Source organism: Amycolatopsis sp. NPDC045836 (genome assembly GCF_056431745.1).
Window position 1 is genome coordinate 1 of record NZ_JBWKKF010000010.1, and the last position, 57,671, is coordinate 57,671.

Below are 57,671 nucleotides of genomic sequence, written 5' to 3' on the forward strand. Positions count from 1 at the left end.
TAAACCGCCAGCAACGCCTGCGCCTCAATCGGATCACCCAACCGCGTACCCGTCCCGTGCGCCTCCACCACATCCACATCGGACGGTTCGAGACCGGCCACGGCCAGCGCCCGCCGGATCACCCGGATCTGCGACGGCCCGTTCGGCGCGGTCAGGCCGTTGCTGGCGCCGTCGGAGTTCACCGCGGAACCCCGGACCACGGCCAGCACCGGGTGCCCGTTGCGCACCGCGTCCGGCAGCCGCTCCACCACGAGCAGGCTCGCGCCCTCGCTCCAGCCGGTGCCGTCGGCCGCGTCGGCGAAGGACTTGCACCGCCCGTCCGGGGCGAGCCCGCGCTGCCTGCTGAACTCGACGAACACCGACGGGGTGGCCATCACCGCGACCCCGCCGGCCAGCGCCAGGTCGCACTCGCCCGAACGCAGCGACTGCACGGCCAGGTGCAGCGCCACCAGCGAAGACGAGCAGGCGGTGTCCACCGTCAGGGCCGGTCCCTCCAGCCCCAGCGTGTAGGCGATCCGGCCGGACACCACACTGCCCGCGTTGCCGATGCCGAGATAGCCTTCGAGGTCTTCGGGGGCTTGAGCGGGATTTCCGGCGTAGTCGTGGAACATCTTCCCGGCGAACACGCCGGTGTCGCTGCCCTTGAGCGAAAGCGGGTCGATCCCGGCGCGCTCCAGCGCCTCCCAGGAGATCTCCAGCAGCAGCCGCTGCTGCGGATCCATCGCCAGCGCCTCACGCGGCGAGATGCCGAAGAAACCGGCATCGAAACCGGCCACGTCGTCGAGGAAACCACCCTCCCGCACATACGACCGGCCCGGCCGATCCGGATCCTCGTCGAACAGGTTCGCCAGATCCCAGCCACGATCAGCCGGGAACCCGGTGAGCGCGTCGGCGCCTTCGGCCACGAGGTCCCACAGTTCGCCCGGCGAGTTCACCCCGCCCGGCAGGCGGCAGGCCATGCCGACGATGGCGATCGGCTCGCCGGTGGCGGCGGGCACCGGCTCGGCGGACACCGGCTGCCGGTCGCCCAGCAGTTCCGCCCGCAGGTGCCCGGCCAGCTCGGCCGGGGTGGGCCGGTCGAAGGCCACCGTGGCGGGCAGGCCGAGGCCGGTGGCCGCGGCGAGCCGGTTCCGCAGTTCGACCGCCGAGCGCGAGTCGAAGCCGAGTTCCTTGAACGCGCGCCGGGCGGGCACCTCGGCGGCGTCGCGGTAACCGAGGACCCCGGCGGTCTCGGTGCGGACCAGTGCCAGCAGCAGGCGCTCCTGCTCGTTCCGGGACAGCCCGGCCAGCCGGTTCCGCAGGGTGCCGGTCAGTTCCGGTTCGGCGGCGGCGGAGAGCCGGGCGAACGCGCTGACCGCTTCGCCGTCCGGGTCCGCCGCCAGCAGCACGGCTTCGCCGGTGGTCAGCGCGATGTCCAGCAGCGCACCGGTGTCCGAGGCGGACAGGTGCGAGCCCAGTCCGAGCGCGACGGCGGGAAGCCCGGCTGCACGGCGTCGCTGGGCCAGTGCCATCAGCTGGTGGTCGGCAGCCGCGTCGGCCGGGTTCGCGGTCCCCAGCACGGAGCCCGACGAGCAGCACAGCACGAACGCCGCCGGCGCGGCGTCCCTGGTCAGTTCGTCCAGCAGGCGGGCACCGGCCGGGTCATCCCCCACGGCGTGGACCACGGCGCTGACCGGGTGTTCCGCGGGTACACGGGCGAGCAGGCCGGCGACATCGTCGGCAGTGCCCGTGAGCACTTCGGCGAAGCCACGGGTGGCCAGGTGGGCGGCCACCGCGCCGGTCGCATCGCCGACGACCACGGCCGTACCGGTGTGAGCGTGAGCCTGCGCGCGGGCCCGTACCGGCGCGAGCTTCGGGGCCCGCAGCACCCCGCCGCGCACCACCAGCTGCGACCGCCCGGACCGCACCGCGGCGGCCAGTTCGGCGAAGGTGGCCTCGCCGAGGTCGCACCCGGCCAGCCGGTCCGGTTCGCCCGCCGCCCGGACGACTCCCCACACCGGCGCGAAGGTGTCCTCCGCGCCGCGGGTGACCAGCACCAGGCGGGCGGCGGCGAACCGGTCGTCGGCCAGCCAGGCGTCCACCAGCGCCCGCGCCTCGTCCACCGACTCCGGCGCGGTGCTCAGCACGGTCCGGGGCACGGGTGCGCCCGACGCGACCGCGGCCTGGAGCGCGGCGAGGCCGGCGTGCTGTTCGACAGCCGCGTCAGCCGCCGAAAAGCCCAGGCGATCCGAGCCGAGCAGGGCCCACTCCCCGGCCGCGGGCAGCCGGGACGCCCCGCCCGCCACCGGGGTCCAGTCGAGCCGGAACAGCCCTTCGCGCACGGTGGCGGCGTCGGTGTGCTCCCTGGCCGTGCTTTCCAGCAGCTTGCGGCGGGTCACCTTGCCGGAGGCGGTGCGCGGGATGCTTTCGACCTCGTACACCGCCGCGGGCACCTTGAAGTAGGACAAGCGGCTGCGGCAGGCGGCCACGATCGCCTCCGCGTCCACCTGCCCCGGCACCTCGGGCACCACGTAGACCACCGGCACCTCGCCGAGCGCCTCGTCCGGCCTGCCCGCGGCGGCCACGTCGGCGACACCGGCGACGGTGCGCACCACGTCCTCGATCTCGGCGGGGTGGATGTTCTCCCCGCCGCGGATGATCAGCTCCTTGATCCGGCCGGTGATGGTCAGGTACCCCAGTTCGTCCCGGCGGGCCAGGTCCCCGGTGCGGTACCAGCCGTCCCGGAGCGCGGCGGCGGTGGCTTCCGGCTGGTTGTGGTAGCCGAGCATCACGTTCGGGCCGCGCACCCAGACCTCGCCCTCGGTGCCGGGTTCGGTTTCCTCACCGGTGCCGGGGTCGGCGATCCGCACCTTCAGCCCGGGCACCGGGAGCCCGCACGAGCCGGCCACCAGCGCGCCCGTCGGACGGCTCATGGTGATCGCGCCGCAGGTCTCGGTGCTGCCGTAGCTGTCGACCAGCCGGACGCCGAAGGTGTCTTCGAAGGATTCGCTCAGCGAGGCCGAGGTGACCGCGCCGGTGACCATGCACACCCGCAGCGAGTCGGCCTCCAGCCCGTCGGTGCGCGCGTGCCGCAGCAGGTCGTGGTACATCGTCGGCACCCCGACGAGGAAGGTGTAGGGCTCCTCCTGCATCAGCCGCGCGATGTCGTCCCCGGCGAAGCCGTCGGTGATCCGCGCGCTGGCACCGGCGGCGACCACGCCGTGGATGCCGAGGATGTGGGCCAGCGAGTGCGACATCGGCAGCGGCCACAGCACCCGGTCGGCCGGGGAGAGCCCGAGCAGCGGCACGTAGCAGGCGGCCACCGACCACAGGCAGCTGCCCTGCGTGGACAGCACGCCCTTGGGCTGCCCGGTGGTGCCCGAGGTGTAGAGCATCCAGGCCACGTCGTCGAGGCCGGAGTCGTCGCGGGCGGGCGACCCCGGTTCGGTGGTGGCCAGTTCGTCGAAGGAGGCCACGTCCGCAGCCGGTGCGGTCAGGCCGGTGGCCACCACGAGGGGGCCGGTGCCACCGGTGACGCGGCGCAGCTGCGCCAGGTGGGCGGTGTCGGTGAGCACCACTTCGGCGCCGCTGTCCCGCAGCAGGTAGGCCAGTTCCTCGTCCGAGGCCCGGGGGTGGACCGGCACGCCGACCCCGCCGGCCCGCACCGCGGTGAGGTAGCCCTCGACCACTTCGACGCTGTTGTTGAGCCAGATCACCACCCGCCCGCCGCGGGAGAGCCCGCGGTGCACCAGGTGCCCGGCCAGCCGGGCGGTCCGCCGTTCCAGCTCGGCGTAGGTGACCGACCGGCGCGCGTCCGAGTAGGCGACCTTCTCCCCGCGCCGCCCGGCGTGCGCACGCAGCAGCTCCGACAACGGCCGGATCAGCTCGGATCGCGCCATGGATTTCGCCTCCTGGATCATCGGAAAACACCGCGGGGCGGCCGGAAATGGTGGCCGGAAAAAACGGCAGCCGAATTGTTCGCCCGGCCGGTCGGTCGGCGAACCGGTCCCCGAGTAATACGGCCACGTTAGCCAGCCGTCAGACGTGAGTTCAACCCCGAGTAGCTCCCGGGTATGACCCCGGCACACCACCCCGAGCACCGCCCCTATTCCCGCGGGAGTACCCCCTAAAGGCGCCCCTACCAGCAGTTCCGCCGCCGGGTGGCCGTTTCGCACCCTACCGCCCGCGAAGCGACCTGACAAAGTCCGGCGGACCTGGCAATCACCGGGATTTGCTTGCCAGCACCCCGCGGCGGCACCTAATATCCTGGCAAGTGAGTCAATTCATGGCGATCGCCATTCGCTCGAAACATCCGGCTGCCCCGACAGTTCTCGCGGAGTACTGATGACACAGACACAGCCGCTCGCGCGCATCATCGGCGTAGGCACGGCGGTGCCCGCCTTTTCCTATTCCCAGCGGGAACTGCTCGACATCTTCGGCATCACCGACCCCAGGGTGCGCTCGGTGTTCCTCAACAGCGCGATCGAGCGCCGCTTCCTCAACCTGCCGCCCAAGCTGCCCGACGGCACCCGGCGCGTGGAAACCCAGGGCGAGCTGCTCGGAAAGCACCGCACCCACGGCATCGAGATGGGCGCCAGGGCCCTGCAGTCCTGCCTCAAGCAGGCCGAAGCCGACCTCGACGACGTCAGTTACCTGTGCTGCGTGTCCTCGACCGGGTTCCTCACGCCGGGGTTCAGCGCGCTGGTCATCCGCGAACTGGGCCTGCGCGTCGACTGCGCGCGCCTCGACGTGGTCGGCATGGGCTGCAACGCCGGGCTCAACGGCCTCGGCGCGGTTTCCGGCTGGGCCAGGGCGCACCCGGGGAAGCTGGCGGTGATGCTGTGCATCGAAGCCTGCTCGGCGGCCTACGTCTTCGACGGCACGATGCGGACTTCGGTGGTGAACAGCCTGTTCGGCGACGGTTCCTCCGCCGTGGCGGTGCTCGCGGGCGACGAGGAGCAGCGCGAGGGCCCGGACATCCTCAAGTTCTCCAGCTGCATCGTGCCGGAGGCGATCGACGCGATGCGGTACGACTGGGACGACCACGAGGGCAAGTTCAGCTTCTACCTCGACCAGGACGTGCCCTACGTGGTGGGCGCGCACGCCGAGCAGATCATCGGCGGCCTGCTGGCGGGCACCGGCCTGCGGCGCGACGACATCTCGCACTGGATCGTGCACTCGGGTGGCAAGAAGGTCGTCGACTCGGTGATGGTGAACCTGAACCTGACCCGGCGGGACGTGCGCCACACCACCAGCGTGCTGCGCGACTACGGCAACCTCTCCAGCGGCTCGTTCCTGTTCTCCTACAGCGCACTGGTCGACGAGGGCGTGGTGCGCCCCGGCGACTACGGCGTGCTGATGACCATGGGCCCCGGTTCCACCATCGAAACGGCCCTCGTCCAGTGGCGGCTCGGCGACGAGCCACGGTTCCCGGTGACCCCGGGCTTGCAGATTGGTGACTGAAGATGGCCTCGACTGAGATGGCCGCCGGCACGCTCGTGCTCGAACCGGCGGCCGGCGGCGCGCTCACCCCCGAACTCGTGCGCGCGGTCAACGAGTTCTGCGACCGGGTGGCGGACGCGGCACCCGGCACCGTCGGCGTGGTCCGCCTGCGCGGGGGTGATCCGGCGGGCGAACCGGGGTCCTGGCCCGGCGACGGCACGTCCATCCGGCTGGTCAACCGCTGGGAACGCACCCTGCGCCGGGTGGAGCGCCTCGGCGTGGTCACCGTCGCGGTGCTCACCGGGCACTGCGCCGGGCCCGCGCTGGACCTGGTGCTGACCAGCGACCACCGGATCGCGGCCACCGGCGCCTCGGTGGCGCTGCCCACCGGTTCCGGGCAGTTCTGGCCGGGGATGGCGCTGCACCGGATGGCCACCCAGCTCGGCGTCGCCCGCACCCGCGGGCTGCTCCTGCACACCCGGGCGCTGTCCGCGGCGGAATCGGCGGAGCTGGGCCTGGTCGACGAGGTGACCGAGGACGCCGAGGGAGCCTTGGCCCGCCGGACGGCGGAGTTCGCCGGGATCGCGGGCGCGGAGTTCGCGGTCCGGCGCCGCCTGCTGCTCGACGCGCCGACCACCACCTTCGACGACGCGCTCGGCGTGCACCTCGCCGCCTGCGACCGCGCCCTGCGGTACGCCCAGCGCCTCAGCGAGCCGGAACCGGACCCGGTGGCCGCCTTCGCCGGTGGCACCCGATGACGCTGACCGAACTCCCCGGCACCGGTTTCGACCTCGACGCGGCCGAACTGTCCCGGAGGATCGCCGAACACGAGACCGTGCTCGCGGCCCTGCCGCCGAAGGCCGGGCGCTCCCCCGCCGAGCAGGCGGCGGCCGACGAGGCGCACCTCGCGGCCCGGCGCCTGCGTGCCCGGTTCCTGCACGAGCACGCCGCGACGGTCTACCACCGGCTCACCGGTGGTCACACCGAACGGCTGCGCCTGCGTGAACTGGCCTTCGCCGCCGCGGTCGCGTTCCCCGGGCTGGTACCGACCGAGGAGCAGATCGCCGATGAACTGAGCCTGCCGCAGGAGGAGAAGGAAGGCCGTGAGATCGACCAGGGCCTGTTCTTCCGGGCGGTCCTGCGGCACCCGGTCGCCGGCGGCCACCTGCTGGACACGATGCTGCGGCCGACCCCGCGGGCGGAGCGCCTGCTGCCCGCCTTCCGCGAAACCGGGCACGCCGACCTCGGCTCGCTGCGCCTCGAACGCCGTTCCGGCGCGGCCTATCTGACCGTGTGCAACACCGCCGCGCTCAACGCCGAGGACAACGAACTCATCGACGCCATGGAGACCGCCGTCGACCTGGCCCTGCTCGACGACCAGGTCGGCGTCGGGGTGGTGCGCGGGGCGGAGATGACGCACCCGCGCTACCTCGGCAAGCGGGTGTTCAGCGCGGGCATCAACCTGACCAAGCTGCACGCCGGCCAGATCTCGCTGGTGGACTTCCTGCTGCGCCGGGAACTGGGCTACCTCGCCAAACTGGTGCGCGGCCTGCTGGTCGACGACGATCCCGCCGCGTGGCCGCGCCGCACCGCGGACAAGCCGTGGATCGCCGCGGTGGACTCGTTCGCCATCGGCGGCGGTGCCCAGTTGCTGCTCGTGTTCGACCACGTCATCGCCGCCGCCGACGCCTACTTCAGCCTGCCCGCGGCCCAGGAGGGCATCGTGCCCGGCGCGAGCAACTTCCGGCTGCCCCGCTCGGCCGGTCCCCGGCTCAGCCGCCAGGTGATCCTGTCCGGCCGCAAGATCTGGGCGCACGAACCCGAAGCCCGGCTGCTCTGCGACGAAGTGGTGGATCCACGCGAGGTGGACGCCGCGGTCGAGGCCGCGAGGGAACGCCTCGGCAGTCCCGCGGTGGTGGCCAACCGGCGGATGCTCAACCTGGCCGAGGAGCCCGCGGACGCCTTCCGCGAATACCTCGCCGAGTTCGCCGCCGAGCAGTCGCTGCGGCTCTACGGCGAGGACGTGCTGGCCAAGGTGCGCCGGTCCTGGGCGCGCCAGGAGACCGGGGCATGACCGGCCTGGTGGACCTCGAAGCGGTGCGGGGCAAGGTGTTCAGCTCCGGGTGGCGGGCACCCGGCGGGGGCACCGCGGAAGTCACCGAGCCCGCCACCGGGCAGGTGCTCGCCGTCACCGGGATCGCCGATGCGGCCGACATCCGAGCCGCCGCCGGCGCCGCCGAGCAGGCCCAACCGGCGTGGGCCGCGCTCGCCCCCGCGGACCGGGCGGCCGTGCTGCGCCGCGCCGCCGCACTGCTGGAGAGCCACCGCGAAGAAGTGGCTCAGTGGCTGATCCGCGAAGGCGGTGCCGTCGCGGCGAAGGCCGACTTCGAAATCCGGTCGGCCACCGACGAACTCTGGGCGGCGGCCGCGCTGCCGGTCCAGCCACACGGCTGCCTGCTGCCCTCGGACCCGGACCACCGCAGCGTCGGGCGGCGGGTGCCGCTCGGGGTGGTCGGCGTGATCAGCCCGTGGAACTTCCCGCTGGTGCTCGCGCTCCGGGCGGTCGCCCCCGCGCTGGCGCTCGGCAACGCCGTGGTGCTCAAGCCAGACGTGCAGACCCCGGTTTCCGGCGGGGTGGTGCTCGCCCGCCTCTTCGAAGCCGCCGGGTTGCCCCGTGACCTGCTGCACGTGCTGCCCGGTGACGCGGACCCGGGGCGGGCGCTGACCGCCGACCCGGCCGTGGCCATGATCGCCTTCACCGGTTCGACCACCGCCGGTCGTGAGGTGGGTGAGGTGGCCGGGCGGGCGCTCAAGCGGGCGTCGCTGGAACTGGGTGGCAACAACGCGCTGATCGTGCTCGAAGACGCCGATCTCGACGCCGCGAGCTCGGCGGGCGCCTGGGGTTCGTTCCTGCACCAGGGGCAGATCTGCATGGCCGCGGGCAGGCACCTCGTGGTCGAGCGGGTGGCGCGGGAGTACACCGAGCGGCTCGTCGCGCGGGCTCGGGCGCTGCCGGTGGGCGATCCGTGGACCGAGGAGGTCGCGCTCGGCCCGCTGATCAACGACCGCCAGCTGGCGCGGGTGGACCGGATCGTGCGGGAGACCGTGGCGGCCGGTGCCCGCCTCGGCGCCGGTGGCACGCACCGCGGCCGGTTCTACCGGCCGACGGTGCTGGCCGGGGTGACCCCGGAGATGCCCGCGTTCACCGAGGAGATCTTCGGCCCGGTCGCGCCGGTGACCGTGGTGCGGGACGAGCACGAGGCCGTGGCACTGGCCAACCGCACCGAATACGGCCTGTCCGCCGCGGTGCAGACCGGTTCGCCCGAGCGCGGCCTCGCGGTGGCTGCCCGGCTGCGCACCGGGATCGTGCACGTCAACGGCCAGACCGTGGACGACAACGCCCACGTCCCGTTCGGCGGGCGTGGTGCCTCCGGCAACGGCACCCGCCACGGCGCCCAGCACAGCTGGGACGAGTTCACCCAGTGGCAGTGGCTGACCGTGCGCGAGACCGCCGCACCGTACCCGTTCTGACGCTTTTCGGCGCTTTTCAAGGAGGCGTGATGCCGCGAGTGCGGTACCGCAAGGAAGGCCACGTCGCCCGCATCACGCTCGACCGGCCGGACGTGCTCAACGCGATGGACCTGCGGATGCACGCCGAACTGGCCGAGATCTGGGACGACTTCGAAGCCGACGACGAGCTCTGGGCCGGCGTGCTCACCGGAAGCGGCGACCGCGCCTTCTCGGTGGGCCAGGACCTCAAGGAGCTCGTCGCCAGGGTGGAGGGCGGCGAAGGCCCGTCGAGCTTCGGCAGCCGGGGGAAACCGGGCTGGCCGCGGCTCACCGAGCGGTTCACCCTGTCGAAACCGCTGATCGCCAGGGTCAACGGCTACGCACTCGGCGGCGGCTTCGAACTGGCGCTGGCCTGCGACATCATCGTGGCCGCCGAGCACGCCACCTTCGCCCTGCCCGAAGCGCGCCTCGGCCTGGTGGCCGGCGCGGGCGGGGTGTTCCGGCTGGCCAGGCAGCTGCCGTTCCGCACCGCGCTGGGCCACCTGCTGACCGGGCGGCGGATGAGCGCGGCCCGTGCGCTGCAACTGGGCCTGGTCAACGACGTGGTGCCGCTCGAGGACCTGGACGACTGCGTGGACGGATGGGTGCAGGACCTCCTGCGCTGCGCGCCGTTGTCCGTGCGCGCCATCAAGGAGGCGGCCACCGCTTCGGTCACCATGCCGCTGGAAGAAGCCTTCGCCACCCGCTACGCGTGGGAGGACAAGCGGATGCACAGCCGCGATGCCCGGGAGGGGCCGCTGGCCTTCGTGGAGAAACGACCGCCGGTGTGGACGGCTTCCTGATCGGGCGCTTCCCGCGCAGGCCACGAGAATCGCGCAGCCGCACTGGCTGTCGGGGAAAGGCGCCCACCGGAACGGACCGCCTCGATCAAGCACCCGCGAACACGTCACCACCCTCGCGAAGGCTCACCGCCCGCGAAGTCCCGCTGGCCTTCGGGGAAAAGCGATCGCCGGTGCGGACGGCTTCCTGATCAGGCGCTTCCCGGCTGGCTCGCGCGGGCACGCGGCCCGCGAAGACCGCCCCTGCTCAGGCCGTTTCCCGTGCTGGTTGCAGGTGCTCGGTGTGCACGAAGACCTGCGCCGCCGAGACCAGGGTCACGTGCCGGTGCCAGCCGATCCAGGAACGCCCTTCGAAGTGGCCGAGGCCGAACCGCTCGGTCAGTTCACGGCGTCCGTGTTCCATCCGGCGCCGAACCTCCACCGGGCGGATCACCGCGCCCGCCACCACCTCGCCGCCCACCCGGACCAGGTAGGGCAGCCCGCGCCGGTCCAGCGCCGCGCGGAAGCCGGCGTGGTCGCCGTACCCGGTGCCCGCCACCACCACCGGCGGGCGCAGGCCCCAGCCGAGCAGTTCGTCGAGCATCTCCACCGCGAGCATCCACTTCGGACGGTGCCGTTCGGTGCGCGGGACGCCGCAGCGCCGCCGGCGCCGGACGGCTTCCGGCGTGGACCCGGGGTCGTCCCACTCCGGGGGGACGAACAGCCGCCAGTTCACCGCCGCGGCCGCGGTCTCCCCCACCAGGTGCACACCGACCCCCACCTGGCAGTTGGCCACCTTCCGCAGGTGCGGCGCGTACTGCCGGGCCACGCAGGGCGAGCCGGCGCCGTCCTTGGCGAACGCCACGTCCCCGACCACCCAGGCGGTCGGGCGGGTGAACCCGTCCGCGCGCCGCGCCAGCCGGGCCCGCACCGGCAGCAGCTTCCACGTCGACGAGGTGACGAACTGCTGCAGCAGCTGGTGGTCCACGCCGAGGCGGCGCGCCATCGGCAGCATCGACTTGCGGCCGCCGTCGAGCAGCAGGCCACGCAGGTACAGTTCGGCCTTCGTGCGCTGGTCCGACCGCGCCAGCGAAGCGAACACCTCCGCGGTGAACCTGGTCAGCCGGTCACTGGCCACCACTGTCTCCACGCCTGGATCACCCCGGTCCCGGTATCGGCTGCACCCCACCCGGCCAGGGTCTCCGGCGGCTCTAACAACCGCCTAACAAGCAGCCGACCGCGTGGCCGACCTGACAAAGTCCGATTAGGGGGCGGTCGCCGCCGCCCCGGCCCTAGGGGCTTGACCGGCCAACTCGCCGGTTTATAACCTCGTGTTCGCCGAGTTCATTTCCGGCGTTGCCGCGGATTCGATTTCCGCCGTGCTGCTCGGTCATTCCCGTGCCGATTTTCGTGCCGCGACGGCGGCCACACCTGCGGAGGTTCGATGACGACGGAAACGGCCCACCGGGTGGCCATCGTTGGCGCCGGGGTGATGGGCACCAACATCGCGACGGTGGTGCTCGGGCACGGGGTCCCGGTGCTGCTCGTCGATCTCGACGACACCGTGCTCGACCAGGCCAGGACCGCGATCGGCGGGATGCTGCGGCACGCGGAGCTGCTGGGCGCGCTGCCCGAGGGCACCACCCCCGCCGAGATGGTCACCAGCACCGTGCCCGCCGACGCCGCCGGGGTGACCGCGGTCATCGAGGCGGTCACCGAACAACCCGAAGTGAAAGCCAAGGTGCTCGCCGAGTATTCCGGGCTCGTGCGCCCCGGCACCCCGCTGATCTCGAACACCTCGGGAATTCCGATCGACGAAATGGCGGACTGGGTGGCCAGGCCGGCCGAACTCGCGGGTACGCATTTCATGAATCCCGCCTTCCTGATCCGGATGGTCGAGGTGGCCCGCGGGCCGCGCACCGGGGACGAGACGATGCACGCGATCACCGGCCTGCTCACCGCCATCGACCGCGTGCCGGTGGTGGTCGGCGACTCCCCCGGTTTTGTCACCAGCAGGCTGCTGCACCCGATGCTCAACGACGCGATCCGGCTGGTCGGCACCGGCGCGGCGACCCCGGAAGCGGTCGACGCGCTGATGGAGGGCTGCCTCGGGCACCGCACCGGGCCGCTGCGCACCGCGGACCTGATCGGCCTGGACAACCTCGCGGACTCCCTGCGGGCGCTGCACGAGCGCACCGGTGACGAGGGGTGCCGCCCCTGCGACGCGCTGCTGGCGAAGGTCAGCCAGGGCGAACTCGGCCGCAAGACCGGCCGGGGTTTCTACGACTACGGAAGGGCGATGGTGTGACCACCACCGACAACGCGCAGGACGCCGCGGCCATCGAGGCCGCCCTGCTGGACCTGCTCGAAGCGCGGACGAAGACCGAGCTGGACCCGGAGCAGGAGCTGTTCGCCTCCGGCCTGGTCTCCTCGATGTTCGCCATGGAGCTGATCGTCCACCTGGAACAGACCTACCAGGTGAGCATCACCGGGCCGGACCTGAAGCTGGACAACTTCCGGACCGTGGCGAAGATGACCTCCCTCGTCCTGCGCCTGCGGGACGGCTCGACGGTGCCCTCCGGTGCCTGACCGGCTCGGCGACGGGCGGGCACTGGTCGATTCGCTCACCGGGGACCAGGCCGGGGCCTGGGACCTGGACGGGCGGATCCCGGTCGAAGTGCTCCGCAAGCTGGGCGCGGCCGGGCTGCTGTGCGCTCAGGTGCCCACCTCGGCCGGCGGTCTCGGGCTGACCAGCCTGGAGAACGGCGAGTTCACCGCGTATGTCGGCAGCCGGTGCAGCTCGCTGCGCAGCGTGATGACCTCGCAGGGCATGGCCGCGTGGACCGTGCAGCGCCTCGGCGACCGGGAACAGCGGGCGGCCCTGCTCCCCGAACTGACCACCGGCCGCCTGGCCGCCGTCGGCTTCAGCGAGCCCGACGCCGGGAGCGACCTGTCCGCCCTGCGCACCGAAATCCGCCGCGACGGCGTCTCCGTGGTCGTGACCGGCCACAAGGTCTGGATGACCGCCGCCTGCTACGCCGATCTGCTGATCGTGTTCGGCCGGTTCGAGGACGGCGCCGCCGCGGTCGTCGTGCCGTCGCGGGCGCCGGGGGTGCGGGTGCGCAAGGTCGCCGACCCGCTCGGCTGCCGCGCGGCCGGGCACGCCGAGGTCGAACTCGACGTGCGCCTGCCGGCGTCCGCGGTGCTCGGCGGGGTCGGCCAGGCGCTGCCGCTGCTGCTCACCACCGCACTGGCCTACGGCCGGTTCTCCGTGGCGTGGGGCTGCGTCGGCATCCTCCGGGCCTGCCTGACCGCGGCGGCCACCCACGCCGCCCGGCGCGTGCAGTCCGGCGTTCCGCTCGCCCGGCACCAGCTCGTCGCCCGGCACCTCGCCGAACTGCTCACCGACACGCAGACCGCGGCGCTGGCCTGCGAGCGGGCGAGCCGCAGCTGGGACAGCGGTTCACCGGACGTGGTCATCGCGACCGTGCTGGCCAAGCAGGTCAGCGCCCGGCACGCGGCCAGGGGCGCGGCGGCCGCGGTGCAGGTGCTCGCGTCGGCCGGGGCGCAGGACGGCCACGTGGTGGCGCGTGCCTACCGCGACGCGAAGTTGATGGAAATCATCGAGGGCAGCAACGAGATCTGCCAGCTGCTCCTCGCCGAGCACGCCGTCGCGACCGCGGTGAGCTGATCCCCCGAGGAGGAACTCGTGCCCGATCGACCGAGCCTGGTCAAGTGCCTGGTCTGGGACCTGGACAACACGTTGTGGCAGGGAACCCTGCTGGAGGACGAACAGGTCCGGTTCGCCGACGCCGTGCGGGAGGTGATCACCACCCTCGACGGGCGCGGCATCCTGCAGTCGGTGTCCAGCAAGAACGACCAGGACCTGGCCCTGGCGCGGCTGGAGGAGCTGGGCATCGCCGAGTACTTCGTGCTGCCGAAGATCGGCTGGGGGCGCAAGTCCGACGCCGTGCGCGAGCTGGCCGAGCAGCTGAAGTTCAAGCAGGACACGATGGCCTTCGTCGACGACCAGCCGGCCGAACGCGCCGAAGTGCGCTACCACCTGCCCGACGTCCGCTGCTACTCCGCCGAGCAGGTGCTGGACCTGCCCGGCCTGCCCGAGTTCACCCCGGTGACGGTCACCGCGGATTCACGCAAGCGCAGGCAGATGTACCAGGCCGGGTTCCGGCGCGAGGCCGAGAAGGCCGCGTTCAACGGCCCCGACGAGGACTTCCTGCGCTCGCTGGAGCTGGTGCTGGAGATCAGCCGAGCCGGGGAGGCGGAGCTGGCGCGGGTCGAGGAACTCACGCTGCGCACCAGCCAGATGAACGCGACCGGGGTGCACTACTCGGACCGGGCGTTGCGCGCCCTGCTCGACGACCCGGAGCACGAGGTGCTGGTCACCACCCTGGCCGACCGGTTCGGCCCGCACGGCGCCGTCGGCGTGCTGCTGCTGCGCACCCACCCCGGGGTGTGGCACCTGAAGCTGCTGGCCACTTCGTGCCGGGTGGTCTCCTTCGGCGCCGGGGCGGTGCTGCTGAACTGGCTGACCGACCAGGCGGCGCGGGCCGGGGTGCACCTGGTGGCCGACTTCCGGCGCACCGAACGCAACCGGATGATGGAGGTCGCCTACCGGTTCGCCGGTTACCAGGAGCAGCCCTGCTCCTGCGGGGAGCAGCTGGAAGCCCCGCGGGACAACGTGCAGCGGCTGCACCTGACCCCGGAACCACGCAGCGCCCCCACCACCATGCGGTTGCACGCCCCGGACCTGACCGGCCGCGCCGTGGCAGCCGGGTCTTCCCGCGCCGCACCCCGCTCCTGAGCCCGGTTCCTTGCGTCCACCGGAGCCGCCGGTCCCGACCGGCACCCGGCGCGGGTGGTCACCCGGCCCTGTTCCGGTCTGCGCCGGCGCGCTCTTCCACGCCACCGGCCGCCGTCACCGTGTCGAGGCGCGGTACTCGCTCGGGGGGACGCCGAACGCGGAGCTGAACGCGCGGGTGAACGTCGAGTGCTCGCGCATCCACCCCGAGACCGGCATGCCGTCCGCCTGGAACAGGCGGTGCAGGCAGCTCACCGGGATGTGGTGCGCGGCGGCGACGGAGGCGGGGCACAGCTCCGGGTCGTGCAGGCGCTGCCGGATGTACGCCTTCGCCCGCAACACCAGCGTGCCTCGTCGCGCCTCCGGCGTGAGGCCGGGGACGTCGTTCTCCAGCACGTGCTCGAGCAGTGCCGACAACAGGTTCGTGGCCACCGCGCCCAGCCGGACGCGATCGGCGGGACGGTACTCCCCCGCCCGCCCGGGCAGCGGGAGACCGGCGACCCGTTCGGGCAGGGCGTGCCGGGGTATTTCGGCGCCCACGCACGCCCCCCGTGCGGTGCATGGTGCCGTTGACGGGCAAGCAGACGACGTGGCACTCCGGGTCCGCCCGGCGGACCGAGGACGCCGTCCGCCGGAAGGTCACCGGGGTGAACTCCTTGCCCGCGCATCCCCCGCCTCGCCCACATCCGCCCCCTCTGCGCCGGGGGCAGCCAAGCACGGCGGCTGTTCGCGGCCGTTTCCCGACGCACGGACCGAACCGCCTCGACGGCCGGAATCCTCGGCCGTGCCGCCGGAATCGCCTTCGAGGTGGGGGTTGGACGGCATCACCATCGGCCGCCTCGCCGGGGGACTGGGTATGAGCGTTGTTCGAGATCATCGCGGTCGGATCGGCCCCGAACGTGGCCAGGCGACTCGAGCACGGCCGAGCAGCCGCGGGCCGGCGTGGTGAGCGTGCGGACGTGTACCACCTGCCGCTTCTTCGGCCGTGACGAGAACCCCGATCCCGCAAGCGGTGGGGAAGGTGCTCACGGTGTCCGCCGGAGCCGCGCGGCCGCTGTGCTGGCACGGGCGCACGCTGGTGTCCGGGATCGGGAAAACGCCGGTCGGCGGGCCGGTCGAGGTCACCGCGCTCGGCTGGCCGCTGTTACCGGCTGGCCGCCCACCACGGTGTCGAGCTCCTGCGCCCGCGGCACGGCATCACCGCGGCCGAGGTGCACCGCGTGCTCGACGGCTGCTGTACCCCGCACACCCGAGGAACGCAGGATACCCGCGCCGGCCGGTGTTCCGGTGTCGTCGTCGAGCAGCAGCAGGAGCAGGTCTTCGACGATCAGCAGGTCGTTCCGCATGGTTCTCCCGGGTTGCGCACCGTCCACGAAGGACGGGAGTTTTGCTGTGCCCGCCGATGTTCTTACGGCTCCGGCAATGGGACCAGTGACGCGGTGTCATCAATCCACGGAACCACGGAAGAGGAACATTCGAATTCGAAGCAGTACACTCCGGTCATGCCCGACCCACGCCCCTCGCTCGACCCCGTGCAGCTCGGTACCTACTTCGACCTCATCGAGGTGACCAGTCTGCTGCGTCACGCCGTCGAGCAGCAGTTGCGGGAAGCGGGCGACCTCAGCTACGTCCAGTTCCAGCTACTGGCCCGGCTCGGTGACGCGCCGGCGGGCAGCCACCGCATGACCGATCTGGCCGATGGGGTCGTCTACAGCCGCAGCGGCCTGACCTACCAGGCCGGGCTGCTGGAAAAGGCGGGCCTGGTCGTGCGCACCCCGTCCCCCGACGACGAGCGGAGCACCACGGTCACCATCACCGACGCCGGGCGCGAGCGGCTCGGGCAGGTGCTGCCCGGCCACATCGAGGTGGTCAGCAGCCTGCTGTTCGAACCGCTTTCCCGCCGCGACGTCGAAACCCTCGCCGGCCTGCTGGCCCCGGTGCGCGAACACATGCGCTCGGCGCCACCCCGCTCGGCCGCGCCGCGCTCCCGCAGGAACCGGACCTGACGGTCGGGCGTCAGTTCGCCCGGTCCGTCAGGATCGCCCCCACCACCACGTCGAAGAGCCGCTTGGCGCGTGCTTCCTGCCCGGATTGGTCACCGAGCCAGGCCAGCGCCGACACCAGTGCGAAGAGGTCCGCACCGTCCACATCGGACCGTGCCGCGTCAGCGGCCTGGGCACGGGTGAGCAGCCGGGCACCGGCCGCTCGCAGGGCGACGCAGGAGGCGTGCAGCTCGGATTCGGGCTCCTCGATCGCCTTCACCATCGACGTGACCACCCCGTGGTTTTCCGTGGTGAACGCGACGAACTCACGCAGCCACACCACCAGCGCCCCTTCGGGCGAGCCATCCGCCTCGAGCTCGGCCGCCCGGCTCGTCAGCGCGTCGAAGCTGGTCCGGAGCAGCGCCTCCAGCAGTGCCTCCCGGGTCGGGAAGTGCCGCAGCAGCGTCGCCAGCCCGACCCCGGCCCGGCGGGCGATGTCGCGCATCGACGCGTCGGCGCCCTGCTCGGCGAGGACCACCCCGGCGGTGACCAGGAGGCGGTCGCGGTTGGCCCTGGCGTCCGCCCTCATGCCTGCCTCCTTGACTAACCGGATCACTGAACCATATATTCGGATCAGTGATCCAGAAAAACGGACCCCTGGTTCACTTGAGCTTACCCGCGAGAGGGAGCCAACCATGAAAGCGATCCGGCTGAACGAGTTCGGCGGCCCCGGGGTGCTGCGCTGCGAAGACGTGCCGGCCCCCGTCGCCGGGCCGGGAGAAGTGCTCATCCGCGTGCACGCCGCCGGCCTGAACCCGCCCGACTTCTACGCCCGCGAGGGCATGCCCGACCTGCCCCCCGAGCTGAGGCCCCCGATGGACCTCCCGCTGACCCCCGGAACCGACGTCTCGGGTGTCGTGACGGCCCTCGGCACCGGGGTCGGCGCTTTCGCGGTCGGCGACGAGGTGTTCGGGATGCTGCGCTTCCCCGCCGTCGTGCAGAGCGGCGCCTACGCCGAGTACGTCACCGCGCCGGTGTCCGACCTCGCCCGCAAGCCCGCCACCGTCGACCACGGGCACGCCGCCGCCCTGGCCATGTCGGGGCTGACCGCGTGGCAGTTCCTGATCGAACTCGGGCACGACCACCCGTCGCCGTTCCAGCGGGCCCAGCACCAGCCGATGCCGCTCGGCCGCGACACGACGGTGCTGGTCAACGGCGCGGCCGGCGGCGTGGGGCACCTCGCCCTGCAGTTGCTCAAGTGGCGGGGCGCCCGCGTGATCGCCGTGGCCTCCGGCTCCCACGAAACCTTCCTGCGTGAACTCGGCGCCGACGAGTTCATCGACTACACCCGGGTCCGGCCCGAAGACACCGTCCGCGGCGCCGATCTCGTGCTGGACACCGTCGGCGGTCCCCGCAGCCGCCGCTTCCTGCCCACCCTCAAGCGCGGCGGCGCCCTCTACCCGGTGTACGTCGGCGAGTTCGACGAGGAGGAGAACGCGAGGCTGGGGGTCACGGTCACGGCCACCCAGGTCCGCGCGAACGGTGCGCAGCTCGCCGAGCTGGGCCGCCTGCTCGAAACCGGCACGATCCGCGTGGCGATCGACAGCACCTTCGCCCTCGAAGACGCCGCGGCCGCCCACAAGCGAGCCGCCGACGGGCACCTGCGGGGCAAAATCGTGCTGACGGTCGCCTGAGCGCGGAGGGCAGGCGGCCGCTGGACTGCGTCAGCGCCAGGGATCGAGGGCGTGCTTGCCGACGGTCTGTCCACTTTCGAGTTGCCGCAGCACTGCCGGGCCGTCGGCCAGCGGGTGGACCCGCGGGGTGCCGGGCGGGTACACGCCCGCGGCGATGAGTGCTTCGAGCTCGGCCAGCAGCGACTGGTACAGGGCGGGCGCCGCGGCGGCCAGCGCGCCGATGTGCAGGCCCTTGACCTGGACCTGGTGGGTGAAGACCAGGTCGTGCGTGCTCAGGGTGGCGTCGCCGGAAGCGGCGCCGAAGACGACGATCCGGCCGGTGAACGGTTTGGTGACCGACAGACTGGTACCGAACGTGGCCCGTCCCACCGATTCCAGGACCAGGTCGACCCGGCGGCCGAGTTCCGCGGCCAGTCCGGGGCGGGCGCTGTCCAGCACTTCGCCGGCGCCGAGCGCTTTGACGGTGTCGTGCTTGGCGGGTGACGCCGTGGCGAGCACGTGGGCGCCGTAGTGGCGAGCGAGGCGGACCGCGGCCTGCCCCACGCCTCCGGCCGCGGCGTGGACGAGCACCACTTCACCGGCTTCGAGGCGGCCGAGGGGCTTCAGCGCCGCCAAGGCGGTGGCCCAGTTCAGCACCAGGCCGAGGGCTTCGGCGTCGCTCCACCCGGCGGGTACGGGGAGGACTCCGGCGGCGGGCATCGTCATGAACTGCGCGAAGGCGCCCGGGCCGACGCCGACGACGTGGGTGCCCAGCGGCCAGGGGTCGCCGACGCCCGGGCCGACGCCCACGATCTCCCCGGCGGCTTCGAAGCCCGCCACGTAGGGTGCCCGCGGGCCGCCTCCGTAGGTCCCGCGGGTCTGCATGACGTCGGCGAAGTTGATCCCGGCGGCACCCACGCGGACCAGGTACTCGCCGGGCCCCGGCACGGGACGGCGCCGATCGGCGGTCAGCGTCAGGTCCGCCGGCCCCCGATCGGACCGCTGCACCAGTGCTCGTCCGGTCTGTTCGTTGTTCTGCACGCGCCGAACGTAGGAGCTTCACACCTGCGTCAAGGTCAAGCGCCGGTGCGGCGGGCCTCCCGCAGGTAGTCCTCGAGTGCCGCCTGCTGCTCGCTGAGCGCGGCGATGCGCGCGGCCAGCCGATCGCGATGGGCCTGCACCTCGCGCAGGAACGCCACGCCCGTGTTCCCGTCGGCGGCCTCCCCGGCCAAGCGCAGGGGCAGCCCGGATTCCAGCAGCGAGCGGATGACGAGCACCCGGTCGATGGTGGACCGGCAGTAGTCGCGGAAGCCGTTGCCGCAGCGGCCGGGCACGATCAGGCCCGCTTCCTCGTAGTGCCGCAGGGAACGCGCGCTCACGCCGCTGATCCTGGCGGCTTCGCCGATCTTCATGGCCGGAGCAACGTCCGGCCGTGCTCCGGTCTTCCGCTTCGCGGAGCACCCGGCACCGCGCTCCTGTCCCTGGGTGACACAATGTCACTCCTTCCCAGCGTGACGAGGTGTGCAGCCATGGCCGAGCGGACGACGGACGAGCACAAGACGGGTGGCATGAGCGACCGGCGCCGTCACCGGCTCCAGCTGGAGATCTCCCGGGAGGCCGCGAACCTGTTCTGGCAGCACGGGGTGGCCGGCACCACCGGCGAGCAGATCGCCGACGCGGTCGGGCTGTCGGTGCGCACGATCTGGCGGCACTTCCGCAGCAAGGAAGCCTGCGCCGAGCCGATCGTCGCGCAGAACGTGGACAAGTTCGTCGACCTGCTCCAGGACTGGCCACCGGAGCGCTCCATGCTCGACCACCTCGCCACCAAGGTGGGCAGGCGGCAGAAGGACGAGCCGCCGTTCGACCCGGACGACATCGCGGCGATGAAGATGATCGTGCTGGGCAAGACCGAACCGGCGTTGCGCACCGCCTGGCTGATGGCCTGCCACCAGGCCGAGGGGAAGCTGGCCGGGCTCGTCGCCGAGCGGCTGGGGCGCTCCCCCGGCGACTTCGAGGTCAGGCTCCAGGTGGCGGAGGCCGGTGCGGTCCTGCGTGTGCTGAACGAGGAGGTCAGCGAGCAGTACCTCGCCGGTGTCAGCCTCGACGAGCTCAGGAGGCCGCAGGGACGGCTCGCGCGGGCCCTGCGGGCCGCCGCCGGTGGCGGGGTGATCGGCCACCCCGCCACCGGCGGCTGAGCACGGCGTCAGGGCACGAGCGCCGGGCCGGGCCGGTCCGCCAGCGCACCGCCTTCGACGTCGAGGGCGGGGAGCCAGCGCAGCCAGCGGGGCAGCCACCACGCGCGTTCGCCGAGCAGCGCCAGCGCGGCGGGCACCAGCACCATGCGGACCAGGAACGCGTCCACCAGGATGCCCGACGCCAGCGCGAAGGCGATCGACTTGAGCGTGGCGTTGTCGGCGGGCACAAAACCGGCGAAGACCGAGAACATGATCAGCGCCGCGGCGACCACGACCGGGGCCGCCTGCCGGAAGCCGGACACGACGGCGTCGCGGGCCCGCACCCCGCGGTGGTGCGCCTCGTGCATCTGCGACACCAGGAAGACCTGGTAGTCCATGGCGAGCCCGAAGAGGATGCCGACCACCATGATCGGTGTCAGGCTGGCCACCGGCCCGACGGTGCCGAGGCCGATCGCGCCGGCCAGCCAGCCCCACTGGAACACCGCGGTGGTCGCGCCGAGTGCCGCGCCGATGGTCAGCAGGAAACCGAGCACGCCGATCAGCGGCACCAGCACCGACCGGAACACCAGCACGAGCAGCAGCAGCGCCAGGCCGACGACCACCACCAGGTAGACCGGCAGCGCGTCGTCGAGGCTCTTCGCCACGTCCAGGCTCACCGCGGTGGGCCCGGTCACCGAAGCCTCCGCCCCGGGCAGATCGGCCAGTGCCGTCCGCAGGGCGGCGACCAGTTCCCTGGTGGCTTCGCTGGTGGGGCCGGATTCCGGGACGACGGTGAGCAGCGCGGCGGTGCCGTCGGCGTTCGGCGCGGCGGGTGAGACGGCGGCGACGCCGTCCAGTGGCCGGATCGCTCCCGCGGCCAGGGCGGCCGCCGCGGGCGCGTTGCCGCCCTCGACCAGGACGGCCAGCGGGCCGTTCATCCCCTCGCCGAAGTTCTCGGCGATCAACTGCTCGGCACGGGCCTGCGTGGTCCCCTCGGGCGGCGGCGCGATGAGCGCGGTCTGCAGGGAGAACAGTGGCACGGCGACGATTCCCAGCCCCACCACGGTCACCAGCAGCGCGAGCACCCGGCCCCGGACGAGGCCCTTCGCCCAGCCGCGGTAGAAGCCGCGTTCGGCGGAGCCGGCCCGGCGCCGGGGAAGGATGCGCTCGCCGACGTAGCTGAGCACGGCGGGAACGAGCGTGACGGCGATGAGCACGGCCACCACGACGGTCGCGGCCGCGGCGACGCCCATCTGGGTCAGGAACGGAATGCCCACGACGGCGAGGCCGACCAGGGCGATGACCACCGTGAGCCCGGCCGTGACGACCGCGGAGCCCGCGGTGCCCGCCGCCGTGGCGATGGCGGGGCCCACCTCGGCGCCGCCGCGCACCTCCTGCCGGAACCGGTTGATGATGAACAGCGCGTAGTCGATTCCGACGGCCAGCCCCAGCATCGTGGCCAGGACCGGCGTCGTGGCCTGGAGTTCGGCGAAGCCGGTGGCGATGGTGATGCCGAGCGCGCCGATGCCGACCCCGATCCCGGCGGTGAGCAGGTTCATCCCGGCCACCACCAGCGAGCCGTAGGTGACCGCCAGCACCAGGAGGGCGGCGGCCACCCCGACGACTTCGGCGAGGTGCCCCGAGTCCTCCACCTCGGTCATGGCTTCCCCGGTGACCTCGACGGTCAGGCCGGTCGCGCGGGCGTTGCCTGCCGCGGTGAGCACGGCCTCCCGCTGCTCGGGCGTGACTTCGATGACCGGGGTGGTGAAGGTGACGGTGCTGTAGGCGGTTTCGAGTTCGGGGTCGACCGCGGGAGCCGACGGCTGGAGCGGGTCGCTGACCGCGGCCACCCCCGGCACGGCGCCGAGCTCGGCGATGAGCCCGTGGACGGCCGCGGCCCGCCCCGGGTCGGTCAGGCCCCGTGCTTCCGGCGTGCGGACGACGACCTTGGCGGTGGCGCCACGGGAGCCGAACTCGTCCTCGATGCGCTCGAGGGCCGTGGTGGATTCCTGACCCGGGATGGACACCGTGGTCGACGTGGTACCGGCCAGCGTGCTCGCACCGATCGCGGTGCCCGCGAGCACCAGCAGCCACACCGAGATGACCAGCAGTCGGTGGCGGTGCGCGCCGAAGCCGATGCGGTAGAGCAAGCGTGCCATGAATTCCTGGGCCTTTCCGGGTCGGGTTCACGAGGCGCGGCGGGTGGCGTCCTCTGTCACTTAGTGACATGATGCCACTCAAGGACAGGACGTGCCAAACCGGGCGCGCGTCGGGCGATTCGTCGATGGAGGCTGCATGCCGGAGGAGAACAGCGTTCCCCGCAGGACCGTGTTGCGCGGGGCGGCGGGTGCCGCGGCACTGGTGACGACGACGGCCCCGGCCACCGCCGCGGCGGGGCCCGGCCGGGAACCGAGGAGGACACGGGTGCGGATCACCTGGGACCGGTGGGCGGTCCCGACCATCGTGGGCGCGGACGAGTTCGAAGTCACCCACGGCGTCGGCTACGCCCAGGCGCGGGCCAACGCGAGCCAGATCCTGGAGGTCTACGGTGTCGCCCGCGGCGGGGCCGCCGCGCTCTGGGGCCCGGACTTCCTGGACGAGGACGAGTTCACCGCCAAGCTCGGGCTGAGCGCCATGACCGAGGTGTGGTTGCGTGCGCAGGCACCGGAAACCCGGCGGCGCATCGCCTCCTTCTGCGACGGCTTCAACGCCGCGTGCGCGGAGAACACCGCCCTCGGCGGGGCACGGCGAGCGGTGCTGCCGGTCGTGCCCCGGGACGTGATCGCGCACCTGCTGCGGGTCTTCGTGCGGTTCACCACCATGGACCCGCGTGGGCTGGCGTTCCCGCCGGAGCAGTTCGCCGGCTCGGCCGGTTCGAACGGCTGGGCGGTGTCCGGCAAGCGATCCGCCACCGGCCACGCCATGCTGGTGATCAACCCGCACCTGGTGTGGCGGGGCTACCAGCGGTTCTTCGAATTCCGCACGCGCCACCCCGGGCGCGAGTTCCACGGTGCCGCGCTGCTGGGGCTGCCCTGGCAGAACATGGGGTACAGCCCGGCCCTCGGCTGGGGGCACACGGTCAATCCCGTGCCGAACATGTCGGTCTACGACCTCGGGCTCACCGGCGACCGGTACACCTTCGACGGCAGGCAGCGTGAACTGGAGGTGACCGAGCACCGGATCGAGGTGCTCGGCGCCGAACCGGTCACGGTGCTCGAACGGCGGAGCGTCCACGGCCCGGTGGTGACCGCGCCGGACGGCACGGAGGTCGCCGTGCGCATCGCCGGTGTGCTGCACCACCCGGCGACGTCGGCGCTGGAGGGCTGGTGGCGGATGTCGCTGGCCACCAGCGTCGAAGAGCTGTTCGCCACCCACGACGAAGCGCCGCTGCCGCTGTTCAACGTGATCGCCGCGGACGCGCGGGGGTCGATCGGCGCCCTGTACTGCGGCACCCCGCCGGTGCGGGACGACTTCGCCGCCGGCACGCGCCGCCTCCCCGGTGACGACCCCCGGTGGCGCTGGGAACGGGTCCACCCGGCGAGCGCGATGCCGCGGGTGATCAACCCGGAGTGCGGGTGGGTGCAGAACTGCAACGAGACGCCCTGGCTCTACACCTCGCCACCGCTGGACGCCCGGGCGTGGCCGTCCGGGATCGCCCCCGGCGTCGAACAGGTCGACGACTTCCGCCCGATCGCCTCCCGGAACTGGCTCCGCACGCAGCGGAAGATCACCCCGGACGAGCTGCGCGGCCTGAAGTTCAGCAAGCGCGCGCTGCTGGCCGACGCCGTGCTCGACGACCTGTGCCGGGCCGCCGCGGCGGAGCCGGACCTGCGGGACGCGGTGGCGGTGCTGCGCCGCTGGGACCGGTGCGCCCACTCCGACAGCGGCGGTTACCCGCTGTTCTACCTGTGGAGCGTGCTCAACATCGAGGGCATCGGCAGCAAGGCGTTGTTCGCCCACGTGCCCGAACCCGGTGGCGTGCCCCGCGGCCTGGCGGACCCGGCCGCGGGCGTGGCCACCCTGCGCCTGGCCAAGAAGGCGTTCGCCGACGCCGGGGTGCCGCTCGGCCTCTCCATCGGGCGGGCTCTCACCCTGGGCGCCGGCAGGGACGCGATCCCCGCCGACGGCGGTTCCGGTGTGGTCGGTGTGCTGAAGTCCTTCGAAGTCGCGCTCACCGCGGAGGGCTTCGAGAAGGTCCTCGGTGACACCTGGGTTTCCCTGGTCCAGTTCCGCCCGAAGGGCCGGACCAGCGCCGAAAGCGTGCTCGTCTACGGCAACACCACGGAACCGGGTGCGCCGCCGTCGAAGAACCAGTACGCGGTGTGGGCCGCGGATCGCCTGCGCACCAGCTGAACCGCGGCCCCGCCACCCGGGCGACGGGTGGCGGGGCCACGTGCGGCCGGGCCGTTATCCCGCCCGCACGCCTTCGGCGATCCTGATCAGTTCGTCGCCGGTGACCGGTTCGGCCGCCTGCACCTGCACCCCCACGCCTTCCAGTTCCGGCACCGACAGCGCGGAACCCTGGTTGTAGAAGAACCCGCTCACCCCGCGGACGACGGTGGACCGGCCGGTGGGCGCCGGACTCGGCTCGCCCAGCGAAATGGTGAACCGCTGCTGTTCGACCACGGCGCATTCGGTGGTGATGCCGTCCTCGGTGCGGCAGTCGCCGACCCGCGGCGGCACGGGCGGTCCGACCGAGACGTACAGCCGCCGGACGGGGTGGACGCCGGTGCCGACCTCCACGCCGGTGATCTCGGCCCCCGCGGGCAGGTGCGCCAGCGTGATCCGCGGATCGATCCGGTCACCGGCCCGCTCTCGCAGCGAATCGGCGACCTGCACCGCGGTTTGGCGCGCGGCGGGCTGCGTGGCCGGTCCGCCCGGGCGCGACGTGCCGTACTCGACCTCCGCCCAGCGCCCGGAGGGCAGCTGGAGCTTCACCAGCGAGCGGGTGGGCGCGTCGGCCACCGCCGCCGGACGGCCGCCGACGGACAGCTGCTGCCAGCCCGGCAGGTCCAGCCGCGGTGGGCGGCCGAGGCCGGTCAGCTCGATCCGCAGGTAGACCCCGGCCGGAGTGGAGTAGTGGATCGACTCCGCGTCCCGCCCGAGCAGCAGCGCCGGATCGGTCAGCCCCGGCGGCACCCAGTCCAGGTCCAGGCTGGTCCGCCACTCCCCTGCGCCCGACGCGACCGTGGCCGGTGGTTCCGCGCGCTGCCCGGCGAGGGTGACGCCGAGCAGCAGGGCGAGCACCAGCACGGCGGCACCGGCCATCCGCTGCGCCCGGCCCCGCCGGCGGCGCCGGTCGATGCCGCCGCGAATGCCCTCCAGTACCCGGGCGGCGTCGGGCACTCGTTCGCTGTCGGCCTCGAAAACGGCGGACACCTGCGATGGCATGTTCATCGGCTCTCCTCGGCCATGGCGGGCGCGTGCTGCGTGCGCAACGCAGCCAGCGCCCGTGCTCGGTAGACGCGGACGGAGGCGGCGGAACAGCCGACCAGTTCGGCGATCGCGGGATCGCCGAGACCTTCGTAGAAACCCAGCACCAGCACCGCCCGCTGCTTGGGCGGCAGCTCGGCGAGCCGCTGGGCCAGTGCCGACCGTTCCACCGCCGCCACGGCGTGATCGGCCACCGGTGCCTGGGCCAGCTCCCCGGCCCGGCGGGCCAGCAGCCCCGCCTGGCGCCCGCAGCGGCGGCGCCAGGACAGGTACTCGGTGGTGATCATCCGCTTGACGTAGTGCTCCGGCGAGTCCATCGCGCCGATCCGGCGCCAGCGGGCGTGCGCCCGGACCAGCGCGTCCTGCACCACGTCCTGGGCGAGTTCACGCTGACCGGTCAGCGCGGCGGCGTACCGGAGGAACCCCGGCAGCCGGTCAGCCACGAACTGTTCGAACTCCACGCTTGGACCGTCCTTCCCGACTGGAACACTGGTGGAGAAACGTCACGAGCGGGCCGTGGCGCAACACCGATCAGTCGCGGTAGTGGCCGGCCACCGCGGTGAAGGCGGCCTTGGGTTCCCACGGCATGCCCGGATAGGTGTCGCCGGTGCCGTCTTCGAGGACCTTGACGATGCCGAGGCTGGCCAGGTCCAGGTCGCGGCGGGGGTCGCCGGGACGGTGCGGGTAGTCGTAGAGCGCGAAGAGGTGGACGAAGGCGCCGTCGACACCCGCGGCGTCGAAGACCTCCAGCAACTCCCGCAGGTAGGTGGCCTGTCCGGCCTCGTCGCGGTCGTACTCCCCGTTCAGCCGGACCGGGCGGCCGGTCTCGTCGTGTTCGACGATCTCCATGCTGCGCGGCGCCGTGTCACCGGAGCCGCGCCAGGTGGCCGTGCCGAAACCGGTGATCGCGACGGGTTTCCCCTGCGCCACGAGCTTGCGCACGCCTTCGGCGAACCGGTCGGCCACCTCGGCGGATCGGATCAGCTCGACCGACATGAAGTCGAAGGGGGTCCAGTCGATCCGCTCGAACGGGATGCAGGCGTAGGTGAGCTTTCCGTGGAAGTGCTCGCGGACCGTGGTCACGGCCTCGCCGAGGAAGTCGTCGAGGCGGGCGCTCGCCTCGGCGGTCCGCTCACCGATGGCGTCGGGCCGGCTGAACAGGCGGCCGAGCCGCTCGGTGATGGTGTCGCCGGGCAGGAACCCCCTGGCCATGAGGCTCAGCTCGACGCCGGTGACGAACACGACTTCGGCGCCCGTCCGCCGGACCCGCTCGGCCCGCTGCGCGCAGTCGGCGAACAGCGACAGCATCTCCGGGGGCGTCAGGTCCAGCGGGTAGGGCGAGAACCAGACCTCCAGGCCGAGTCCGGCGGCGCAGCGGGCCGCCAGTTCCAGCCGCTCGGGATCGCCGCCGACCAGGTGCACGGCGTTGCAGTGCAGGTCGTCCCGGATGATGGCCAGTTCCCGCTCGACCAGCTCGGGGTCGAAGCCCTTCCGGGAGATCTCACCGTTGCTGAGGAAGCCGGTGTCGTAGGCAATGCCCTTGGCCCGCATGAGTTCGTCCTTTCGTGTGGGACCTCGAGAGTAAGCGGGAAACTTGCGTGCACGCAAGTTTGCGTCCACGCAGATTCGCTGGAATACTGCGGTTCGTGACGACACGGCGGCCGGGGCTGCGTGAACAGAAGAAGCAGGCCACCAAGGAGGCGTTGCGCGAGGCAGCGCTGCGGCTGGCCCTGGCGCACGGGCCCGAGAACGTGCGCGTCGACGACATCGCCGAGGCGGCCGGAGTCTCGCCGAGGACCTACAACAACTACTTCTCCAGTCGTGAACAGGCGATCGTCGCGGCTGTCACCGCCGAACGGGAAGCACGGATAGCGGCCGCGGTGACCGCGCGGCCCGCTGGAGTCGGCCTCGCCGAGGCGGTGGCCGACGCGGTCGTGGAGCAGTACACCGATCCCGGGGAACGCCATCGCGACGCGTTGCTGCTGATCACCACGCGTCCCGCGCTGCGTGACGCGTTCATCGGCACCACCAGCGCGCTCGAGGACCCCCTCACCGGTGCGATCACCCAGCGCCTCGGCGACCCGGAGACCGCCCGCGTGCTCGCCGCGAGCGTGGCCGCCGCGATCCGGGTCGCCCTCGGCCGATGGGTACCGGCGGAGGCACCCAGCGGCCTCGTCGTGCCGTCCGGCTCACTGCCCGGCCTGCTCCGCGCCGCACTCGCCCCCCTCGCTCCCGCCCTGGACGCAGCCGAGGAGCGAGCACGGCAGCGGTAAGCCTCACTCCCGCCACCGGCCGCCAGGAGCACCGCAGGAGTCGCGGAGGATCAGGCGGGTGGGGAGCAGCACCGGCTGAGGGGGCGCCGCGTTTTCGATCATGTCCAGCAGCGCCGCGGCTGCCGCCGTGCCGAAGGCCGCCTTGTCCTGGGCGACCGTGGTGAGCGGGGGGTCGACCAGTGCCGCGACCTCGATGTCGTCGAAGCCGACCACGGCCAGGTCGGCGGGCACCCGCAAGCCGGCCGCGCGGGCGGCGAGCAGCGCGCCGATCGCCATTTCGTCACTGGCGGCGAACACGGCCGTCGGGGGGTCGTCCACGGCGAGCAGCCGCCGCGTTCCGGCGACCCCGCTCTCGCGGTAGAAATCCCCGGTGACCACGTAGTCGTCGCGCACCGGCAGGCCCGCGTCCGCCAATCCGCGCAGGTAGCCCTCGGTGCGGGCGGTGGCGGGCGCGTTGCCGCGCGGGCCGGTGAGCGTGGCGATCCGCTCGTGCCCGAGCGCGGCGAGGTGCCGGACGGCCTCGGCCGCGCCCGCGGCGTTGTCCGAAGTCACGTAGGTGGCCTTCTCCCCCGAAACAGCCACGTCGAGCGCCACGCACGGCAGCCCGGACTGGGCGAACGCGCCGAACGCCTCGGCGTCCGACCCGCTGTCGATCAGCACCAGCCCGGCCAGGTGGTGGCGGCGCGTCATGCCGACGTAGGCGATCGGATCGGCCAGCGACACACCGGGGGTGCGGTTGCGGGCGTCGTCGCTCGTCGCCAGCAGGAGCAGGTGGTAGCCGTGCGAGCTCAACGCGGATTTGAGGCCCAGCAACAGGTCCTGGAGGAACGGGTGCCGCCAGCCGGGGCGGCGGTGGTCGGTGTCCCAGACCAATCCGATCATCGCCGACCGCTGCCGCGACAACGCCCGCGCCGATTCGTTCGGCGAGAAGTCGAGTTCGCGGGCCACGCGCTCGACGCGTTCGCGGGTCGACGCGCTGACCGCGCCGGGGCGGTTGAACACCCGTGACACGGTGGCGACGGAGACCCCGCAGAGCGCGGCGACCTCGCGGGCGGTGACCATGCCGACCTCCTGCTTGTAACCGGTTACATGTCTAGCACATGATCTCAGACCTGGTAAAACCCCAATGTGCGTTATCGCTTCGTTACTTGACTAACCCGGACTGGGAGCGCTCTCATAGGGGCCACGTTTTCCCGCCCCGGCCGGTCCTGGCCGCGGTGTTCCAGTGCGCCCGCAGAACAACGGAGATCTCATGCGCCCGAAAACGAGAACCCGCCGCACCCGCCTGCTCACCGGGGTGTGCGCCACCCTGGCCGCGGTCACCGCGCTGAGCGCCTGCAGCGACAGCGGTGACGGCGGCAAGATCAAGCTCAGCCTCGGCCTCTTCGGCAAGTTCGGCTACACCGAATTGCTCGAGGAATACCAGGCTTCGCACCCGAACATCGAGATCACCGAGCGGACCGCGTCCTACTCGGACCACCACAAGAACCTCGCCGCGCACCTGGCGACCGGGGGCGGGGCCGCGGACATCGAGGCGGTCGACACCGGGTACGTCGCGCAGTTCAAGGCGACGCCGGACAAGTTCGTCGACCTCAACACCGTCGGCGGCGCCCAGCTCAAGGACCGCTGGCTGGACTGGAAGTGGGCCGCTTCCCTGGCCAGGGACGGCAAGCAGATCGGCTACGGCACCGACGTCGGCGGCCTGGCCATCTGCTACCGCCGCGACCTGCTCGAGGCCGCCGGACTGCCCGCCGACCGCGAAGCCGTCTCGGCGCTCTGGCCGACCTGGGAGGCGTTCTTCGAAACGGGCAAGCGCTTCCAGGCTTCGGCGCCGAACGGGGTCAAGTGGATGGACGGCGGCCCGACCGTGCTCAACGCGATCGTCGGCCAGGCCCCGACCGGTTACTACGACCAGAGCGACAAGCTGGTCGTCGACAGCAACCCGGCGCTGCGGGCGGGCTGGGACCTGGTCGTCGGCGCGGTGCAGGCGAACCTCTCGGCCGGGCTGCTCTACAGCACGCCCACCTGGGACACCGGCTTCAGCCAGGGCCAGTTCGCCACCGTCACCTGCCCGGCCTGGATGATGACCAAGATCAAGGACAAGGCGCCGGACACCGCGGGCAAGTGGGACGTCGCGGCCGTGCCCGGCGGGGGCGGCAACTGGGGTGGCTCGTACCTGACCGTGCCCAAGCAGGGCAAGCACACCAAGGAAGCCGCCGAGCTCGCCGCGTGGCTGACCGCGCCCGAACAGCAGGCGAAGGTGTTCACCAGCGAAGGGCTGCTGCCCTCGGCGCCGTCGCTCTACGACGACCCGAAGATCGCCGGCTACACCAACCCGTTCTTCAACAACGCCCCCGTCGGCAAGCTGTTCACCGACGCGGCCAAGCAGCTGCAGCCGCAGTACCAGGGCCCGAAGGCCGGTGACGTGCAGACGGAGTTCGGCAACGCGATGCAGCGCGTCGAACAGGGCAAGCAGGACGGCGCGGCGGCCTGGCAGCAGCTGGTCGGTGACGTCGGGAAGCTCCAGAGCTGATGGCCGCACCGTCGCGGTGGGCCGACCGGCGCCACCACTGGGACGTCAAGCTCTCGCCGTTCGGCTTCATCAGCCCGTACTTCCTGGTCTTCGGCGTCTTCGGGTTGTTCCCGCTGCTCTACACCGCCTGGGTGTCGCTGCAGGAGCGCAACCTGCTCGACGCCGAGGGCGCGTCGTTCGTCGGGTTCGCCAACTACGAGCAGTTGCTGTTCCACGACCCGTACTTCTGGAACGCGATGGGGAACACGGTCAGCCTGTGGCTGCTGACCACGATCCCGCAGATCCTGTTCGCGCTCGGCATCGCGCACCTGCTCAACCGCAGGCTGCGCGGGCGGACGCTGTTCCGGATGGGGATGATCCTGCCGAACATCACCTCGGTGGCGGCGGTGACGATCATCTTCGCGCAGTTGTTCGGCCGGGACTTCGGGCTGGTGAACTGGGTGCTGAGCTGGTTCGGCGCCGGTCAGATCGACTGGCAGGCAGGCACCGCCAGCTCGCACACCGCCATCGCGGCGATGGTGGTGTGGCGCTGGACCGGCTACCACGCGCTGATCTTCCTCGCGTCGATGCAGGCGATCCCGTCGAGCACGTACGAAGCCGCCACGCTCGACGGCGCGCGCAGCTGGCAGCAGTTCTGGCGGATCACCGTGCCGCTGCTGCGACCGCAGATCATCTTCTCCACGGTGATCGCGACGACCGGGAACATGCGGCTGCTCGCCGAGCCGCTGCTGTTCAACCCCGGCACCGCGGCCGCCACCGGCGGCTCCGACCGGCAGTTCCAGACCGCCGCGCTCTACCTCTACGAACAGGGCTTCACCAAGTACGACTTCGGCTACAGCTCGGCGATCGCGCTGGTGCTGGCGGCGGCCACGATGCTCGTCGCCGGCGTGTCGTACCTGGTGACCCGGCGCATCCGAACGGACTGAGGAGCGGACATGACCTCCGTGCTGACCCCCGCCGCGCCGGTGGGCTCCGACCGGCCGCCGAGCCGGGCCCGGCGGCTCGCCCGGCGGGTCGCGAGCCCGTGGACCTACGCGGCGCTGATCGCGATCCTGGCCGGTTCGGCGTTCCCGGTGTACTGGTCGCTGGTCGTCTCTTCGCAGACGCCGGAGGCGGTGGGCAGCGTGCCACCGGTCCTGGTGCCCGGCGGCCACCTGTTCGAGAACATCGCCCGGGTCTTCGACGAGACGGATTTCGCACTGGCGCTGGGGAACTCGCTCATCGTCGCGGGCACGATCACCGTTTCGGTGGTGCTGTTCTCGACGCTGGCGGGGTTCGCCTTCGCCAAGCTGCGCTTCCGCGGGCGCACCGCGTTGCTGCTCGTGGTGATCGCCACCCAGGCGATCCCCACCGAACTGGGCGTCGTGCCGCTCTACATGATGATGGCCGAATTCGGCTGGGCCGGGCAGTTGCAGGCGGTGATCGTGCCCGGCCTGGTCACCGCCTTCGGCGTGTTCTTCATGCGCCAGTACTTCGAGCGGGCGCTGCCGCTGGAACTGCTCGAAGCCGGGCGGATGGACGGCTGCGGCTCGCTGCGGCTGTTCTGGCACGTCGCCCTGCCCACCGCCCGCCCGGCCGCGGCGGTGCTCGGGCTGTTCACCTTCATGCAGGCGTGGAACGACTTCTTCTGGCCGCTGGTGGTGCTGGTACCGGAGAACCCGACCGTGCAGACCGCGCTGTCCACCCTGGCCAGCGGTTACACCACCGACTACACCCTCGTGCTCACCGCCGCGACCATCGGCACCGTCCCCGTCCTCGTCGTGTTCCTGCTGTTCGGCCGCCAGATCGTCGGCGGCATCATGCAGGGCGCGCTCAAGGGCTGACCTTCCCGGAGCTCACCGTGACTTCCACTTTCCCGCCCGGCTTCCGCTGGGGCGTGGCCACCTCGGCGTTCCAGATCGAGGGCGCCACCACCGCGGACGGCCGCGGACCGTCCATCTGGGACACCTTCGCCACCCTGCCCGGTGCGGTGGCCGGCGGTGACACCGGCGAACCGGCGGCGGACCACTACCACCGGCTGCCGCAGGACCTCGACCTGCTGACCGGGCTCGGCGTGGACGCCTACCGGTTCTCCGTGTCGTGGCCCCGCGTGCAGCCGTCCGGCCGCGGCCGGGCCGAACGCCGCGGTCTCGACTTCTACCGCCGCCTCGTGGAAGGGTTGCGGGACCGGGGGATCGAGCCGTTCCTGACGCTCTACCACTGGGACCTGCCGCAGGCCCTGGAGGACGGGGGCGGCTGGCGGGCACGCGGCACCGCCGAGCGGTTCGCCGAGTACGCGGCGCTGGTGCACCAGGAACTCGGTGACGTCGTCGACCACTGGACGACGCTGAACGAGCCGTACCCGTGCGCCATCGCGGGTTACGGCGAAGGACGGCACGCACCGGGCGCGCGGGAGGGGCACGGTGCGCTCGCCGCCGCCCACCACCTGCTGCTCGGCCACGGCCTGGCGGTACGGGCGATGCGGGCACAGGCGGCCTCCCGGCACCGGTTCGGGATCGTGCTCAACCAGTCCCCCGCCCTGCCGGTGACCTCGTCGGCCGCGGACACCGCCGCGGCCGAGCGGCAGGACACGCTGCTGCGCCGCCAGTTCACCGACCCGCTGTTCGGCGGCCGGTACGCGCCGGGGCTCACCGCGATGTTCGAGGGCGTGTCGGACTTTTCCTTCCGCCGCGACGGCGACCTCGAAACGATCGGGCAGCCGCTCGACTACCTGGGGGTCAACTACTACTACCGGCTCCACGTCGCCGACGCACCCCACCGCGAGCCGGACCCGGCCCGCCGCACGGCGGCCGACATCGGGGTGGACACCACCCGCCTGCCGGACGTGCCGCGGACGGGCATGGGCTGGCCGGTCGAGCCGGACGGCCTGACCGAGGCCCTGGTCGCCCTGCACCACCGCTACGCCGGGCTGCCACCGGTGTATGTCACCGAGAACGGCTGCGTGTACCCGGACCTCGTCGACGAGCGGGGCGGATTCGCCGACGAGCAGCGCATCACCTTCCTGCGCGAGCACCTCGAAGCGGCCAGGGCGGCCGTGGCGGCGGGGGTCGACCTGCGCGGGTACTTCTGCTGGTCGCTGCTGGACAACTTCGAATGGGCACACGGGTACAAGCACCGGTTCGGGCTGGTGCACGTCGACTACCCGACCCAGCGCCGCACCCCGCGGGCCAGCTACCACTGGTACCGCGACCACATCGCGGCACACCGGCAGAGCTGAGAGCGGCCGGCACACGGCGGTCTCGGCCGCTGCCGGGCACCCGGTCCACTTCGGAGAAATCAGCGACGCCACCGCGCCGTCCCGCGAGCGCACTCGCCGAAGATCGAAAATGATCCGGATGCGTTAGTGCGGAATGATGAATTCGGCGAACCGATACCTCGATTCCGCGCGCTGCCCGCACCCGGATGGCCGAAGGTGTTTGCGCCAATGGCCGAAACAACGGGAATCATCGGGGAACGTTTTCGGGACCGTGTAACGAGGGGGGCCGGGGCTCCGACGTGTCGGATACACGACGCGAGCCTAGGAGACTCGATGATCACCTGCCGACTCTGCGGCTCGGCCCCGCTCGCCGGCGTCGTCGACCTCGGGGCGACGCCACCCTGCGAGCGTTTTCTCACCGCGGCGCAACTCGGGGAACCGGAACCGGCCTACCCACTGCACCTGCGGATCTGCCCGGAATGCCTGCTCGCCCAGATTCCGCCGTTGATCACCCCCGAAGATACATTCACCGAATACGCCTACTTTTCGTCGTTTTCCACCTCCTGGGTCGAGCACGCCAGGAATTTCGTCGACGAGGCCGTCACGCGCCTCGATCTCGGCGAATCCGCGTTCGTCGTCGAAGTCGCCAGCAATGACGGCTATCTGTTGAAACACGTGCTGGAACGGCGGATCCGGTGCCTGGGCGTGGAACCCTCGGTGAACGTCGGTGAGGCCGCCCGGTCGGCCGGGGTGCCGACCAGGACCGCTTTCCTCAGCGCCGAAACGGGGCTCGAGGTCCGCGAGGAACACGGGCCCGCCGACCTCGTCGTCGCGAACAACGTCTACGCCCACATCCCGGACATCATCGGCTTCACCCGCGGCCTGCGCGCCCTCGTCGCCGAGGACGGCTGGGTCAGCATCGAGGTGCAGCACCTGCTGACGCTGATCCAGCAGAACCAGTACGACACCATCTACCACGAGCACTTCCAGTACTACACGGTGGAATCCGCGCGGCGAGCGCTTCGCAGCGGCGGGCTGTCCGTGGTGGACGTGGAGCAGTTGCCCACCCACGGGGGGTCGATCCGGCTGTGGGCCCGCCCGGACGCCGTGGCCGGCGAGCCGAGCCAGCGGATGCTGGCCGTGCTCGACGCGGAGAAGGCCGCCGGGTTGCACGAGATGCCGGGGTACACCGAATTCGCCGAACGGGTCACCAGGGTGCGGCTCGAACTGACCAAGTTCCTCACCGACGCGGCGCTCGAGGGCCGGACGGTCGTCGGCTACGGCGCTCCCGGCAAGGGCAACACGCTGCTGAACCACTGCGGTGTCCGCCCGGACGTGCTGCCCTACACCGTGGACCGCAACCCGTACAAGCACGGCCGGTACACCCCCGGCGCCCGGATCCCCATCCTGCCCCCGGAACGCCTCAACGCGGACCGGCCCGAATTCGTGCTCGTCCTCCCGTGGAACCTCCGCACGGAACTCACCGCCCAGCTGGCCTTCGTCGGCGAGTGGGGCGGAAAGCTCGTCTTCCCCATTCCACGCCTGGAAATCGTCGAGGTGCAGCAGTGAAGGTAGTTCTCTTCTGCGGCGGGTACGGCATGCGGATGCGCAATGGTGACGCCTCCGACGTGCCCAAGCCGATGGCCATGGTCGGACCGAGACCGCTGATCTGGCACGTGATGCGTTACTACGCGCATTTCGGCCACGACGAGTTCATCCTCTGCCTCGGTTACGGCGCGCACCACATCAAGGAATTCTTCCTGCACTACGAGGAAACCGCTTCCAACGACTTCGTGCTCCGGGGCGGCAAGACGGAACTGCTCTCCACCGACATCGCCGACTGGTCGATCTCCTTCGTGCAGACCGGACTCGAATCGGCCATCGGCGAACGGCTGCGCCGGGTGCGGGCGCACCTCGGCGGCGACGAGGTGTTCCTGGCCAACTACGCCGACGTCCTCACCGACGCCCCGCTGCCGGAGATGATCGAGCGGTTCACCGGCTCCGACGCCGGCGCCTCGATGATGGTGGTGCCACCGCAGTCCTCGTTCCACTGCGTGGAGCTGGGCGAGGGCGGCCGGATCGGGGCGCTGACCCCGGTCAGCGACATGCCGCTGTGGGAGAACGGCGGGTACTTCGTGCTCCGGCAGGAGATCTTCGACCACATCCCGCCCGGCGGGGACCTGGTCGCCGACGGCTGCGCCGAACTCGCCAAGCGCGGCAAGCTGCTCGCCTACCCCTACCGCGGGTTCTGGAAACCGACCGACACCGTCAAGGAACGCGTCCAGCTGGACGACGCCTACGCCCACGGCGAGCGCCCCTGGGCGCTGTGGGAGCGCGAGGCGGCACCGGCGGGCATCGCGTGATCGGCCTCGGTACCGGCGGGCTCGGCCGGGTCGTGGCGCTCGGCGCGCACTGCGACGACATCGCCATCGGCGCGGGCGGCACCCTGCTGACGTTGTGCGACGCCAATCCCGGCGTCCGGGTCGACGCCCTGGTGCTCTCCGGCGGCGGTACCGAACGGGAGGCCGAGGAACGCGCCGCGCTCGCCGCCTTCTGCCAGGGCGCCGACCTCGAGGTGACCGTGCTCAAACTGCCCGATGGCCGGTTCCCCGCGCACTGGGACGAGGCCAAGGAGGCGCTGGAGGACCTGCGGCGGCGCACCGATCCGGAGCTGGTCCTCTCCCCGCGCACGGCCGACGCCCACCAGGACCACCGCGGCCTGGCCACCCTGGTGCCCACGGTGTTCCGCACGCACCTCCAGCTGGAGTACGAGATCGCCAAGTGGGACGGCGACCTCGGCGGGCCCACCGCCTACGTCCCGCTCTCCCCCGAGCGCGCCGAGGAAAAAGCCCGGCTGCTGCGGGAAAACTACCCTTCGCAGCGCCACCGGCCCTGGTACGACCGGGAAGCCTTCCTCGGCCTCGCCCGCATCCGCGGCATCGAATGCGGGCAGCGCTACGCGGAAGCGTTCGACCTCAAGAAGCTGACGCTCGACCTCACCGCGAAAGGCTGATCACATGCGTGTGCTGCTGACCGGGCACCTCGGCTACCTGGGCACGGTGATGGCCCCGGTGCTGGCCGAAGCCGGCCACGAGGTGATCGGCCTCGACTCCGGCCTGTTCGACCGGTGCGTGCTGGGTCCCGCCCCGAGGGACCCCGGAGGCCACCGGGTCGACCTCCGCGACGTCACCGCCGAGCACGTGTCCGGGGTGGACGCCGTGATCCACCTCGCCGCGTTGTCCAACGACCCGCTGGGTTCACTGGCACCCGAACTGACCTACGACATCAACCACCACGCCTCGGTCCGGCTCGCCGCGCTGGCCAGGGAAGCCGGCGTCCGGCGCTACCTCTACGCCTCGACCTGCTCGGTCTACGGCGCCGCGGGCGGGGACGAGCTGGTCGGCGAAGACGCCCCGCTGCGCCCGGTGACGCCGTACGCCGAATCGAAGGTGCGGGTCGAGGACGACGTCCACGCCATGGCCGACGACGACTTCTCCCCCGTGTTCCTGCGCAACGCCACCGCGTTCGGCTTCTCCCCGCGCCTGCGCACGGACATCGTGCTGAACAACCTCACCGCCCACGCCCACGTTTCGGGGGAGGTGCGGGTGCTCTCCGACGGCACCCCGTGGCGTCCGCTGGTGCACGCCAGGGACATCGCGCGTGCCTTCACCGCCGCGCTGACCGCGCCGAAGGAGGCCGTGCACGGCCGGGCGTTCAACATCGGCACCGAGCGCAACAACGTGACCGTGGCCGAAATCGCGCAGCAGGTGGCCGAGGCCGCGCCCGGCGCCACCCTGCGGATCACCGGCGAGACCGGGGCCGACCCGCGCTCCTACCGCGTGGACTTCGCCCGGTTCCGCGAGGCGGTCCCCGGTTTCGACTGCGACTGGTCGGTCAAGGACGGCGCGCTCGAACTGATCCGCGCCTACCAGCTGCACGGCCTGACCGGAGCGGACTTCCGGCAGCGCTTCACCCGGCTGAGCACGCTCGAGGCGCGGACCGCCGCGGGTGAGATCGACGAAACACTGCGCCGCCGGTGACCGCGTACCGCGAGCTGGGCACCGGCGCCGACCTGCGTGCGCTGGTCGAGCGCCTCTACCCGCTCTGCCGCAGCATCACCGGCGACGGCGTCCGCCGCACGCTGGACATCCTCGGCGAGCACCTGCCGCTGCGGGTGCACGAGGTGCCGACCGGCACCGAGGTGCTGGACTGGACCGTGCCGCCGGAGTGGAACATCCGCGACGCCTACGTCAAGGACACCACCGGCCGCCGCGTCATCGACTTCGCCGAGTCGAACCTGCACGTGGTCGGCTACAGCGTGCCGGTGGCGCGGACGATGCCGCTGGCCGAACTGCGCGAGCACCTGCACACCCTGCCCGAGCACCCGTCCTGGGTGCCGTACCGGACCAGCTACTACGCCCCCGCCTGGGGGTTCTGCCTGGCGCAGGACGTGCTCGACGCGCTGCCGGACGGCGACTACGAGGTGTGCGTCGATTCGACGCTGGCCGACGGCCACCTGACCTACGCCGAGCACGTGGTCCCGGGACGGGTCGCCGACGAGGTGCTCATCTCGTGCCACACCTGCCACCCGTCGCTGGCCAACGACAACCTGGCGGGCATCGCGATCGCCGCCGCGTTCGCCCAGTCGCTGGAGGACCCGCACCACACCTACCGGTTCCTGTTCGCCCCCGGCACCATCGGCGCCATCACCTGGCTCGCGCGCAACCGCGAGCGCGCCGGCCGGATCACCGCCGGGCTGGTGCTGGCCTGCGCCGGTGATCCCGGCCCGCTGACCTACAAGCGGAGCCGCCGGGGTGACACCGAGATCGACCGCGTGCTGGAGCACGTCCTCGCCGGGCACGACCACCGGATCACCGACTTCTCGCCGTACGGCTACGACGAGCGCCAGTACTGCTCCCCCGGCTTCGACCTGGGTGTCGGTTCACTGACCAGGACGCCGTACGCGGGCTACCCCGAGTACCACACCTCCGCCGACAACCTCGATTTCCTGTCCACCGAAGCGATGGAGGAAACGCTCCGGACCCTGCGGGAGGTCCACGCCGTGCTCGACCGCAACCGGAGCTACGTCAACCTCAGCCCGTACGGCGAGCCGCAGCTCGGCAAACGGGGGCTCTACGGCTCGCTCGGCGGGCGCAGCGACGCCGAGCAAGCCCAGCTGGCCCTGCTCTGGGTGCTCAACCTCTCGGACGGCGAGCACGACCTGCTCGCCGTCGCCGAACGGTCCGGGCTGCCGTTCGACGCCATCGCGGCCGCCGCCGGGGCGCTGCACGAAGCCGGACTGCTCAAGGGGTGATGCCGATGAGAGCGCTGTTGCGTTCCCGGGCCGTGCGCGCGATGGTCGCCCGGCTCAGCTGGGGCCTGGCCGACCAGGCGGTTTCCAGCACCACCAACTTCGCGGTCGGGCTCTACGCCGCGCGTTCGCTGGGCACCACCGCGTTCGGGGTGTTCAGCCTCGCCTGGGTCACCTACGGCGTGTTGCTCAACCTGTCCCGCGGCCTGGCGACCGACCCGCTGGTGGTGCGGTTCTCCGGGGTCTCCACCACGGCCTGGCGCGGGGCGACCGCGCGGGCGACCGGCACGGCGCTCACCGTGGGGCTCGCGGCGGGCGCCGTCAGCGTGACGGCCGGGCTGTCGGCGGGCGGGAGCGTCGGCAAGGCGTTCGCCGCGCTCGGGTTCGTCATCCCGGTGCTGCTGCTGCAGGACGCCTGGCGGTTCGCCTTCTTCGCCGCGGGACACGGCCGGAAGGCGTTCACCAACGACGTGGTCTGGGGCCTGGCGCTGGTTCCGGCGCTGGTGCTGGCGAACCGGCTGGACACCTCCGCCGCCTTCATCCTGGCGTGGGGCCTGTCGGCCGCGGTCGCCGCGATGTACGGCTGCCTGCAGGCCGGGCTCCGGCCGGCGCCGCGCGGCACGTCCGACTGGGTCAGGTGGCACCGCGACCTCGGCGTCCGGTACCTGGTGGAGAACGTCAGCAGCAGCGGCGCGGCACAACTGCGCGTGTACGGTCTCGGCGCGATCGCCGGGCTGGCGAGCGTCGGGGCGGTGCGTGGCGCCGAACTGCTGCTCGGCCCCTTCTTCGCCCTGCTGATGGGGCTTTCCCTGGTCACCGTGGCCGAGAGCGCACGGGTGCTGCAACGGGCCCCGCGCCGCCTCCGGCACTTCTGCGGCGTGCTCGGCGCGGCGCAGTCGGCGGTGGCCCTGCTCTGGGGCATCGCCCTGCTCTTCCTCCCCGGCGACTTCGGCCGGTTCCTGCTCGGTGACGTCTGGGCACCCGCGTCGGCCCTCATCGTTCCGGTGACCATCGGGATCGCCGCGGCGGGCTTCAACACCGGGGCGGCCGCCGGTCTGCGTGCGCTCGGCGCCGCGAAGCGCAGCCTCCGCGCCCAGTTGCTCAATTCGGCCGCCTACGCCGCCTTCGGGCTCGTCGGCGCCGCCGTGGCCGGGGCACCCGGCTCCGCCTGGGGGGTCGCGCTGGCGGTCACCAGCGGCTCGGCGGTGTGGTGGCTGCACCTCCACCGCGCCCTCAAGGAACACCTGGCTTCGGAGGAGGAAGGGATGACCACCCCATGAGCACCGCGCCCCGGCTGAGCATCGGGCTCCCGGTCTACAACGGCGAGGACTTCCTCGCCGAAGCGCTGGACGCGCTCCTCGGGCAGACCTACGAGGACTTCGAACTGATCATCTCGGACAACGCCTCGGCGGACCGGACCGAGGAGATCAGCCGGGCCTACGCCCGGCGCGACCCCCGGGTGCGCTACGTGCGCCAGCCGGTCAACATCGGCTGCGCACCGAATCACAACTACCTCGTCGACGTCGCCCGCGGTGAACTGTTCAAGTGGGCCTCCGACGACGACCTCTACGCCCGCGACCTGCTCGAACGCTGCGTCGAGGCGCTGGACGAGCACCCGGAGTTCGTGCTGTCGCACTCGTGGACCGCGATGATCGACGAGCACGCCGTCGTCACCAGGGCGCTCGAGTACCCGCTCGACACGAGTTCGCCGCACGCCCCGGAACGCTTCCGCAGCACGCTGTTCGCCCCCGGCGGGGACGACGACGGCGCGGTCATCCGGACCGAGGTGCTGCGCCGGGTCGCGCCGCTGGACAGCTACCACCACGCGGACCGCACCATCATCACGGAACTGGCCCTGCACGGGCCGTTCCACCAGGTGCCCGACTGGCTGTACTTCCGCCGCGACCACCCCGGCCGGTCCGAGCACGAGCACCCGACGGTGCGCCGGCGGGCCGCCAACCTGGACCCGAAGCGGGCCAGCAGGCTGCGTCACCCGGTGGTCCGGCTGCTCGGCGAGTACGTGCTGGGTTACGTCAACGGGATCCGGCGCGCGCCGATCTCCGCCGCGGACAAGCGCGCCTGCTTCCGGTACCTGGGGCAGTGGCTGCTCTCCCGCGCGGGGAACCCGGCCATGGGGAAGATGCCGGAGCAGGCCGAGGCCGAACTGGGGCCGCGCCGGGTTTCCGTGGTCGCGGCCGTCGCCGGGCAGGAGGGGCGAGCCCCGTGACGGCCACCAGGGTCGGGTTGTTCGGGCTGCTGGGGTCCGGCAACCTCGGCAACGACGGTTCCTTCGAGGCGGTACTGGGGTACCTGCGCTCGGCGCACCCGGACGCCGTGGTCAGCGTGATGTGCGGCGGCCCGGAGCTCGTCGCGTCGCGGTACGGCGTCGAGACGACCGCGCTGAACTGGAACCAGGGCGAGTACCGGACCGCTTCGGGACCGCGGTCCATCGCGGTGAAGGCGCTGGGCAAGCTCGTCGACCTGCCCCGCACGGCGGCCTGGGTGCGACGGCAGGACGTGGTGATCGTGCCGGGCATGGGCGTGCTCGAGTCCACGCTCCCGCTGCGGCCCTGGGGTTTCCCGTACTCCCTGTTGCTGCTGTCGGCTTCGGGGCGGCTGCTGGGCACCGAGGTGGCGCTGGTCAGCGTCGGCGCGAACGTGAGCAGCCACCGGGTCACCCGCGCGGTCCTCGGCTGGGCCGCGCGGCTGGCGTCGTTCCGGTCCTACCGGGACGCCCCCTCGCGCGAGGCGGTGCGCCGGATGGGCGTGGATGTCACCCGGGACCGGGTGTACCCCGACCTCGCCTTCGCCCTGCCCACGCCGTCGGAACCGGTGGTCCCCCGCTCCGTCGGGGTCGGGGTGATGGCCTACCGCGGCGGGAACGACGACCGTTCGCGGGCCGGGGAGCTCTACGAGACCTATGTGGACACCATCACGCGGTTCGTCGCCCACCTGCTCGGCGACGGCCGCCCGGTCCGCCTGTTCATCGGCGATTCGGCGGACCGGGAGGTCGTCGGGGATATCCGGGCGCAGCTCGATTCGCCGCTGCTCTCGGCCGCCGAGACGTCGACGCTGGACGAGCTGATGGGGGCGATGTCGAGGGTGGAATACGTCGTCGCCACCCGTTACCACAACGTCGTGTGCGCGCTGAAGCTGGCGAAACCGACGCTGTCCGTCGGCTACGCCCGCAAGAACGCGGTCCTGATGGCCGGGCTGGGGCTCGGGGAGTTCTGCGCCTCGGCCGGGGACCTCGAGGTCGATGACCTCCTCCACCGGTTCACCGAGCTCGAGGGCCGGGCGGACGAGTTGCGCGAGACGCTGGCGAAACGCGGTGCGGAACAGGTCCGGCTGCTGGAGCGGCAGTTCTCCGAGCTGTCGGCCGCCTTCCTGCCGCCGGTGGCCCGATGAAGGCGATCCCGGTTCCCGCCATCGCGGGCGCGTACCTGTTCGAACCGACCCCGCACGCCGACGAGCGCGGGTTCTTCAGCCGCACGTTCGACGCCGGCGTGGCCCGGTCGGTGGGGATCGATCCCGACGGGTTCCTCCAGGACAGCCTGTCCCGGTCCCGCAAGGGGGTGCTCCGCGGGCTGCACCTGCGCGCGGGCCGCGGTGAAGCGAAGCTCGTCCGGTGTTCGTGGGGCGCGGTCTTCGACGTGGTCGTCGACCTGCGGCCGGATTCACCGACCCGCCTCGGCAAGGCGACCTTCGAGCTGTCCGGGGAAACGCAGGTCTCGGTCTACGTCCCGGCGGGGTGCGCGCACGGGTTCCAGGCGCTCACCGACATCGCCGACGTCGCCTACCGCATCGACCGCGCGCACGACCCCGCCGAGGACGTCGCGATCGCCCACGACGACCCCGAACTGGCCATTCCGTGGCCGCTGCCGGTGTCACTGCTCTCCGAGCGGGACCGCCGGGCGCCGCCGTTGTCCGAAGCACTGAAGAACGTGAGGTGACCCCCGTGCAGCTGCCCCGGTCCGAGCGCGCCAATCGGCGCCTGCACGAGCTGGTCCCCGGTGGCGCCCACACCTACGCCAAGGGCGAGGACCAGTACCCCGAGCACCTGGCCCCGGTCATCTCCCACGGCCTTGGCGCGCACGTCTGGGACGTGGACGGGCACGAGTACATCGAATACGGCTCGGGGCTGCGCTCGGTCAGCCTCGGGCACGTCCACCCGAGGGTCACCGAGGCCGTCCGCCGGGAGATCGACCGGGGCACCAACTTCGTCCGCCCGTCCATCGTCGAGGAGCGGGCGGCCGAGCGGTTCCTGGCCACCGTGACCACCGCCGAGATGGTCAAGTTCGCCAAGAACGGCTCGGACGCCACCACCGCGGCGGTCAAGCTCGCCAGGGCGGCCACCGGCAGGCCGCTGGTGGCGATCTGCCGCGACCACGCCTTCTTCTCCATCGACGACTGGTTCATCGGCACGACACCGATGCCTGCCGGGGTACCGGCGGAGACCACCGGGCTGACCGTGTCGTTCCCCTACGGCGACCTGCCCGCCGCCGAACAGGTGCTCCGGCAGCACGCCGGGCGGGTGGCGTGCCTGGTGCTGGAGCCCGCGACCCAGGCCGAACCGCCCCCCGGGTACCTGGCCGGGCTGCGGGAGCTGGCCACCCGGCACGGCTGCGTGCTGGTCTTCGACGAGATGATCACCGGCTTCCGCTGGTCCGAGGCCGGGGCGCAGGGGCGCTACGGGGTCACCCCGGACCTGTCCACCTTCGGCAAGGCACTGGGCAACGGGTTCGCCGTGTCGGCGCTGGCCGGCAAGCGGGAGCTGATGGAACTGGGCGGCCTGCGCACCGGCCGGGACCGCGTTTTCCTGCTCTCCACCACCCACGGCGCGGAAACGCACTCGCTGGCCGCCGCGGTGGCGGTGCTGGACACCTACACCGAGGAAGGCACCTGCGCGCGCCTGCACGCACTCGGCGAACGGCTCGCCGCCGGCGTCGGCGAGGCCGCCGCCTCGGCCGGGGTCGAAGAGAACGTCGTCGTGCGCGGCCGGGCGAGCAACCTGGTCTTCGCCACGCTCGACGCGGAGGGAAAACCGTCGCAGGACTACCGAACGTTGTTCCTGCGGCAGCTGGTCACCGGCGGCGTACTCGGCCCGTCCTTCGTGGTCAGCAGCGCACTGTCCGAAGCAGACATCGACCGGACGGTCGAGGTGGTCGCGCAGGCATGTCTCGTGTACCGCAAGGCGCTCGACGCGGGTGATCCGGCACCGTGGCTGGGTGGCCGTCCGGTGAAGCCGGTATTTCGGAGAAGGGTATGACGTTCGGGTTCAGGCATCGTCCGGCCGGCCGGCGCGGGCTCTCGCTCGTGCTGTCGGTGTTGCTGCTCCAGGTCACCGTGTTCGCTCCAGTCGCGCCGGCGGTGGCAGCGCCAGAAGAAGCACCCCCGGGGGTGTGCGGCACGACCGTCGGGGTCCCCACCGCACCGGCGGGCGCCGAAGTCGTCCAGCCGGGCACCGATCTCACCAGCCGCACCGCGCTGAGCCCGCCGGGCTCCACGTTCTGGCTCGCCCCCGGCACGCACACGCTGAGCTCCGACCAGTTCGGGCAGGTGATGCCGAAGGACGGCAACGTCTACCTCGGCGCGCCGGGAGCCGTGCTCGACGGGCGCGGGGTCAACCGCGCGGCCTTCACCACGCCGGCCAAGGACGTCGTGATCCGCGGGCTGACCATCCGCGGGTTCGTCGCCGAACGGGACCAGGGCGTGGTCAACCACGACTCCGGTGAGCGCTGGATCATCGAAGGCAACGTCATCGAGGAGAACGAGGGCGCCGCGCTGATGGCCGGGTCGGGCCAGCAGGTGCGGGGCAACTGCCTGCGCGACAACGGCCAGTACGGCATCAACGCCTACCGGATCGGCGGCGGGATCACCGATCTGGTCGTCGAGGGCAACGAGATCTCGGGCAACAACACCGGTGACTGGGAGGCGCTGATCCCCGGCTGCGGGTGCAGCGGCGGCGCGAAGTTCTGGGCCGTCGACGGGGCCGACATCATCGGCAACTGGGTCCACCACAACCACGGGGTCGGGCTCTGGGCCGACACCAACAACAACGACTTCCTGGTCGAGGGCAACCTGATCGAGGACAACGCGTCGGAAGGGCTGTTCTACGAGATCTCCTACAACCTGGAGGTGGTCGGGAACACCTTCAGGCGCAACGCGCTGGTCCAGGGGCGCACCCGCGCCGCGAAGGGTGACAACTTCCCGGTCGCCTCGATCTACATCAGCGAGTCCGGCGGGGAATCCCGGCTGCCCGCCCGGATCGACGGGATCGAGATCCGGGGCAACATGTTCTCCGAGAACTGGTCGGGGATCACCCTGTGGGAGAACGCGGACCGGTTCTGCAACAGCCCCGCCAACACCTCGGTGCTCTCCTGCACGGCACTGGTGTCGCCGACCTCCACCTGTTCGGCGCCCGGCATCGCCACCGAACCGCTCTACAGCGACTGCCGCTGGAAGACCCAGCGGGTTTCGGTGCACCAGAACACCTTCGAGTTCGATTCGGGCCTGGAGGGCTGCCTGAACCTGTGCGGGCGGATGGCGGTGCTGTCGAACTACGGGACCTTCCCGGCCTGGTCGCCGTACAAGGGCGCGGTGATCTCGGAGGCGATCACCTTCGCGCAGGGCAACCGGTGGTACGACAACCAGTACTACGGTCCGTGGAGCTTCGTCGCCCATGACACCTCGCGGCGGCTGACCGCGGCGCAGTGGCAGGCGGCGCCGTACTTCCAGGACTCGTGCAGCGGGTTCGGCACCTCCGGGTCCTGCTGATCCCCCGCCGGGGTGCGCCGGGCCACCGGCTCACCCCGCGCGGTCCCGGCCGGGGTGGGTGAACCGGTCCACCGCCCACCCCGCCGGCGGCACCACCGCCAGCGCCACCCCCAGGCCGCCGAGCACGTCGGTCGGGTAGTGCGCCCGCAGCGCCACCTGCGACCACCCCATCACCAGCAGCGGCACGGCGACCACCCCCGCCAGCACCCAGGCCGCGGCGGCCGGTGCCAGCCCGCGCACGTCGATCACCAGCAGCCCGGCCACCACCGCCACCGCCACCACGAACGCCGTGTGCCCGCTGGGGAAGGACAGGAACTCGCCGTGGATCAGCCGCCCGGTCAGCGGTTTGAGGCCGGTGGTCAGCGCCACCGCCGAACCGGCGGCCACCACCAGCAGCAGCAGCGTGCGCGGCCGGCCGCACCGCAGGCAGGTGAGGCCGAGCACCAGGCAGATCGCCACGGCACCCGGTGGTTCACCGGCGAAGTCGATGGCGATGGCCACGGTCCGGGTGAACCCCTCGGCCCGGTCGAGGGCCGAGTACACCGCGGCGTCCAGCCCGGTGGTGCCGGAGGTCCCGGCGTAGCGCAGGGCCAGCACGAGCACGGCCAGGAAGCCGAGTGCGCCCAGGATCGACAGCGGGGCCCGCGACGGCGGCGGGAACACGGGCGGGCTGGTGCTCACTCGGCCGGGCTCCCCTCGGCGGCGATCGCGGCCCGGTACCCGCCGACGAGCCGTTCGAGACCGGCCTCCGGGGTGAACCCCCGCTCGTAGCCCAGCCGCGCCGCCCGGCCCATCCCCCGGTTCCGCTCGACGTCGCCGACGCACTCCCGCAACCGCGCGGCGAGCGAACCGGCATCCCCGGGTTCGTGCCGCAGGCCGGTGACGCCGTCCCGGACGAGTTCGCGGAACGCGCCGTGGTCGGCGGCGACCGTGGGCACGCCCGCGGCCATCGCCTCGACGACCACCAGGCCGAACGCCTCCAGCCAGGTCGAGGGGGCCACCACGGTGTTCGCGCGCAGGATCAGCTCACGGCACTGCGCCGCGGTCCGGAGCCCGGCGTAGGACACGTCGTCGCGGCCGTGGGCCCAGCGGGCGACCTCGTCCTGCATCGGGCCGGTACCGGCGATGACCAGCGGCAGGCCGGCGCCCCCGCGCGCGGCGAGCCGGTCCCAGGCGGCCATCAGCAGGCCGGCGCCCTTCTCCGCGGTGATCCGGCCGAGGAACAGCACGTGCTCCCCGGTCCCCGTGCGCGTCCTGCCCGGGTCGGCGACGAAGTTGTGCTTGACCGTCAGCCGCGCGGCCGGCATCCCGGCCGCGACCAGCACCTCGCGCTGCGCCGCCGAGATGCAGAAGAACCGCGAGACGCCGGACCACCAGCGGCGGCGGTTGAGCACCAGGCTCGCCGCCATCGGCGCGGTCGCGGCCGCCGAGCCGCGGTAGCACCCGTGCCGCACCGCCGGTACCGGCCGCCTGCCCACGCAGTCGGTGCACACCCGCCCCCCGCGGTACAGCGTGCCGGGCGGGCAGACCTGCGCGTAGTTGTGCAGGGTCGCCACCGCCGGGACCCCGGCCCCGGCGCACGCGGCCAGCACCGACGGCGAAAGCAGCGGGAAGGTGTTGTGCACGTGCACGACGTCCGGGCGGTCGGCCGCCAGCAGCCGGGCCAGTTCCGCCCGCACCGCCCGGTTCCACGGCACCTTCAGCGGCACGGCCGCCTTGCGCGGCAGCGACATCCCCGCGATGTCGTCGCTGCGGCGTTCGAACAGGCCGACCTCGTGCCCGGCGCCGGTCAGCAGCGCGACCTCCTGGTCGACGACGTTGTTCTCCCCGCTGGGCTGCTCGGCTCGGTAGCGGTTGTGCACCACCAGGACTTTCACACGGTCTCCTTCGGGGATTCCGGCGCGCGCACCAGCAGCGACGCGGCCAGTGCCAGGTGCAGCAGGTACGGCGACGCGTCGCCGAAGCCCGCCTCGGTGTAGGAGGCGGACAGGCAGTAGGTGATCAGGAAGATCGCGCACGCGCGGGCGGGCGACGGCGGCCGCAGGATCGCGACCACCACCAGCACCAGCAGGAACGCCGCCACGATCGCGAGGCCGGCGAAGCCCTGTTCGTGGTAGACCGCGAGCCAGCTGCTGTCGATCGGGAGCCCGTCGTAGGACTTGTCCGTCAGGCCGACGCCGAACAGGTGCTCCAGCGTCGTGCGCGGCGCGTCGAGCAGTGCGTCCCAGACCTTGGCGCGGCCGGTGAGGCTGGAGAAGTTCTCCTCGCTCTGCCCGCGCAGGAACCACGCCTGCAGCAGCCCGCCGAGCACCACCGCGGCGAGCGCCCCGGTCAGGACCAGGCCGGTGAACACCCGGCGGGCCCGCGCGCTGGACACCCACTGCGACAGCAGCGCGGCCACCGTGCCCGCCACCAGCCCCAGCGTCGCCGTCCTGGTGTGGGTCAGCAGCAGGATGCCGAGCGCCGGCACGATGACCGGCAACGCGTTCCGCCGGTCCAGGCGGCCACCCAGCCACAGCAGCGTGGTCAGCCCGATGACGATCGCCGCGTACTGGCCAACCTGCGGCGGGGTCAGCGGCCACAGCGCACCGGTGAGCCGCCCGCCGTAGTCGAACGGCATCGCCTTGCCCGGGCTCACCACCAGCCCGATCACCACCGTCACCAGCACCGCGCTGTAGGTGCGGATGTGGTGGCGGACCAGCTCGGTGCCGCCGTCCCACCAGCGCGTGAGCAACCACAGCGTGGCGACGAACAAGGCGAAGCGGAAGCAGCGGAACAGCGCGCCGAAGCCGTTTTCCAGGTTCAGGCTGGCGCCGGTGCTCAGCACCAGCAGCAGGGTGAGCAGCACCAGGTACGCGCTGGGCCGGATCCGCAGCCCGCAGTTGAGCGCGAGGGCGATGACGAACGCCACGCCGAGCGCGCCCATGGTGATCAGCTGGCTGACCGACCTCGGCAGCGGCAGCACGGTCTTGGCCCCGGCCGAGCCGAGGGTGTTGACGATCAGCAGCGCCCAGGCGAGACCGGCGGCCTTCGGCAGCCCCGGCCGGGTGGCCGCCGCTTCCGGCCGGACCGCGGGGCCGAGCACGTCAGCCACCTCCCGCGCGGGTCAGTGCGCTGCCCTCGTCCTGCCGGTAGGGCGCGCCCTGCCACTGCGGGAGGTCCAGCACCCGGCTCGGTTCGACGGCGACGAAGTTCCACGGCCCGGCGTAGGTGTTGTGGTGGAACCGGTTGTGCTGGTCGAAGGTGATCGCCCGCTGCACGGCTTCACCCTGGTACGGCGACCACTCCGGGAAGGTGCCGAAGTTCGCCAGCAGCGCCGTTCTGGCGCAGCTCTCCTCGCAGCCGGCGACCGCCGGATCGAGCACGAACCGGTTGTGGTGGACCTCGACGTGCTGGGTCTTCCACCGGCAGTCGGCGTTCAGCGCCCCCGCCGCGATCCCCGGTTGCACGCAGTTCCCCGGATCGGGCACCAGCCGCGTGCACGTGCCGGAGGAGGTGTTGGCCGGGCTGTTGCAGAACCGGTCGGCGTTCTCCCACAGGGTGATCCCGTTCCAGTTGTGCTCGAAGGTGTTGCCGGTGAGCTCCAGCTTGGCGGTGCGTGCCCGCACCCTCGGCTCGCCGCCGGATTCGGAGACGTAGACCGACGCGACCGGGAAGTTGTCGCCGCGGTCGAAGTAGCCCTTGCCGTCCACCCAGTTGTTGCGCCGGATCGCGTTGCCGCGGATGACCGCGTTGTAGCTGGTCTCGTAGACCAGGGCGGCCCCGTCGTTGTCCTCGATGACGTTGCCCTCGACGAGGAAGTCGTTGTTGTTCGTGTCCGCCCACAGCCCGGCGCCGCGGTTGTGGTGCACCCAGTTGCCGCGGACGTCGGCGCCGTCCACCGACCAGAACTTGATCCCGCCGGTGCAGCCGCACTCCTCGATCCGGTGCTCCCAGTCACCGGTGTTGTTGCCGGTGATCTCGTTGCCCTCGACCACCAGCCCGGTGATCGGGCCGTCCCCCGAGTAGGCGTTCATCCCGTACTGCCCGTTGCGCCGCAGGCAGTTGCCCCGGACCCGCTGCCGGGCACCGGCCATCAGCGCCGCGCCGTCGTTGTCCTCGACCGCGTTGTGCTCGATGACCCAGCCGTCCGCCGAATCGTGGTTGACCACCCCCTCGTTGTGCGGCGCGGCGAAGCCACGCACGGCCAGGTGCTGGATCCTGACGTCGGCGGCGTCGCCGGAGAAGGCGTACTGGTTGATCCCCCGGCCGTCGAGCACGGCACCCGGAGCGCCGAGGTAACCGTTGCCCGGCTTGGGCTTGACCTGGTCGTACCGGTCGTCGCCGAGCCGGTGCGTGCCCGGCGCCAGCCAGAAGGTGGTGCCCGCCGGACTCGACCGGGTCTTGGCGCCCAGATCGCCGGGGACCGCCGGATCGATCCGCACCGCCCCCGGCGGGGGTTCCACCGGGCCCGGCGGCAGCCGGTCGCAGACTCGCGCGACCGGCGGGGCCGGCGCGGCCTGCTCCGGTGGTTCGCCGGTGCAGGCGGCCAGCGTCACCGGACCGAGCAGCACCAGCAGCACGGCTCGGGCCCGGCGGTGCGGACGGCCGGTCACGACGGCGGGTCCTGGTCACCGGAACCGAAGTCGAGCACGGTGGTCAGTGTTTTCCCGGCACCCCCGGCGGTCCCGGTGCCGACCAGTGCCCAGGCGGGCTCGCGGCGGCCGAATCCGGCCGAGTACCAGCCGAGCGGCGGGTCGGTCTCACCCCGGTGCGCGGACCACGTCAGGTGGGGCGGCAGGGCCAGTGACGCACCGCGCTCCCGGCCGCCTGCCGTCCAGGACAGCGTCGCCGCAGCCCCGGTCAGCACGAGTTCGACGGCCGGGCCGAAGTGGTAGACGAGACGGCAGGGCCGCGGTGCGCCGGCCCGGACCTGGTCGAGGATGCGGAGCTTCGAATCCGCCAGTTCCACCGAGCGCCGGTGGACGGCGGGCGCGTAGCCGTCGTGCTCGGCGCTCCACCGCGACGGCGGGTTCGCTTCGAGCACCGTCGTGGTGGCGTGCTTGGTCCAGAGGAACGGGCCACCCGGGACGGACTGGTCGACGCCGTCGAGTTCGAGGGTGTTGTGCCCCGCCGTGGCGCGGAAGTACGACCGCCACACCGGTTCGCCGTGGTAGCAGTAGGTGCCCGGATCGGCGAGGATGTCGACGCCGTCGTGCCGGACTTCGACCGAAAGCGCGTCCGCGTGCGCGTGCGCGGCGATGGACAGGAAACCGTGCGGCCCGCCGTCGCAGCGGCACCAGATCTCCTCGTTCCGCAGGATGGTCATCCCGGCGTCGGCGAACTCGTCCCGGCGCCGGCCGGGGCGCGGTTCCCGGACGCGGAGGCCGTCGGCGAGCGCGGCGAGGAGCGGGGTCCGCACGTCCGCGGCCCGGACCCCGGGCCACCAGTCCGGCCGTCCGAACAGGACGGCACCGGTGTTGAGCAGGGATGCCCAGCGGCTGGTTCCCGCCCCGTCCAGGACGAGCCCGTACCCGTCGTCCGCGTCGCCCTGCCTCGGCGGCCGCAATCCGGTGTCCACCACGGACGCCAGCGCGTCGGTCATCCGCAGCAGCACCCGCCAGGTCGACCCGGGTACCGCCACTCCGGCGGCGTGCGCTTCCAGCGCCCCGGCCAGCCCCAGTTCCAGTACCAGCCCGTGGTACTCGGTGGCGAGTTCGCGGTTGAGCCCGGAATCGAAGGTGTTGTGCGCCAGCGTCCGGTCGAGCGAGCTGAGCGCCGACGCGCGCCACCGGGCCGATTCCGGGAACCAGTCGAAGGCGCAGGCGGCGGCGAGCCGCCCGGCCGCCTCGGCGACCGCGTGGTTGTTCGCCGACGAACCCCGGCTGGTGAAGGTGGCCAGCCAGCGCTGGTGGTGCCAGAGCTGGCCGAGCGCCACCGGGTTGTCCTCGAACAGCGACGGCACCGGCGCCCAGCCGTCGAGCAGCCGCCGCACCCACACCCACGACAGCAGGCGGATGCCGAGTTCGATGCCGCTGACCCAGTGCACCCCGCGCATCGGCGGATTGGCCGCCCACCACGACCGCAGGTGGGCGGCGGCCCGTTCGGCGTAGGGCTCGGCGCCGGTCAGGGCGTACGCGGCGGCCAGCACGGTGAGGTGCTGGTGCCGGGACGGCTCCCAGATCTGCTTGATGTCGCCGACGGTCTCCTCGCTGCGGTACGGGATGTCGAAGGAGTACACGTCGGACGGTGCCCGGCGCCCGGTCTTCGGGTCGCGGGACCAGTCCGGGCCGGCGAAGTCGTGGCGCTCGACACCGAAGAACTCGGCGTGCCCGTCCATCAGCCCGTCCGCGGTGACCAGCAACTCCTTCACCGGGTCACCGGGGATCGCGCCGAGCACGCGTTCGCCGGTCACGCTGGTGAAGTGCCGGTCCGGCAGCCAGGTCGCCCGTTCCCCCGCCACCCGGCGCCACCGGCGTTCACGCACGAGGTCGCCCACGCGGCCGGCGACCTCGGCGGGCCCCATCCTCGACAGCCTCCGCAGGTACCAGGACGGGTCCATCAGCCGAGCACCGCTTCGGAGCCGATCCGCACCGGGGCACCGGTGCCGAGGCTGCGGCCGGCCGCGAGCGTGGCCAGCGTGGTCGCCACCAGCGACTCGATCGGCACCGGCATCGACACCCCGGTCTTCAGCGCGGTGAGGAAAGCCGCCAGCTCGGCCGCCTGGCCCTTGTCCCGGCCCTTGGGGAGGCGGGGACCGGCCCACTTCCCCCGGCCGAACACCGACGCCCTGGTGAAGTCGTCGAACCGGAGCACCTTGCCGTCGGCGGTGAGGTCGATCGTCTCCTTGGGGAACGCCGGGGAGCCGCTGGTGGTGTAGGTGATCGACGCGGTCGACCCGTCCGGGTACCGCAGGAGCAACTGCAGGTCCCGGTGCCCCGGTGTGGCGGTGGCGTACACCGAAACCGGGTCGGCACCGAGCAGCCAGCTCACCGTGTCGATGAAGTGCCCGCCCTCACCGGCGAAGCGCGAACCCTCGCCCTCCCGCTGGTACCAGCTGTTCGCCTCGAGCCTGCCCGCGTTGACCAGGTAGCGCACCGACGCCGGGCCGAGCCGCGGGCCGAAGTTGTGCACCGCCTCGGTCAGCAGCGGGGCGAACCGGCGGTTGAAGCCGACCTGCAACCGGTTGTTGCCGGACTCCTCGATCGCGTCGAGCACGAGTTCGAGTTCCTTCTCCGACAGCGCGAGCGGTTTCTCGACGAAGACCGCCTTGCCCGCGAGCAGCGCGCGCCGGGTCAGCTCCGCGTGCGAACTGTGCCGGGTCACGATGAACACCGCGTCGACCGAGGGGTCCGCCAGCACCGGTTCGAGCTCGGTGGAGGCGCGGGTGAACCCGAACTTGCGCTGGGCGTTCGCCCCGGAGAGCGCCGAAGTGGTCACCACGTCGGTGAGGGCGACGTCCGCCATTCCGGCCAGGTGCGGCAGCAGCATCGAGGAGGCGTAGTTGCCCGCGCCGACGAACGCCAGGTTCACCGTGCCGGACTTGGGGACCGCCCGGGCGGTCACCGGCTCCGGCGAGTGGACCGGCGTGACGGCGTGCTCCACCGCCACGCCGGTCCGCTCGCCGTAGTCGAACAGCACGGCGACGGCTTTGAGGTCGCCCTCGTTGAGCATCCGGTAGGTCTCGACGGCGTCGGCGAAGTCCGAAACGTGCGAGATCAACGGCTCCACGTCGAGCCTGCCGGTGCGCATCAGGTCGGCGACGCACTCGAGGTTGCGGCGCTCGGTCCAGCGGACCTGGCCGATCGGGTAGTCCCGGCCCTCGAGCTCGTAACCGGGGTCGTACCGGCCGGGACCGTAGGAGCGGGAGAACCGGACGTCGAGTTCCTTCTCGTAGTAGGCGTTCCACGGCAGGTTCAGCGAGCACTTGCCGATGTCGACCACCCGGCCGCGGTCGCGGCTCAGCTTCGCGGCCAGTTCCACCGGCTGGTTCGTGCTGCCGCCGGCGGCGAGGTAGACCTGGTCCACGCCGTGCCCGGCGGTCAGTTCCGCGACCGCGGTGTCCACCACACCCGACGCCGGGTCCGCGCACTTGAGCGCCCCCAGCCGCTCGGCCAGCTCGCACCGGTCCGGGTCCGGGTCCACGCCGGCGACCCGCACCCCGGCGGCCACCAGCAGCTGGACCACCAGCTGGCCGATCAGGCCGAGGCCGATGACCAGCGCGGTGTCGCCGAGCTGCGGCTCACCGCGGCGGACGCCCTGCATCGCGATCGCCCCGACCGTGCCGAAGGCGGCGTGCCGCGGCTCGACCCCGCCGGGCACCCGGGTGTAGAGGTTCTTGGGCACCCAGTTCAGCTCGGCGTGCAGAGCGTGCTCGTTCCCGGCGCAGGCCACGTAATCCCCGACGGCGACGTCGTCGATGCCCGCGCCGACCTCTTCGACCACCCCGCAGAGCGAGTACCCCAGGGGCGTGTAGGAGTCGAGCTTGTTCAGCGCCTTGCGGTAGGTGGCGGTGAGCCCGTTCGCCGCCACGCCCTGCACCACCTTCGCCACCTGGTCCGGCCGCGCCCTGGCCTTGCCGACCAGGGACAGCTTCGCCTCGGAGACCTTCATCAGCTCGGTGCCGGTGGAGATCAGCGAATACGCGGTGCGGACCAGCACACCACCCGGTTTGCCCGCCGGGACCGGAACGTCGAGGAGCGCCAGCTCCCCGCTCCTGTAGTTCTGCACTACCTGCTTCACGTCGCTCCTCAGCGCCTAGGCGGACCGGTTCGAAACGGCACCGCGATACCAGTACTCGAGGGTCAAGATGTGCCAGAGGTGCTTGGCCCGGTCCTGCTGCCCGGACGCGTCCTCGCCGGCCAGCCGCCGCAGCGCCTCGCGGCGCAGGAAACCGGACTTCACCAGTTCGCCTTCGTTGATCACCTCGCGCACCAGCGGGGCGAGGTCGCGGCTCATCCACGCCCGCAGCGGGGCGCTGAACAAGCCCTTCGGCCGGTACACCACCTCGGGCGGCAGGATCGACAGCGCCGCTTCCTTGAGCGCCACCTTCCCCTGCCGCCCGGCGATCTTGCGGGTCCCCGGCAGGCGGAACGCCGCCTTCACCACTTCGACGTCGACGAACGGCGTGCGCACCTCGGTGGAGGCGGCCATGCTGGAGCGGTCGGTGTAGGCGAGGTTGAGCCCGGGCAGGAAAAGCCGGGAATCGGCCAGGCACATGCGGTTCACGAAGTCCGGCAGCGTGTTGTCGTGGTAGGTGTCCGCGTGCTCGGTGAGCACGTCGTCGACGGCCCCGGCCAGGTCGGGGGCCAGCAGCGCGGCGAGTTCGGCCCGGTCGTACATCGTGTAGCTGCGCCGGAACGCGGTCTCCTCCGGCAGTTCGGCGAACGAGAGGAACCGCTTGGCGAACCGGACCGACCGCAGCCCGCGTTTCGAGGTCGCCACCGGGAGCCGGTCCACCACCGCCGAGATGGGCCGCCGCACCAGGCCGGGGACCCGCTGGTACCGCACGGCGAGCGTGTTCGCGAGGTGCTTGCGGTAACCGGCGAACAGCTCGTCGGCACCCATTCCCGAGAGCAGCACCTTGACCCCGGCCTCGCGGGCCGCGGTGCAGATCAGGTAGCTGTTGATCGCCGCCGGATCACCGATCGGCTCGTCGAGGTGGTGGGTCATCCGGGGCAGCAGGTCCAGCACCTGCGGGGCGATCTCGATCTCGTGCAGGTCGACCCCGAAGCGGGCGGCGACCTTCCGCGCGTAGGCCAGGTCGTCCGGCATCGCCTCGAACTTCGCGTCCTCGGCACGGAATCCGATGGTGTACGCGGAGATCCCCGGCTGCTCCCGCGAGGCGAGCGCGGTCAGGTAGCTGGAGTCGAGCCCGCCGGAGAGGAAGGTCGCGACCGGGACGTCCGCGAGCAGGTGCTTGCGCGTGGAGTCCTCGACGACGGCGCCGAGGTCGAACTCGCTGTCGTCGGCCGCGCCCTCCTCGGCGACCTGGCGCAGCGACCAGAAGGTGCCGCGCTCGACCCCGCCGTCCGGCCGGAACCGCACCCAGCTGCCCGGTGGCAGCTTCTCGACCTCGCTGAACACGCAGCGCCCGTCCGGAACCCAGTAGTAGAGCAGCGAAGCGACGAGCGCGGTGTGGTCGACGCTCAGCGAGCCGCCGAGTTCGGCGGCCAGTGCCTTCAGCTCGGAGGCGAAGACCACCCCGCCACCGCGGCGCGTCAGGAACAGCGGTTTGATGCCCAGCTGGTCGCGCACCAGCACCAGCTCACCCGAGCGCTCGTCGAACACGCCGAAGGCGAACATGCCACGCAGCCGGGGCAGGCAGCCGGGGCCCCACCGGCGCCAAGCCTCCAGCACGACCTCGGTGTCCGACGTGCCGCGGAACCGCACCCCGGCGGCCCGCAGCTCGGCACGCAGTTCCGGGGCGTTGTACAGCTCACCGTTGTAGGTCAGCGCGAGGCCGCCGCCGGTCATCGGCTGCGCACCGGTCTCCGACAGGTCGACGATGGAGAGCCTGCGGTGTCCCAGGTGGACGCTGACGGCCCCGGCCCGGTGGTCGTACCGCCCGGAACCGTCCGGTCCGCGGTGGGCGAGGGTTTTGGTCAGCCGGTCGGTCAGCGGACCGCCGTCCGGCCAGCGATAGGCACCCGCGATACCGCACATCTGCCTGTTCCCCCGTCTCTACCGGATTCCGGCGTGGTCGTGGTCTTCGGGCCGCCGATAGGGCATCGGCGGGCGGTGGGTGCCGTTGACGATCCGCGCGGCCGGCCCCGCACCGGCCCGGCCGCGCAGGGCGGTGTGCAGGCCGTCCCAGAGGGTGCCGTCGGTGCGGTCACGGGGATCCGGGTCCACCACCACGACCCCGATCACCGGGATCCGCCGGTCCGCCAGCTGCCGGGCCACGGTGTGCAGCCACTCGGTGTTCGCGTGCCCGGCGCGGACGACGAGGATCGCTTCGCGGCCGAGGAATTCGAGGTCGGTCCACGACGTGCCGGGTTCGGCCGAACCGACTCCGAGGCGGCGCTCGCCGCCGGTGACCGGCACGTCGCCGCGGTCCAGCACCCGGATGGACCCGTCCGCACGCAGGTTCGCCCCCGGCAGGTCGTCGACCAGGGAGACCGGCCCCGACCCGGCGAGTTCGCGGGCCAGGTCGAGCGCGAGCGCGGCGGTGGCCCGGCGGGCGCCGAGGTCGAGCACCGACACCGGCCCGCCGTCCTCCCGGACCACCCTGGCCAGCGTCACCGCGACCCGCCGCCGCAGCGCGGCCGCCCGCGACCACCGCCAGATCCGGGGCGGCGAAGCCAGTTGCGCGAGCACCGACGCCCCCAGGTGGGCCGAGATCTCGCGCCGCAGCACCGGGCGGTCCCGCACCACGCTGGTCACCGCGGCCAGCGCCAGGCCGCCGACCAGCCCGAGCACCAGGCCGATCCCGGCGTCGGTGGCCACGGTTCCGGGCAGCGAGTGCGGCAGGATCCTCGGGGTGTCCAGGATGCCGGTGCCCGCGGCGACCTTCGGCGTGCCGATCCCGGCTTCCTGCGCGCGGCCGTCGTAGTCGGAGATCTTCGACGTCAGCTCCGCCCGGCGCGAGTACAGCCGCTCCAGCTGGGCCGGATTGGCGTCGCCGCCCCTGGCCTCCTCGGCGACGATCTCCGATTCGATCGGCGCGAGCTCGTTCTGCGCCCGGTCGCGCTGGTCGAGCAGGGCCCGCTGCTCCGCCGCCGCGGCTGCCTGGTGCCGGGCGGCGTGCTCGGTGATGAAGGCGTCGCAGAG

The 57,671-nt window shown here is 72.2% G+C and carries 49 protein-coding genes (1 of these 49 running past the window's edge); 29 read left to right on the forward strand and 20 right to left on the reverse strand.

Annotated features, from left to right (window positions below; all coding sequences use genetic code 11):
* Positions 1–3,878 (reverse strand): beta-ketoacyl synthase N-terminal-like domain-containing protein (locus AC07EG_RS20355; protein WP_478254695.1); only part of this gene is annotated, 3,878 nt, incomplete at its 3' end.
* Positions 3,879–4,323: 445 nt separating this feature from the next.
* On the opposite strand from AC07EG_RS20355, the gene dpgA reads away from it, so the two are divergent.
* Genes dpgA through dpgD form a run of 5 tightly spaced genes read left to right on the forward strand, consistent with a single transcriptional unit; the run spans position 4,324 to position 9,773 of the window.
* Positions 4,324–5,442: a 3,5-dihydroxyphenylacetyl-CoA synthase DpgA gene (gene dpgA, locus AC07EG_RS20360; RefSeq protein WP_478254696.1), complete on the forward strand. Its 1,119-nt coding sequence runs from the start codon at positions 4,324–4,326 to the stop codon at positions 5,440–5,442.
* Between the two features lie 2 nt (positions 5,443–5,444).
* Positions 5,445–6,179 carry an enoyl-CoA-hydratase DpgB gene (dpgB, locus tag AC07EG_RS20365; protein ID WP_478254697.1) on the forward strand — a complete coding sequence of 245 codons (735 nt, stop codon included), beginning with the start codon at positions 5,445–5,447 and terminating at the stop codon, positions 6,177–6,179.
* Positions 6,176–7,495, forward strand: a complete 1,320-nt coding sequence (gene dpgC / locus AC07EG_RS20370) for a (3,5-dihydroxyphenyl)acetyl-CoA 1,2-dioxygenase DpgC (RefSeq protein ID WP_478254698.1) — start codon at positions 6,176–6,178, stop codon at positions 7,493–7,495. The genes dpgB and dpgC overlap by 4 nt, the downstream gene beginning before the upstream one ends.
* Complete coding sequence (locus tag AC07EG_RS20375) at positions 7,492–8,952, forward strand: aldehyde dehydrogenase family protein (protein ID WP_478254699.1); 1,461 nt, start codon at positions 7,492–7,494, stop codon at positions 8,950–8,952. The genes dpgC and AC07EG_RS20375 overlap by 4 nt, the downstream gene beginning before the upstream one ends.
* Before the next feature lie 29 nt (positions 8,953–8,981).
* Positions 8,982–9,773 (forward strand): enoyl-CoA-hydratase DpgD, encoded by a 792-nt coding sequence (gene dpgD, locus AC07EG_RS20380; RefSeq protein WP_478254700.1) that lies wholly within the window; start codon positions 8,982–8,984, stop codon positions 9,771–9,773.
* Between the two features lie 244 nt (positions 9,774–10,017).
* Here dpgD and AC07EG_RS20385 read toward each other — a convergent pair whose 3' ends face one another.
* Complete coding sequence (locus AC07EG_RS20385; protein WP_478254701.1) at positions 10,018–10,899, reverse strand: IS701 family transposase; 882 nt, start codon at positions 10,897–10,899, stop codon at positions 10,018–10,020.
* A gap of 294 nt (positions 10,900–11,193) precedes the next feature.
* Between AC07EG_RS20385 and AC07EG_RS20390 the strand changes: the two genes are divergently transcribed.
* Genes AC07EG_RS20390 through AC07EG_RS20405 form a run of 4 tightly spaced genes read left to right on the forward strand, consistent with a single transcriptional unit; the run spans position 11,194 to position 14,571 of the window.
* Positions 11,194–12,057 (forward strand): 3-hydroxyacyl-CoA dehydrogenase family protein, encoded by an 864-nt coding sequence (locus tag AC07EG_RS20390; RefSeq protein ID WP_478254702.1) that lies wholly within the window; start codon positions 11,194–11,196, stop codon positions 12,055–12,057.
* Positions 12,054–12,338: an acyl carrier protein gene (locus tag AC07EG_RS20395; RefSeq protein WP_478254703.1), complete on the forward strand. Its 285-nt coding sequence runs from the start codon at positions 12,054–12,056 to the stop codon at positions 12,336–12,338. The genes AC07EG_RS20390 and AC07EG_RS20395 overlap by 4 nt, the downstream gene beginning before the upstream one ends.
* Entirely contained in the window at positions 12,331–13,440 is a 1,110-nt protein-coding gene (locus AC07EG_RS20400) for an acyl-CoA dehydrogenase family protein (protein ID WP_478254704.1), read from the forward strand. The genes AC07EG_RS20395 and AC07EG_RS20400 overlap by 8 nt, the downstream gene beginning before the upstream one ends.
* Positions 13,441–13,458: 18 nt before the next feature.
* Complete coding sequence (locus AC07EG_RS20405; protein ID WP_478254705.1) at positions 13,459–14,571, forward strand: HAD-IIIC family phosphatase; 1,113 nt, start codon at positions 13,459–13,461, stop codon at positions 14,569–14,571.
* A gap of 114 nt (positions 14,572–14,685) precedes the next feature.
* Here AC07EG_RS20405 and AC07EG_RS20410 read toward each other — a convergent pair whose 3' ends face one another.
* Entirely contained in the window at positions 14,686–15,108 is a 423-nt protein-coding gene (locus AC07EG_RS20410; RefSeq protein WP_478254706.1) for a hypothetical protein, read from the reverse strand.
* 581 nt (positions 15,109–15,689) lie between these two features.
* A complete protein-coding gene (locus AC07EG_RS20415; protein ID WP_478254707.1) occupies positions 15,690–15,914 on the reverse strand; it encodes a hypothetical protein in 225 nt (74 codons plus the stop codon).
* 156 nt (positions 15,915–16,070) lie between these two features.
* Here AC07EG_RS20415 and AC07EG_RS20420 point away from each other — a divergent pair, with 156 nt between their 5' ends.
* On the forward strand, positions 16,071–16,574 hold the full coding sequence (locus tag AC07EG_RS20420) for a MarR family winged helix-turn-helix transcriptional regulator (protein WP_478254708.1): 504 nt from the start codon (positions 16,071–16,073) through the stop codon (positions 16,572–16,574).
* A gap of 10 nt (positions 16,575–16,584) precedes the next feature.
* Here AC07EG_RS20420 and AC07EG_RS20425 read toward each other — a convergent pair whose 3' ends face one another.
* A complete protein-coding gene (locus AC07EG_RS20425; RefSeq protein WP_478254709.1) occupies positions 16,585–17,139 on the reverse strand; it encodes a TetR/AcrR family transcriptional regulator in 555 nt (184 codons plus the stop codon).
* Positions 17,140–17,245: 106 nt separating this feature from the next.
* Between AC07EG_RS20425 and AC07EG_RS20430 the strand changes: the two genes are divergently transcribed.
* Positions 17,246–18,244, forward strand: coding sequence for an NADP-dependent oxidoreductase (locus AC07EG_RS20430; protein WP_478254710.1), 999 nt, complete (start codon positions 17,246–17,248; stop codon positions 18,242–18,244).
* 30 nt (positions 18,245–18,274) lie between these two features.
* Here AC07EG_RS20430 and AC07EG_RS20435 read toward each other — a convergent pair whose 3' ends face one another.
* Positions 18,275–19,264: a zinc-binding dehydrogenase gene (locus AC07EG_RS20435; RefSeq protein WP_478254711.1), complete on the reverse strand. Its 990-nt coding sequence runs from the start codon at positions 19,262–19,264 to the stop codon at positions 18,275–18,277.
* Between the two features lie 35 nt (positions 19,265–19,299).
* Positions 19,300–19,635 (reverse strand): MerR family transcriptional regulator, encoded by a 336-nt coding sequence (locus tag AC07EG_RS20440; RefSeq protein ID WP_478254712.1) that lies wholly within the window; start codon positions 19,633–19,635, stop codon positions 19,300–19,302.
* Between the two features lie 117 nt (positions 19,636–19,752).
* Here AC07EG_RS20440 and AC07EG_RS20445 point away from each other — a divergent pair, with 117 nt between their 5' ends.
* Positions 19,753–20,418, forward strand: coding sequence for a TetR/AcrR family transcriptional regulator (locus AC07EG_RS20445; protein WP_478254713.1), 666 nt, complete (start codon positions 19,753–19,755; stop codon positions 20,416–20,418).
* Between the two features lie 8 nt (positions 20,419–20,426).
* On the opposite strand, the gene AC07EG_RS20450 is transcribed toward AC07EG_RS20445, so the two are convergent.
* Positions 20,427–22,556, reverse strand: coding sequence for an MMPL family transporter (locus AC07EG_RS20450; protein ID WP_478254714.1), 2,130 nt, complete (start codon positions 22,554–22,556; stop codon positions 20,427–20,429).
* A 136-nt stretch (positions 22,557–22,692) separates the two neighbouring features.
* Between AC07EG_RS20450 and AC07EG_RS20455 the strand changes: the two genes are divergently transcribed.
* On the forward strand, positions 22,693–24,750 hold the full coding sequence (locus tag AC07EG_RS20455; RefSeq protein ID WP_478254715.1) for a penicillin acylase family protein: 2,058 nt from the start codon (positions 22,693–22,695) through the stop codon (positions 24,748–24,750).
* A gap of 54 nt (positions 24,751–24,804) precedes the next feature.
* Here AC07EG_RS20455 and AC07EG_RS20460 read toward each other — a convergent pair whose 3' ends face one another.
* The 3 genes from AC07EG_RS20460 to AC07EG_RS20470 form a co-directional block, all read right to left on the reverse strand.
* Positions 24,805–25,794, reverse strand: a complete 990-nt coding sequence (locus tag AC07EG_RS20460) for a hypothetical protein (protein ID WP_478254716.1) — start codon at positions 25,792–25,794, stop codon at positions 24,805–24,807.
* A complete protein-coding gene (locus tag AC07EG_RS20465) occupies positions 25,791–26,291 on the reverse strand; it encodes a sigma-70 family RNA polymerase sigma factor (protein WP_478254717.1) in 501 nt (166 codons plus the stop codon). Before AC07EG_RS20465 ends, AC07EG_RS20460 begins: the two co-directional genes overlap by 4 nt.
* 70 nt (positions 26,292–26,361) lie before the next feature.
* On the reverse strand, positions 26,362–27,381 hold the full coding sequence (locus AC07EG_RS20470) for a hypothetical protein (protein ID WP_478254718.1): 1,020 nt from the start codon (positions 27,379–27,381) through the stop codon (positions 26,362–26,364).
* 95 nt (positions 27,382–27,476) lie between these two features.
* On the opposite strand from AC07EG_RS20470, the gene AC07EG_RS20475 reads away from it, so the two are divergent.
* Positions 27,477–28,103, forward strand: a complete 627-nt coding sequence (locus AC07EG_RS20475; protein WP_478254719.1) for a TetR/AcrR family transcriptional regulator — start codon at positions 27,477–27,479, stop codon at positions 28,101–28,103.
* 3 nt (positions 28,104–28,106) lie between these two features.
* On the opposite strand, the gene AC07EG_RS20480 is transcribed toward AC07EG_RS20475, so the two are convergent.
* Positions 28,107–29,165 carry a LacI family DNA-binding transcriptional regulator gene (locus tag AC07EG_RS20480; protein ID WP_478254720.1) on the reverse strand — a complete coding sequence of 353 codons (1,059 nt, stop codon included), beginning with the start codon at positions 29,163–29,165 and terminating at the stop codon, positions 28,107–28,109.
* A gap of 190 nt (positions 29,166–29,355) precedes the next feature.
* On the opposite strand from AC07EG_RS20480, the gene AC07EG_RS20485 reads away from it, so the two are divergent.
* From AC07EG_RS20485 to AC07EG_RS20555, 15 genes are all read left to right on the forward strand, one after another.
* Positions 29,356–30,636, forward strand: coding sequence for an ABC transporter substrate-binding protein (locus AC07EG_RS20485; RefSeq protein WP_478254721.1), 1,281 nt, complete (start codon positions 29,356–29,358; stop codon positions 30,634–30,636).
* On the forward strand, positions 30,636–31,562 hold the full coding sequence (locus AC07EG_RS20490; RefSeq protein WP_478254722.1) for a carbohydrate ABC transporter permease: 927 nt from the start codon (positions 30,636–30,638) through the stop codon (positions 31,560–31,562). The genes AC07EG_RS20485 and AC07EG_RS20490 overlap by 1 nt, the downstream gene beginning before the upstream one ends.
* Positions 31,563–31,571: 9 nt before the next feature.
* Positions 31,572–32,459: a carbohydrate ABC transporter permease gene (locus AC07EG_RS20495; protein ID WP_478254723.1), complete on the forward strand. Its 888-nt coding sequence runs from the start codon at positions 31,572–31,574 to the stop codon at positions 32,457–32,459.
* Between the two features lie 17 nt (positions 32,460–32,476).
* Positions 32,477–33,853: a GH1 family beta-glucosidase gene (locus AC07EG_RS20500; protein WP_478254724.1), complete on the forward strand. Its 1,377-nt coding sequence runs from the start codon at positions 32,477–32,479 to the stop codon at positions 33,851–33,853.
* Between the two features lie 312 nt (positions 33,854–34,165).
* Positions 34,166–35,401, forward strand: a complete 1,236-nt coding sequence (locus tag AC07EG_RS20505) for a class I SAM-dependent methyltransferase (RefSeq protein WP_478254725.1) — start codon at positions 34,166–34,168, stop codon at positions 35,399–35,401.
* Positions 35,398–36,195 carry a glycosyltransferase family protein gene (locus tag AC07EG_RS20510; protein WP_478254726.1) on the forward strand — a complete coding sequence of 266 codons (798 nt, stop codon included), beginning with the start codon at positions 35,398–35,400 and terminating at the stop codon, positions 36,193–36,195. Before AC07EG_RS20505 ends, AC07EG_RS20510 begins: the two co-directional genes overlap by 4 nt.
* Positions 36,192–36,845, forward strand: coding sequence for a PIG-L deacetylase family protein (locus AC07EG_RS20515; protein ID WP_478254727.1), 654 nt, complete (start codon positions 36,192–36,194; stop codon positions 36,843–36,845). Before AC07EG_RS20510 ends, AC07EG_RS20515 begins: the two co-directional genes overlap by 4 nt.
* Positions 36,846–36,849: 4 nt before the next feature.
* Positions 36,850–37,872 (forward strand): NAD-dependent epimerase/dehydratase family protein, encoded by a 1,023-nt coding sequence (locus AC07EG_RS20520; protein ID WP_478254728.1) that lies wholly within the window; start codon positions 36,850–36,852, stop codon positions 37,870–37,872.
* On the forward strand, positions 37,869–39,146 hold the full coding sequence (locus AC07EG_RS20525) for a DUF4910 domain-containing protein (RefSeq protein WP_478254729.1): 1,278 nt from the start codon (positions 37,869–37,871) through the stop codon (positions 39,144–39,146). The genes AC07EG_RS20520 and AC07EG_RS20525 overlap by 4 nt, the downstream gene beginning before the upstream one ends.
* Positions 39,147–39,151: 5 nt before the next feature.
* Positions 39,152–40,423 (forward strand): hypothetical protein, encoded by a 1,272-nt coding sequence (locus AC07EG_RS20530; RefSeq protein ID WP_478254730.1) that lies wholly within the window; start codon positions 39,152–39,154, stop codon positions 40,421–40,423.
* Positions 40,420–41,370, forward strand: a complete 951-nt coding sequence (locus tag AC07EG_RS20535; RefSeq protein ID WP_478254731.1) for a glycosyltransferase family 2 protein — start codon at positions 40,420–40,422, stop codon at positions 41,368–41,370. Before AC07EG_RS20530 ends, AC07EG_RS20535 begins: the two co-directional genes overlap by 4 nt.
* Positions 41,367–42,551 carry a polysaccharide pyruvyl transferase family protein gene (locus tag AC07EG_RS20540; RefSeq protein WP_478254732.1) on the forward strand — a complete coding sequence of 395 codons (1,185 nt, stop codon included), beginning with the start codon at positions 41,367–41,369 and terminating at the stop codon, positions 42,549–42,551. Before AC07EG_RS20535 ends, AC07EG_RS20540 begins: the two co-directional genes overlap by 4 nt.
* Entirely contained in the window at positions 42,548–43,096 is a 549-nt protein-coding gene (locus AC07EG_RS20545; RefSeq protein WP_478254733.1) for a dTDP-4-dehydrorhamnose 3,5-epimerase family protein, read from the forward strand. Before AC07EG_RS20540 ends, AC07EG_RS20545 begins: the two co-directional genes overlap by 4 nt.
* Complete coding sequence (locus AC07EG_RS20550; RefSeq protein ID WP_478254734.1) at positions 43,093–44,412, forward strand: glutamate-1-semialdehyde 2,1-aminomutase; 1,320 nt, start codon at positions 43,093–43,095, stop codon at positions 44,410–44,412. The genes AC07EG_RS20545 and AC07EG_RS20550 overlap by 4 nt, the downstream gene beginning before the upstream one ends.
* Positions 44,409–45,920, forward strand: coding sequence for a right-handed parallel beta-helix repeat-containing protein (locus tag AC07EG_RS20555; protein WP_478254735.1), 1,512 nt, complete (start codon positions 44,409–44,411; stop codon positions 45,918–45,920). Before AC07EG_RS20550 ends, AC07EG_RS20555 begins: the two co-directional genes overlap by 4 nt.
* Before the next feature lie 30 nt (positions 45,921–45,950).
* On the opposite strand, the gene AC07EG_RS20560 is transcribed toward AC07EG_RS20555, so the two are convergent.
* The 8 genes in view from AC07EG_RS20560 to AC07EG_RS20595 are tightly spaced (at most 18 nt apart) and all read right to left on the reverse strand, a layout consistent with a single transcriptional unit that may run on beyond the window.
* Complete coding sequence (locus AC07EG_RS20560) at positions 45,951–46,601, reverse strand: phosphatase PAP2 family protein (RefSeq protein ID WP_478254736.1); 651 nt, start codon at positions 46,599–46,601, stop codon at positions 45,951–45,953.
* On the reverse strand, positions 46,598–47,797 hold the full coding sequence (locus tag AC07EG_RS20565) for a glycosyltransferase (RefSeq protein ID WP_478254737.1): 1,200 nt from the start codon (positions 47,795–47,797) through the stop codon (positions 46,598–46,600). The genes AC07EG_RS20560 and AC07EG_RS20565 overlap by 4 nt, the downstream gene beginning before the upstream one ends.
* Positions 47,794–49,005 carry an O-antigen ligase family protein gene (locus AC07EG_RS20570; protein ID WP_478254738.1) on the reverse strand — a complete coding sequence of 404 codons (1,212 nt, stop codon included), beginning with the start codon at positions 49,003–49,005 and terminating at the stop codon, positions 47,794–47,796. Before AC07EG_RS20570 ends, AC07EG_RS20565 begins: the two co-directional genes overlap by 4 nt.
* A 1-nt stretch (position 49,006) precedes the next feature.
* Positions 49,007–50,515 carry a right-handed parallel beta-helix repeat-containing protein gene (locus AC07EG_RS20575; protein WP_478254739.1) on the reverse strand — a complete coding sequence of 503 codons (1,509 nt, stop codon included), beginning with the start codon at positions 50,513–50,515 and terminating at the stop codon, positions 49,007–49,009.
* On the reverse strand, positions 50,512–52,461 hold the full coding sequence (locus AC07EG_RS20580; RefSeq protein WP_478254740.1) for a heparinase II/III family protein: 1,950 nt from the start codon (positions 52,459–52,461) through the stop codon (positions 50,512–50,514). The genes AC07EG_RS20575 and AC07EG_RS20580 overlap by 4 nt, the downstream gene beginning before the upstream one ends.
* Positions 52,461–54,641 (reverse strand): bi-domain-containing oxidoreductase, encoded by a 2,181-nt coding sequence (locus AC07EG_RS20585; RefSeq protein WP_478254741.1) that lies wholly within the window; start codon positions 54,639–54,641, stop codon positions 52,461–52,463. The genes AC07EG_RS20580 and AC07EG_RS20585 overlap by 1 nt, the downstream gene beginning before the upstream one ends.
* A 15-nt stretch (positions 54,642–54,656) precedes the next feature.
* On the reverse strand, positions 54,657–56,564 hold the full coding sequence (asnB, locus tag AC07EG_RS20590) for an asparagine synthase (glutamine-hydrolyzing) (protein WP_478254742.1): 1,908 nt from the start codon (positions 56,562–56,564) through the stop codon (positions 54,657–54,659).
* Between the two features lie 18 nt (positions 56,565–56,582).
* On the reverse strand, positions 56,583–57,671 hold the 3' portion of the coding sequence (locus AC07EG_RS20595) for a Wzz/FepE/Etk N-terminal domain-containing protein (protein WP_478254743.1). Its footprint extends 396 nt past the window's final position; the window shows 1,089 of its 1,485 coding nt (coding positions 397–1,485); the start codon falls outside the window, past its right edge; it ends in the stop codon at positions 56,583–56,585.

Bases quoted from the DNA above. Each gene is read 5' to 3' on its own strand.
- dpgA (WP_478254696.1), top strand. From the start codon at position 4,324: ATGACACAGACACAGCCGCTCGCGCGCATCATCGGCGTAGGCACGGCG.
- dpgB (WP_478254697.1), top strand. From the start codon at position 5,445: ATGGCCTCGACTGAGATGGCCGCCGGCACGCTCGTGCTCGAACCGGCG.
- dpgC (WP_478254698.1), top strand. From the start codon at position 6,176: ATGACGCTGACCGAACTCCCCGGCACCGGTTTCGACCTCGACGCGGCC.
- AC07EG_RS20375 (WP_478254699.1), top strand. From the start codon at position 7,492: ATGACCGGCCTGGTGGACCTCGAAGCGGTGCGGGGCAAGGTGTTCAGC.
- dpgD (WP_478254700.1), top strand. From the start codon at position 8,982: ATGCCGCGAGTGCGGTACCGCAAGGAAGGCCACGTCGCCCGCATCACG.
- AC07EG_RS20390 (WP_478254702.1), top strand. From the start codon at position 11,194: ATGACGACGGAAACGGCCCACCGGGTGGCCATCGTTGGCGCCGGGGTG.
- AC07EG_RS20415 (WP_478254707.1), bottom strand. From the start codon at position 15,914: ATGCGGAACGACCTGCTGATCGTCGAAGACCTGCTCCTGCTGCTGCTC.
- AC07EG_RS20420 (WP_478254708.1), top strand. From the start codon at position 16,071: ATGCCCGACCCACGCCCCTCGCTCGACCCCGTGCAGCTCGGTACCTAC.
- AC07EG_RS20425 (WP_478254709.1), bottom strand. From the start codon at position 17,139: ATGAGGGCGGACGCCAGGGCCAACCGCGACCGCCTCCTGGTCACCGCC.
- AC07EG_RS20430 (WP_478254710.1), top strand. From the start codon at position 17,246: ATGAAAGCGATCCGGCTGAACGAGTTCGGCGGCCCCGGGGTGCTGCGC.
- AC07EG_RS20440 (WP_478254712.1), bottom strand. From the start codon at position 19,635: ATGAAGATCGGCGAAGCCGCCAGGATCAGCGGCGTGAGCGCGCGTTCC.
- AC07EG_RS20445 (WP_478254713.1), top strand. From the start codon at position 19,753: ATGGCCGAGCGGACGACGGACGAGCACAAGACGGGTGGCATGAGCGAC.
- AC07EG_RS20450 (WP_478254714.1), bottom strand. From the start codon at position 22,556: ATGGCACGCTTGCTCTACCGCATCGGCTTCGGCGCGCACCGCCACCGA.
- AC07EG_RS20455 (WP_478254715.1), top strand. From the start codon at position 22,693: ATGCCGGAGGAGAACAGCGTTCCCCGCAGGACCGTGTTGCGCGGGGCG.
- AC07EG_RS20460 (WP_478254716.1), bottom strand. From the start codon at position 25,794: ATGAACATGCCATCGCAGGTGTCCGCCGTTTTCGAGGCCGACAGCGAA.
- AC07EG_RS20470 (WP_478254718.1), bottom strand. From the start codon at position 27,381: ATGCGGGCCAAGGGCATTGCCTACGACACCGGCTTCCTCAGCAACGGT.
- AC07EG_RS20480 (WP_478254720.1), bottom strand. From the start codon at position 29,165: ATGGTCACCGCCCGCGAGGTCGCCGCGCTCTGCGGGGTCTCCGTCGCC.
- AC07EG_RS20485 (WP_478254721.1), top strand. From the start codon at position 29,356: ATGCGCCCGAAAACGAGAACCCGCCGCACCCGCCTGCTCACCGGGGTG.
- AC07EG_RS20490 (WP_478254722.1), top strand. From the start codon at position 30,636: ATGGCCGCACCGTCGCGGTGGGCCGACCGGCGCCACCACTGGGACGTC.
- AC07EG_RS20495 (WP_478254723.1), top strand. From the start codon at position 31,572: ATGACCTCCGTGCTGACCCCCGCCGCGCCGGTGGGCTCCGACCGGCCG.
- AC07EG_RS20505 (WP_478254725.1), top strand. From the start codon at position 34,166: ATGATCACCTGCCGACTCTGCGGCTCGGCCCCGCTCGCCGGCGTCGTC.
- AC07EG_RS20520 (WP_478254728.1), top strand. From the start codon at position 36,850: ATGCGTGTGCTGCTGACCGGGCACCTCGGCTACCTGGGCACGGTGATG.
- AC07EG_RS20530 (WP_478254730.1), top strand. From the start codon at position 39,152: ATGAGAGCGCTGTTGCGTTCCCGGGCCGTGCGCGCGATGGTCGCCCGG.
- AC07EG_RS20535 (WP_478254731.1), top strand. From the start codon at position 40,420: ATGAGCACCGCGCCCCGGCTGAGCATCGGGCTCCCGGTCTACAACGGC.
- AC07EG_RS20545 (WP_478254733.1), top strand. From the start codon at position 42,548: ATGAAGGCGATCCCGGTTCCCGCCATCGCGGGCGCGTACCTGTTCGAA.
- AC07EG_RS20555 (WP_478254735.1), top strand. From the start codon at position 44,409: ATGACGTTCGGGTTCAGGCATCGTCCGGCCGGCCGGCGCGGGCTCTCG.
- AC07EG_RS20580 (WP_478254740.1), bottom strand. From the start codon at position 52,461: ATGGACCCGTCCTGGTACCTGCGGAGGCTGTCGAGGATGGGGCCCGCC.
- asnB (WP_478254742.1), bottom strand. From the start codon at position 56,564: ATGTGCGGTATCGCGGGTGCCTATCGCTGGCCGGACGGCGGTCCGCTG.